This is a genomic window from Pseudomonas sp. 22085, from assembly GCF_052045815.1.
Classification (GTDB): domain Bacteria; phylum Pseudomonadota; class Gammaproteobacteria; order Pseudomonadales; family Pseudomonadaceae; genus Aquipseudomonas; species Aquipseudomonas glycinae.
The window spans coordinates 172,030-218,352 of the sequence record NZ_JBQEQA010000012.1 but is presented as its reverse complement, the minus strand read 5'-3'; the positions used below and the strand labels follow the sequence as shown (position 1 = coordinate 218,352).

Below are 46,323 nucleotides of genomic sequence, written 5' to 3'. Positions count from 1 at the left end.
GCTTTCGGCCAGAAGCGGACGTTCACAAGCGACCGCTACCGGCCAAAAGCTGCCGTTTATGTTCATGAGCGCGTTGCGTTGAAGCAGAATTCTGGGCGACCGATCAGTGAGCCGTTTACTCACGAAAATTAACGGTTTGCTGCCCTGAGTCATAGAGCCGAAAGCACGCCCTGATACAGCACAGGACCAGTCGGCTGTCCTGTTGGCGATCCACCCTCGGGTTCAAGACTGATGGCCAACGTGATTGACTCACCAATAAACGCTTTCTGCGCACCGCCCAACTTGATCTCCCCGTCTCCGCCTGGGGGAATCACCCCAAGCGAAACAGGCTTTCCATCTGAAGGAATAACCCACATTTCCAAGCTACGATTCTTTTCTATCTTCACCAAAGCCAGCGTTTTGATTTTTAGATAATTCTCGTGCGCTTCAATGCTCATCCACGACTGTGCGTCGGCACTACGCAACGTTGCACTGTAGCGAACTTCGTCACGGTTATAGATAACGCTCAGCGTTACCGCTGCTACCAGTGAACATGTTGCAATCGTCACCCAGAGCCAGCTCCAGAATGGTCGCTTTACAGGCAACTGCATTGTTTGCGGATCTATACGCGCCGTAATTCCGCGCCATACACGATCCGGTACAGGTGATTCAGGCAGAGACTGGGTAAGGCTCGCAAGGCTTTCCCGCCATTGCGAAAGTTCTGCGCGAAGTTCCGAGTCCTCCAGTAAAAGCTGCTCAAAGCGCCGGCGTGCGGCTGGTGGCATCAACCCAATGGCATAATCTGCGGCAAGTGCGCGACGAAGACTTGGAGTTTGGTAGTTCATGACTCAAGGCACCTGCGCAAACGCTCCATCCCTCGGCGGATCCAAGACTTTACCGACCCGAGCGGTGCCGACAGGTGCTCCGCCAGTTCTGAACAGGAAAGCCCTTCAAAATAAGCAATGGTGATTGACTGACGTTGCATCCCTTCGAGCTCATCTAGGCACCGATTCAATGAAGTGGTCTCACGGGAGCTGTTCAACTGTTCATGTACCGAGGGGCTGTCGTCTACCAGCATCTGCGCGTCGAGGTCACTCAGGGGACGTTCGCGACGCTTTCGCAATTGGTCGATGGCCTGATTTCGCGTGATATTGATCATCCAGGTCATCGGCGCCGACAGTTGCGATTGGTAGCGTGAAGCATTGTTCCAGATACGCACAAAACTTTCCTGTAGCACCTCCTCAGCCAGATCTGGGCGCCCCATGAACCGCAGCGCCACGCCATGCAGACGCGGACTCACGCTACGATACAGCGCTTCAAAAGCGCGTCGGTCACCCAAGGAACACTGGGCTAGAAGGTGTTTGAGTTGGTCAGTGTCGGCGATGGGAATAGCCTTTCTCCAAACGAATGGATCGTGAGGTTCTACAAGTCGATTGCAGCCAGAGGTTAGCCCACAGCGCGCGGTTGTTCCATTCACGGGTGGGCTCCTCGGAGGACTCGCCGGTCATGCTGAAATCGACCGGCGACGCCGGTCAACTTTTCGGCATCAGGACTTTGTCGATGACCTGTATCACACCGTTCGACTGGTATACGTCATAAGTACTGATGTCGGCGACGTCGCCCTTCTCATCTTTGATGGTGATGTTGTGCGGACCATTCATCATTGCCCACAGTTTTCCGCCCGAGACGGTGGTCAGTTCGGTCTTGCCACCTCCGGCCTTGATCTTTTCGGCAAGAGTGGCCATGTCCAGTTTGCCGCTCACGACGTGGTAAGTAAGGATCTTGGTGAGGGTTGCCTTGTTTTCCGGTTTTAGCAACGTATCGACGGTTCCTGCGGGCAGAGCAGTAAAGGCCGAATTGACTGGTGCAAACACAGTAAAGGGTCCTTTTCCCTTGAGGGTGTCGACAAGACCGGCAGCTTTCACAGCGGCGACCAGGGTGGTGTGATCGGCCGAGTTCACTGCGTTGTCGACGATGTCCTTGTTCGGCAACATGCTTTGACCGCCGACCATGACGCTGTCGTGACTCATCGATGCAGCATGCGCAGCGTTGAACACTAATCCGCTACCTGCCACCAAGGTCAGAAGGCCCGCAATCAATTGCGTTTTGATCGAAATGCGTTTCATCGTGATGATCCTTTGTGAGGAAGATCGGCCAGGAGATTCTGTCCGTGCTTGGTATACGCGGCGGCGTTCGGATTGGATGCAGTAACGCTCTTTTTTTCGCAGAAATTGCGAGTGAGTGATCCAGTGACCACCACTCGTTAGGCAAGGTGGCTATAACCCCGGCTGAATGCTCGGCCTTGTGGAAAGACGCTTTCGGCCGAAAGCGTCCATACGCGAGCAGCTACTATCGGATCGATGCGGACATCGACAAGAGACCGCTGTTGGCCGGATAGCGACGGTCTGGCCCAGACCGTCGCAGTGTTGGTTAAACCTCTGTCTGCTCTGCCATTTCCAAAGCATCATCGACCTCGATGCCCAAGTACCTGACAGTGCTTTCGAGTTTCGTATGACCAAGCAGGAGTTGGACAGCTCTCAGATTCTTCGTCCTGCGATAGATCAACGATGCCTTTGTCCGCCGTAGCGTGTGAGTACCGTACATGGTTGGGTCAAGGCCAATAGCGGTCACCCACGCTTTGACTATTCGGGCGTACTGCCTGGTGGAAAGATGGTCTGAGTCGTGCAATCGGCTCTGAAACAAAAAGTCCTCGCTTCGAAGACGCGCCCGATGCATCCAAGCTTCCAATACCGTTCGAGTTTGCTCAGTGATTTCAAATTGCACTGGATGCTGAGTTTTCTGCTGCATCACGATGGCCCGTGAGGACACATACTCCCCATGGGCGATGTCTCGGACTCGCAGCTTGGTTAAGTCACAGGCACGCAGTTTGCTATCGATGGCCAAGTTGAAAAGCGCCAAATCACGTGTCTTCTCTGCGAGTTGGAGTCTGATCCGGATGGCCCAGATATCTCTGACTCGGAGCAGGGCTTTCTGCCCGACAAGCTTTCCCTTGTTCCAAGGCTGATGGCGGGATCTAGTAGCGGTATTCATGGCGTGTCCTCCATGTTGATGGAGGACAAGGATGGATCAGTCAGAACGAGCGGTGGTCGCAGTTCGGCCAGCAGCGGTCGGTCATATCCGGCTGCTTCCGGCCATAAGCGGACTGCCGGCTCAAGGCGAGTCCGAGTGCGTTCGGGATTCTCCTGAAAACTCAGCCGATCTTGCGTTGCTTGAACCAGACTCGGGTCTATAGTGGAAGGCTTAACGCCCGTCACATTGTCCTTCATGCAGCGATCAGCTACACCGCCATGACGGAGCAGGAGATGTCATCAAGGAGGTGGTGCGTGGTTCGGATTCGCAAGATTGAAATTCAGAATTTCAGGTCGATACGGTCACTCATTTGGCTTCCGTCGCCAGGCCTGAATTGCTTGATAGGTCCTGGCGATAGTGGCAAGAGTACCATCTTGGATGCTATTGACCTGTGCCTTGGTGCTCGCCGAAACATTACGTTGGGGGATACGGATTTCTTCGGCCTCGACGTGAGCCAACCCATTCAGATCACGCTGACCTTGGGTCAGCTACCAGACACGCTGAAAAACCTGGATGTCTACGGGCAGTACTTGCACGCGTTCGATAGCACAACCGGCCAACTACAAGCTGAACCACTGCAAGGGTTCGAGACCGTACTTTCTCTACGCCTGATAGTGGACAGTGAGCTCGAACCAATCTGGACGTTGGTGTCCGATCGCGCCCAAGCCTTAGGCCAAGAACGCAACATCGCATGGAAAGATCGATTGTTGTTGGCACCTGCACGACTGGGCACCTACGCTAACTCCAATCTGTCGTGGACCCGTGGATCCGTACTCAACCGGCTCACAGAAGAACGCCCCAATCTAGGCGCCGAGCTTGCTAACGCCTCTCGTGAGGCACGTGCCACGTTCGGCAATCAGGCAGGAGCCCAGCTGGCTGAAACGCTGCGAATCGTCACCGAGAAGGCAACCGCCTTAGGCGTTCCTGTCGGAACGCAGGCACAAGCCCTACTAGATGCCCACGCTGTCTCAATCAGCGACGGCGCGATTGCCTTACACGATGAGCGAGGGGTACCACTGCGTTCGTTAGGCACGGGTTCTTCCCGGTTATTGGTAGCTGGATTACAGCGAGCAGCTGCGCAGCGCGCCTCAATCGCTCTGGTGGACGAAGTCGAGTATGGGCTCGAGCCGCACAGGCTCGTCCGACTGCTCGACTCATTGGGTGCCAAGGAGGTTCCGTCACCGCTGCAGGCCTTCCTGACAACTCACTCACCGGTGGCAGTCCGGGAGCTTCGAGGCGACCAAATTTTCGTAGTGCGAAAGGCACAAGACGGCACTCACCATGTGCTTGAAGTGGGTGTCGAAGACGATGTGCAGAGCACCATTAGAATGGATCCGGAAGCGTTTCTCGCTCGCAGCGTCATCGTTTGTGAAGGGGCCAGTGAAGTCGGGCTCATTAGAGGATTGGATCAGTACTGGGCGGCGCAGAATTACCGCTCACTTCTCGCTGCAGGAACGGCTTACGTAAACGTGGGGGGCGGTGAGCCGGACCGGTGCTTTGCTCGAGGTCTTGCTCTACTTAAGCTGGGTTACCGTGTCATGGTTCTTGTCGATGCTGATAAGCCCCCGACTCCTGAGGTCGTGGAAGCCTATCGCGCGGCCGGAGGGGAGTTTATTACATGGCGGGAAGGGCGAGCCCTGGAAGATGAACTGTTCCTCAGCCTACCGGATGTTGCAGTAGATATCATGCTCCAGCGTGCCGTGGAGTTTCTCGATAGAGAACTAGTAGCCGCGCATATCGGTACGCAATCTCAGGGACGCAATTCCCTGGACGACATCCTGCTGCTACGCCAACAACAGCACCCCTACTCTTCCGAAGTGCGTTTGCTGTTGGCCCTGACATCGCGGAACCGAAAGAACGGCTGGTACAAGTCGCTAACCAAGTTCGAGATCCTTGCCCGGGAAATTGTTGGCCCCAACTACCAGGCTACGGAAGCTGGGTTTACTGCCTTGATCCGCCAGTTATTCGGGGGGGCCCATGCCGCCTGAGTACGATTTGTTCGCCTTCCGCAGCGGAACCGTGACGGCGCCAGCCGGCTGTGGCAAGACACAACTCATAGCGGACACGCTGACCCAGCATACCGGCGCCAAACCTGTTCTCATTCTGACCCATACGAACGCAGGTGTGGCCGCACTACGCCTGCGCATGCAACGCGCCAACGTTCCAGCGTCCGCGTATCGCGTGGCGACCCTCGACGGTTTTGCCATGCGCTTGGTCGGTATCTTCCCAGAGCGAAGCGGCATACCTGCTGCCATTCTTGAACTGAGAAATCCAGGCACTGACTATCCCGCAATCCGCTTGGCAGCCTGCACCTTGGTGCAAGCGGGGCATGTGAGCGATACCCTGGCGGCAACTTATGCTCACTTGCTCGTCGACGAGTACCAAGACTGCAACTTGGTGCAGCACGCCTTGGTCACCGCACTCGCGGCGGCACTACCTACTTGCGTGCTGGGTGATCCTATGCAGGCTATCTTCGGCTTTGCAGGCAACCAACTGGTGGACTGGGATGGACACGTGCTCCAGCAGTTCCCGCTCATTGGTGAGTTGAATCAACCATGGCGTTGGATAAACGAAGGTGCCCGCGGGTTTGGCGAGTGGCTTCTGAACTGCCGGCAGGCGCTGCAAGCGGGCGGGAGCATCGACCTGGACCAGGCGCCTGCCGAGGTCAACTGGATTCAATTGCTCCCCTCCACAGCCGACCGTCAGCGCATGGCGGCAGCACTTACAAGGTCAGTAACACCCGAAGGGCAAGTCCTGGTGATAGGAGACAGCCGCAACACTCGAGGACGCAGGCAAATGGCCAGTCAAACCCCTGGTGCTACTGCAGTCGAACCGGTAGATCTAGGGGACCTCACGAGCTTCAGCCGGAGATTCGACTTGCAGGCAGCGGACGCCGCTGCGCAACTCGTCAATTTTGCCGCCGAGACGATAACGCAAGTCGGCGCTGCCGCATTACTGCCACGCCTGGACATCCTGCGACGTGGTTCTGCTCGCACTATGCCTACTCCGGCGGAGGCAGCATTGGTGACATTCGCCGCGACTCCAACCTTTCTGCTGGCCACAGAAGCGCTTAGAGCCTTGATGCGCCAAGAGCACGCGCGAGTATATCGCCCCGAGGTTCTATATGGCTGCCTGCGAGCTATGGAGGCAGCAGCCGGAGGTGGTTGCACCTTTGTGGAGGCCGCAATCCGAGAGCGCGAACGCAATCGCCATGAGAGCCGGCAACTAGCTCGGCGCGCTATTGGTAGTACCTTGCTATTGAAGGGATTGGAGGCAGAGGTTGCGGTGATTCCCAACCCTGAGAACATGGATGCTCGTCATCTTTACGTGGCGATGACGCGCGGCTCGAGCCGATTGGTCGTGTGCTCTGCTACGCCACGACTCGTACCGCAATAAAAATCGAACGAAGAGAAATCAAACGGATGTGCCCGTCAAAGCCTAATTGGCAGATATCGGCGAAAACGCCAAAAAGAAGACATTTTTAGAGGCAGCTAATGGCCGAAACCAGCCACTCCCACCCGAACCACCAACGGAGAGCCCCCCATGAAAGCCGCCCTGATCTCCGACACCCACAATCTCCTCCGCCCCGAAGCCCTTGCCGCGCTCCAGGGCTGTGACCAGATCGTCCACGCCGGCGACATCGGCAACCCGGACATCCTCGCCCAACTGGCAAAAATCGCCCCCGTCCACGCCGTGCGCGGCAACAACGATCTCAACAGCCCGTGGGCCGAAAACCTCCCCGACCTCCTGACCTTCACCCTAAACGGCTGGCCAGCACTCCTCGTCCACGACATCGCCGACGTCCCCGCGGATCTCGATCCGGGCATCAAGCTCATCATCACCGGCCATTCCCACAAACCCCGCATCGAATGGCGCGGTGACCGTCTCTACGTAAACCCCGGCAGCGCCGGCCCTCGGCGTTTCAAGTTGCCGGTCACGCTGGCGATCCTCGAGATACAACCAGAGCGCATCGAACCGCGCCTGATTTCCCTGCTGGATCCCCCCGCCTGAAACCGCTACCGTCCCCCCATCCAGAACAGGGAACCCACGCGCCATGTCCATCGCCGACAACCTCCTCGCCTTCACCCTCGCCGCCACGCTGCTGACCCTGACGCCCGGTCTCGACACCGCGCTGGTGCTGCGCACCGCCACCGTCGAGGGCAAGCAGCAGGCCTTGCGTGCAGCGTTGGGGATCAACGCCGGTTGTCTGTTGTGGGGCGCGGCGGTGGCGTTTGGGTTGGGGGCGTTGATTGCGGTGTCGGAGCTGGCCTACAACCTGTTGAAGTATTGCGGCGCAGCGTATCTGGCGTGGCTGGGGTTGAACATGCTGCTGCGCCCTCGCCGTTCGCTGGCACCGGCCGAGGCCGACGGCAAGCCGGGAGGCAGCTGGTTTTTGAAGGGCATGCTGGGCAATGTGCTCAATCCCAAGGTGGGGATTTTCTACGTGTCGTTTCTGCCGCAGTTCATTGCGCAAGGTCAGCCGCTGGTGCCGTGGACGTTCGGGCTGGTGAGCATTCATGTGGTGCTCGGGCTGATCTGGTCGCTGGTGTTGATTGGCGCGACGCAGCCGCTGTCCGGGTTCCTTCGGCACGAGAAGGTGGTTCGCTGGATGGATCGCACCACCGGGATGATTTTCGTGTTATTTGCTGCGCGGTTGGCGTTCAGCAAGCGTTGAGGCGCCTGCGCTAAACACACCTTCGGTCGAGAGCTGCCACCTCATCAAACTAAGGCTTGCCCAGTACATATGGATATCCGTATATTCGGACAACCATATGTACTGAAGGCATCGTCATGCTCAACCCCGCCTCCGTTTTCAAATGCCTCGCCGACGAAACCCGCGCCCGGGCCACGCTGCTGATCACCCGTGAGGGTGAGTTGTGTGTCTGCGAACTGGTCTGCGCGCTGGACGACAGTCAGCCGAAAATCTCCCGCCATCTCGCGCAGCTGCGCACCTGCGGTCTGCTGCTGGATCGTCGTCAGGGCCAGTGGGTTTATTACCGGCTCAACCCTGATTTGCCCGCATGGATTCGCACGCTGCTCGAAACCACGCTCGCCGCCAACACCGCCTGGCTGGAAGAAAACAGCGCGCGGCTGGCGGCCATGGGCGATCGCCCGCTCAACACCTCCGCTTGCTGCTAAGCCTCAGGCTTTCGGGATTCCCATGTTTTTTGCTTTTGCCATTTTTCTATTCACGATTGTGCTGGTCATCTGGCAGCCGAAGGGGCTGGGTGTCGGCTGGAGTGCGACGCTCGGCGCGGTGCTGGCGCTGCTCAGCGGGGTTGTGACCCTGGGCGATATTCCCACGGTGTGGGGCATTGTCTGGAACGCGACCGCGACGTTCATTGCCGTCATTATCATTAGCCTGTTGCTCGACGAAGCCGGTTTTTTCCAGTGGGCCGCGTTGCACGTCGCCCGTTGGGCAAAGGGCGATGGCCGGCGTCTGTTCGCCTTTACGGTGTTGTTGGGCGCGGCCGTTTCTGCGCTGTTTGCCAACGATGGCGCGGCGCTGATCCTGACGCCGATTGTGATTTCGATACTGCTCGCCCTGCGCTTCTCGGCGGCTTCCACTTTGGCGTTCGTCATGGCGGCCGGTTTCATCGCCGATACCGCGAGCCTGCCGCTGGTGGTGTCCAACCTGGTCAACATCGTTTCCGCCGATTATTTCGGCCTTGGCTTCAGCGAATATGCCTCGGTGATGGTGCCGGTCAACGCGGTTGCCGTGGCCTCCACTCTGGGGGTGCTGTACTGGTTCTTCCGGCGTGACATACCCACACATTACTCACTGGATGACTTGCAGGATCCGCGACTGGCCATCCGCGACGGGCTGACTTTCCGGGTCGGCTGGATCGTGTTGGGGCTGCTCCTGATCGGTCTGTTCGCCCTGGAACCGCTGGGCATTCCCATCAGTGCGATTGCCGCAGTCTGCGCGGCGCTGCTGTTCGCGGTGGCGGCGCGGGGTCATGTGATTTCGACCCGGCGCGTGCTGCGCGAAGCCCCTTGGCAGATCGTGATTTTCTCGCTCGGCATGTACCTGGTGGTGTACGGGCTGAAGAACGCCGGGCTGACGGATTATCTGGCGACGACACTGAATTATCTGGCTGGTACCGGGCTCTGGGGCGCGGCGCTGGGTACGGGATTTCTGACCGCCCTGCTGTCGTCCGCGATGAACAACATGCCGACGGTGTTGGTGGGCGCGTTGTCGATCCAGGCCAGTGATGCCGTCGGCGTGATACGCGAGGCGATGATCTACGCCAATGTCATCGGCTCGGACCTGGGCCCGAAAATCACCCCCATCGGCAGTCTGGCGACGCTGCTCTGGCTGCACGTGCTGGAGCGCAAAGGGATCCGCATCACCTGGGGTTATTACTTCAAGACCGGCGTGGTGCTGACCCTGCCGATTCTGTTCATCACCTTGTCTGCCCTGGCCCTGCGCCTGAGCGTTTAACGCCTGTCTGGAAAGAGGAATCATCATGCGCGTTCTATTCATGTGCACCGCCAACAGCTGCCGCAGCATTCTGTCGGAGGCGATGTTCAATCACTTGGCGCCGGCCGGTTTCGAAGCAGTCAGTGCCGGCAGTTTCCCCAAGGGCCAGGTGCTGCCGCGCAGCCTGACCACGTTGCAGGCGGCCGGCATTTCCATCGCCGGGTTGAGCAGCAAGGGCAACGAGGCCTTCGAAGACAACCCGCCGGACATCGTCATCACCGTGTGCGACAAGGCCGCCGGTGAAGCTTGCCCGGTGTATTTCGGCCCGGCCCTGAAAGCCCATTGGGGGCTGGAAGATCCGTCGGATGTGGTCGGCGATGAACGCACCATTGATGCCGCCTTCCGCGCCACCCTCGCCCAAATCGAAACCCGCTGCCGGGCCTTCCTCGCCCTGCCCTTCGCCGAACTTGACCGTGATGCCCTCAAGCGCGAGCTCGACCGCATCAGCACGCTGTAACCGGAGCTGACATGACCAACTTGCCCAACCTCGATCCTTCACTGGTTCAAACAACCACGCGTGACGAAGGCGCCCACAAGCCGCGCATCCTGTTGCTGTACGGTTCGACCCGCCCGCGCTCCTTCAGCCGCTTGCTGGTGGAAGAAGCCGCACGGTTGCTAGAGCACTTCGGTGCCGAGACGCGAACCTTCAATCCTTCGGGCCTGCCGCTGCCGGATGACGCCCCCGGCGATCACCCGAAAGTCCAGGAACTGCTCGAACTGATGCAATGGTCGGAAGGCCAGGTCTGGTGCTCGCCCGAACGCCACGGCGCGATGTCGGCGGTGTTCAAGGCGCAGATCGACTGGGTGCCGCTGGCCCTCGGCGCGGTGCGTCCGACCCAGGGCAAGACCCTGGCGGTGATGCAGGTCTGCGGCGGCTCGCAGTCGTTCAATGTGGTCAATCAACTGCGCGTGCTGGGCCGCTGGATGCGCATGTTCACCATCCCCAATCAGTCATCGGTGCCCAAGGCTTATCTGGAATTCGACGAAGACAACCGCATGAAACCCTCGGCGCTGTACGACCGGGTGGTGGACGTGATGGAAGAGTTGGTGAAATTCACGCTGTTGCTGCGTGACCGCCCGGACCTGGTGGATCGCTATTCCGAGCGCAAGGAATCGGCGGAGGAATTGATGCAGCGGGTCAATCAGCGGTCGATCTGATAACCAGACCTCACAATAAAAAACCGGTGCGAACGTTCGCACCGGTTTTTTTTCGTCGCCGGGTTACGGCTGGATGGAAGCATCGTCGCTTTGAGGTGACTTGTTTTCAGCGGGCAACCGTCGACGGCGCATCAGGCGATACGCCGCCGGTATGACAAACAGGGACAACAGCGGCGCCGTGACCATGCCGCCGACCATGGGCGCGGCGATGCGGCTCATGACTTCGCTGCCGGTGCCGCTGCCCAGCAGAATCGGCAACAGGCCGGCGATGATCACGGCCACGGTCATCGCCTTGGGGCGCACGCGTTGCACAGCGCCTTCGCGAATCGCCGCGACCAGCCCGCGTTCGGAGTGATCACCGAGTTCTTCGCGCTCGGCCCAGGCGTTCTTCAGGTAAAGCAGCATGATCACGCCGAACTCGGCCGAAACCCCGGCCAGTGCAATGAAGCCCACACCGGTCGCGACCGACAAGTTGTAGCCCAGCAAATACAGGAACCACGCACCGCCGCTCAATGCGAACGGCAACGTGGCCATGATCAGTAGCGCCTCATCGAAGCGAGCAAACGTCAGGTAGAGCAGCACGAAGATGATCAGCAGCGTGGCAGGCACTACCAGTTTCAGCCGCGCATTGGCCCGTTCCAGAAACTCGAACTGCCCCGAATAGCTCAGGCTCATACCGGGCTGCAATTTCACCTGTTCATTGACGGCGCGACGCAGATCGGCCACCACCGAAGCGATGTCCCGCCCGCGCACGTCGATGTACACCCAACCGGACGGCCGGGCATTCTCGCTCTTGAGCATCGGTGGGCCGTCCGTGACCTTGATCTTCGCCAGCATGCCGAGGGTGATCTGGCTGCCGGAAGGCGTGTAGATCGGCAATTGCTCCAGGGCGCCGGGCGAATCACGCCACTCTCGTGGATAACGGATGTTGATCGGAAACCGCGCCAGCCCTTCGATGGTTTCCCCGATGTTTTCCCCGCCAATGGCACCGGAGACGATGGATTGCACATCGCTGATGTTCAGCCCGTAGCGGCCGGCGGCGTTGCGGTCGATATCCACGTCGATGTAGCGGCCACCGGTCAGGCGCTCGGCCAGTGCCGAACTGACGCCGGGCACACCTTTGGCCACCCGCTCGACGGCCTGGGTCGCGGCGTCGATCTGGGCCAGATCGTTGCCGGCGACTTTCACGCCGATGGGACTTTTGATCCCGGTGGCGAGCATGTCGATGCGATTGCGGATCGGTGGAACCCAGATGTTGGTCAGGCCCGGCACTCGCACCACGCGATCCAGTTCTTCCACGAGTTTTTCCGGGGTCATGTCCGGACGCCATTGATCGTGGGGCTTGAATTGGATAGTGGTCTCGAACATCTCCAGCGGTGCCGGGTCGGTAGCGGTTTCCGCACGACCAGCCTTGCCGAATACATGCTCGACCTCGGGCACTGACTTGATCAGCCGATCGGTCTGCTGCAACAGTTGCGCGGCTTTTTGCGCCGACAAACCCGGCAAGGCCGAAGGCATGTAGAGCAGATCGCCCTCGTCCAGCGGCGGGAGGAATTCGCCACCGAGCCGCGAAATCGGCCAGGCAGCGCTGACAAACACCAACAGCGCCACCAGCAAAGTGAATTTCGGCCGGCGCAACACCGCATCCAGCGCCGGTTGATAAATCCGGATCAACCAGCGGTTGAGCGGATTGTGGCGCTCATCCGGAATCCGCCCGCGAATCCAGTAGCCCATCAGCACCGGTACCAGCGTCACAGAAAGTCCCGCTGCTGCTGCCATGGCGTAAGTCTTGGTAAACGCCAGCGGGCCGAACAGCCGCCCTTCCTGGGCCTGCAAGGTGAACACCGGAATGAACGATAGCGTGATGATCAGCAAACAGAAAAACAGCGCCGGCCCCACCTCCGCCGCCGCATCGGTCATCACCTGCCAATGACGCTCGCCCTTGAGCGCCTGCCCCGGATTGGCCGCGTGCCACGCTTCGATTTTCTTGTGGGCGTTCTCGATCATCACCACCGCCGCATCGACCATCGCACCAATGGCGATGGCGATCCCGCCCAACGACATGATGTTGGCGTTCAAGCCCTGATAACGCATCACGATGAAGGCGATCAGCACGCCCACCGGCAACGAAATGATCGCCACCAGCGAAGAGCGCAAATGCCAGAGGAAGATCCCGCACACCAGCGCGACGACGATGAACTCTTCGAGCAGTTTGTGGCTGAGATTTTCCACGGCGCGATCGATCAGTTTGCTGCGATCGTAGGTGGTGACGATCTCGACGCCGGACGGCAGGCTGCTTTTCATGTCATCGAGTTTGGCCTTGACCGCCGCGATGGTCTCGCGGGCGTTCTTGCCGCTGCGCAGGATTACCACGCCGCCGACGGTTTCGCCCTGGCCGTCCAGCTCGGTGATGCCCCGACGCATGTCCGGCCCGGTCTGAACCGTTGCGACATCGCCGAGAGTTACCGGCACCCCGCCAGCACCGAGCTTTAACGGGATAGCCCGAAAATCATCAAGCGTCTTCAGGTAGCCGGAAGCGCGCAAGATGAATTCGGTTTCGGCCATTTCCAGCACCGCGCCACCGGTTTCCTGATTGGCCTTGCCGATGGCTTCGCGCACCTGCGCCAGAGTGATACCCAAACTGGCCAGCCGCACCGGATCGGGCTGCACCTGATACTGCTTGACCATGCCGCCAACGGTAGCGACCTCGGCGACGTCGGGCAGGGTCTTGAGCTCGAACTTGAGGAACCAGTCCTGTAACGCCCGAAGCTGCGCCAGATCATGCCCGCCGCTACGATCCACCAGCGCGTACTGATAGATCCAGCCGACGCCGGTCGCATCCGGACCCAATCCCGGTTTGACGCCGGCAGGCAGGCGACTCTGGATCTGACTCAGGTACTCCAGCACTCGCGAGCGCGCCCAGTATTGATCGGTGCCGTCTTCGAACAGCACGTAAACGAAGCTGTCACCGAAGAACGAATAACCGCGTACGGTTTTCGCCCCCGGCACCGAGAGCATGGTGGTGGTGAGCGGATAGGTCACCTGATTCTCGACAATCTGCGGCGCCTGTCCGGGGTACGGCGTGCGGATGATCACTTGCACATCGGACAGATCCGGCAGCGCATCGATCGGTGTGTTCTGCACCGACCACACGCCCCAACCCGTGACGAACAGCGTCGCCAGCAGCACCAGAAAACGATTGGCGACGGACCAGCGAATCAGCGCGGCGATCATGGCTGGCTCCCCGAAACGCTCCCGCCCGATTCAAGCGGCTCGGCGACGATGCCCTTGAGACTGGCCTCCGAATCGAGCAGGAACTGGCCGGACGTCACGACGCTCTGCCCTTCTGCCACGCCCTCGAGGATCACCGTTCTGCCGTCGCTTTCCTGACCGAGGCGCACCTCCACCGGGCGATAGTGCCCCGCGTCTTCGGCGAGCATGACCAATGCCCGCTTGCCGGTGCGAATAACTGCCTCGCTGGGCACCGACAAACTGTCTTGCCCGGTCGATCGGTTCAACCGCACTTGCGCCGTCATCCCCGGCCGCAATCGGCCGTCGGCATTGGTCAGCTCAACCCTGACGCGCAGGGTTCGGCTGTCCGGGTTGGTGTCCGGCAGAATCGCGCTGACCGTTCCGTTGAATACTCTGCCGGGAAAGGCCGGCAGGCGTGCTTCGACGGCCTGCCCCACGGCAACCGAACCGGTCTGCGATTCCGGCACCGCCACAGCGAGCCAGACACTGTTCAGCCCGTTGACCCGCGCCAGTGTTTCACCGCTCGCCACGGTCATGCCCGCCCGCACGTCGAGTGCTTGCAGCACACCGCCCAAAGGGCTGGTAACCGTCAGTTCGGACTGCACCTTGCCGCTGCGCTCCACTTGAGCAATCAAGCTTGCTGGCATCCCGGTCAGCCGCAAGCGCTGGCGCGCCGCCGCAATGAGGTCGGCATCGCCGCTACGCCTTAGCGCCAGAAACTCGCTCTGGGCCGCCGTCCATTCCGGCACGAGAATGTCTGCCAACGCCGTGCCAGCCGTGAGCACGTCCCCCGGCGCACGGGCGTAAACCCGCTCGACAAACCCATTGGTGCGCGCCTGGATCACCGCGACATCGCGCTCGTTGAACCCCAGCACACCGCTCACATCGAGGCTTGAGGTGAAGGCGCCGCGACTGACCGGCGCCACACGCAGACCGAGGTTCTGACTCAGCCCCGGATCAATGCTGACGGTCGCACTGCCCTCCTCGCCGCTGGCGTATCGGGGCACCAGTTGCATGTCCATGAAGGGTGACTTGCCCGGTTTGTCGAACTTCTGCTGCGGGTACATCGGGTCATACCAGTACAAGGCCTTGGGCTCAGTGCTCGGCGCAGGGGCTGAAGCCGCTACTCCGTTCATTCGCTGATAGGCCAATCCGTAACCGCCACCCACGCCCACCGCCAGCGCGAGGCCGGCCAGCCACACGCCGTTCCATTGTTTACGGTTCACAGGCTGGTCTCCCCATAAGCGAAATGCAGACGCGCAGCGGTCAGCGCGCGTTGTTCTTCCATGTCGATCTGTTTGAGGCGGGCCTCGATGAGTTCGCGGCGGGCGTTGACCACCGCGTTCAAATCGCCCTGGCCGGCGCGATAACTGGCCAGGCTCAGATCGACTTTCTCTCTGGCCAGCGGCACCAGGCATTCTTCGGTGCGGCGTACGGCCCGATCGAGGCGCTGGTAATCGGCCAACTGGTTTTCCAGTTGTTCGGTGTGCTCGTGGGACAGGGCCTCGCGCTCGGCTTGCAGTTGGCTGACCTCGGCCTGTCTGGCGGCGATTTTCGGGTTCTGCCGCGTCTCGGGAAACAGCGGCAGATCCCAGGAAAACTGCACGCTGACCATGTCGCCAAACTCGCGCCCCCGGTGCTGGTAATCCACCTCCCAGCTCCAGTCGGACTTTTTCTCGGACACCGCCTCTTGCACCCTGGCCTGGGCTTCGCGGGTCATGGGCGCGAAAGCAGCGAGTTCGGGATGGTGTTGCAGTTGATGATTGAAGGTCGAGGCATCGACCGACCACACGGGCAAACCGCCTTCGGGCTTGTCGTTGGCGGCGCTGCCGATCCAGCGTTTGAGCGCGGCTCGGGCCAGGGTACGCTCGAGGGTCAGGTTGTCCTGTTGCTCGGCGAGTCGGGCCGCTTCCTGCTTCGGCGTCACCGCGTCGGCAGGTTGCGCGCGGCCACCGGCGATCTGCGCCCGGACGGTCTCGCTCAGCAGGCGATTTTCCTTGAAGAGATCCCGGAACAGCGCTTCCTTACGCTCGACCGAATAGCCGCTGATCCACGCCAGCGCTGTCGCCTGACGCACCTTCAAACGCTCGACCCTGCGCTCGGCCGCCGCGCGCTCAATAGCGGCGTCGGCAACTTCGATGCGCGCCTTGCGTTTGTCTGCGTTGGGCATCTCCTGCCGGTAACCGACCATCTGCATGGTCATGAAGTCCTGATCGACGCTCCAGCGATCCGGGCCGCCCACGGGGTAGTTCTGCAAACCGAGCAACAGCTTGGGATCGGGCAACTCGCCCGCCGGAATGGCCGCGCTGCTGGCGGCCTGGATTTTCTGATCTTGTGCGGTCAGCGACGGCGCATTGTTTTCGGCCAGCCGCAGCGCTTGATCGAGTGTCAGCGCGGCGGCGAAACCCGGCCACGCGAGCACGCTTGCCACAAGGCCGGCCACCAGAGGCCAACCCGTGCAATTGCACTTGAATGTCATGTTTACGATTCCTGTGATCGTCCACTGCGCGCGGCGAAAAACACGCGCACAGCCAAATCACTCCGCCTGGGCGGAATGAGCTTCAAGGGGAGACAGGAATCAGGTGCGGGGCGGTCGCCAGACCCCGGACGGGGCCGCTAGCGGCAGGGAATCACTGAAGAACGAATGCGTGACAGGGCTGAATACGGTAACGGGCGGCTTGAGGATCGCGACTTGCAGCAGGCCGCCGGTCTTGCACTCCTGGCCGGGTTTGCAGGGGGAGCCATGGTCGGCAGGACTCTTCATGTCCTTGCAGCAATCCATGTTCATGCCGTCCATCATCGCCATGCCCATGGTTTGCATCGGGCACGGTTCTGTCGGTGCCTGCACGCCCGCCATCCCGCTGAGGGGAAGCGCCAGGCTGATCAGGAAAACGAGACAAAACCGCAGATAGCGTTTCATGGCCGGGAGTCTAGTCGTGAAAACGGGCGCCTACAATCGGCTGCCCGGCGATCTCACCGGACACGCATTAAGCCAGGATTAGCAGCAGAAAATGATGCAGCAGGCGCCCGATCACCTAACCTCAATGTTTGTGTGATCAACCGGACTCGCCCATTCCCATGCGTAATGCATTGAAGTCATTGATGTTCGTCGCCCTGCTCGTGCTCGGTTCGGGGTTCGTGGCGGTGTCGGCCGCCGACCTGTCCGGCACAGCGGATGTCAGCACCGGCGCCCCGCTCCCCGGCGTCTCGCAAAGCGATCTGCAAGCCCTGCAACTGCGCCTCGACGGCCTCAAGCAGCAAATCTCGTCCGCCAACAATTACAACCAGCTCGAAGGCCCGCAGGATCGGGTGCAGACGTTCATTCTGGACATTGATCGACTGTCGGCGTCGCTGTTGCCGCAGCAGGCGCAACTGGCCGTGCAACTGGGCGTGCTCGGTGCCGCGCCGGCCGAAGCGGTCGCTGCCGAACAAGCCGATATCGCGGCGCAGCGGGCGACGTTGATCGAGCAAAAAACCAAAGTCGATACGGCGTTGAAGAACCTCGCCATCCTCAAGCAAAGCGCCACGGAGCTGATCACCCAGATCGCCGGTATCCGCCGCACCTTGCTCGAAAGCGAACTGACGCTCAGCACCGACAGCATTCTGAATCCCGGTTTCTGGGCTCCCCTTGTCAATCCGTCAGCGGACGACCGCCAGCGTCTGCGCTTTTTCGTCGAACAGGTGCAACAGACCGGTGCCGAAGCCTGGCAACCCGGCCAGCGTTTTTACACCGCCCTGCTGGTGGTGCTGGCCTTCGTCGTCTGGACGCTGGGCCGGCGGCTGGCCGATCGCTGGCTGGCGTGGGTGTGCATTCACCGCATGCCGGAAGGCCGGCTGCGCCGCAGTTCGCTGGCTTTCGCTTCCGCGCTGGCGACACTCGCAACCACCGCCATCGCCCTGCAATTGCTCTATTACGCCTGCACCCGTCACGTGCCGTTGCCGCCGATGCTGGCGACATTTTCCGATGAGTTCGGGAAAGTGGTTTATGCCTGCGTGCTGATCACAGGGCTCAGCCGCGCCCTGCTGTCCACCGAGCACCCGTCGTGGCGCTTGCCGGCGGTGGCTGACGAGGTGGCAAACGCGCTGCAGCCGTTTGCGCGAATCCTCGCCGCCGCGCTGTTGGTGCTGGTGACGGCGGTGCAGGTCAGCAACGCCTCCGGCATGAGCAGCCAGATCGTGCTCGCAGGCCGAGGCATCATTGCGCTGGTGGTGCTGGTCATCGTCACAACGTTGCTGATGCGCGTCGGTAAAGTGCGCAAAGTGTTGGCGGCGGCCGGGGATACGCAAGTGGCGGGCAACACCTTCGCCGGGGTGATTTACACCGTGGCCACCCTGGCCATGGTGCTGTCGTTCGGCACCCTGCTGACGGGGTATGTGTCGCTGGCGCGGTTCATCACCTACGAACTGGTGTGGGCGTTTATCGTGTTTTCCGGGTTTTACCTGCTGATGCAGTTGCTCAAGGACAGCTGCGAGTACTTCTTCTCGCCCCGCCACTCCAGCGGCAAGGCGCTGAAACAGCTGCTCGGCGTGGGTGATCGGCGTCTCGAACAGGCCTCGACCCTGCTGGCCGGTTTCGGTCGGGCTGCGCTGCTGCTGTTGGCCGTCATCACGCTGTTTGTCGGCGGGATCGGCACCACCCTGGGCCAACTGGCCAACAACATCGGCACGATCCTCGGCGGCGCTGGCCTGCGCAAACTGAACATCGTCCCCGGCCATTTGCTCAACGCGATGCTCGCGCTGCTGATCGGCATCTACCTGATCCGCGCCTTGCGCCGCTGGCTCGACAACGAGTTCCTGCCCAAGACCGATATGGACCCGGGTATGTGCGCCTCACTCAGCACGCTGTTTTCCAACATCGGTTATGCGGTGGTGATTCTGCTGACGCTGTCGTCGCTGGGCGTGCAATGGACCAACCTGGCGTGGATCGTCAGCGCCCTGTCGGTGGGCATCGGCTTCGGCTTGCAGGAGATCGTGAAGAACTTCGTCTCCGGGCTGATCCTGCTCACCGAACGGCCGGTCAAGGTCGGCGACCTGATCAGCATCAGCGGCGTCGAGGGCGACATCCGCCGGATCAACGTGCGCGCCACCGAAATCCAGCTCAGCGACCGCTCGATCGTGATCGTGCCCAACTCGCAACTGATCTCGCAGAACCTGCGCAACGTCACCCTCGGCGGCAGCGCCCAGGGCGTGGCGACGCTGGAGCTGATGTTCCCGCTGGATATCGACCCCGAACAGGTGCAGAACCTGCTGTTCGACACCTACAAAGAACACGAAACCATCCTCGAGAAACCGGCACCGTTCGTGCGTTTCAGCAAGCTGACGCCGGAAGGGATTACGTTGACGGTGACCGGGTATGTGGCCAGCCCGAGGATTGTCGGGACGACCAAGAGTGATTTGTTGTTCGAGATTCTCAAACGGCTGGGGGCGGCGGGGATTGAGCTGGCGAAGCCGCCGAGTACCTGAGGGAAAACCTGATGGGGCCTGTACCGCTGCGCGCCCGCTCGATCAGGCCTCAGGGGTGTCAGTTGACTCTGGAACCACTTCAGTCGCCAGTTTCAAACGATCCGCCTTGCTGATGTACTTCGGCTTGTTGCTCTTGGGTGCCAGTTTGGCGTTGGCCTTTCTGGATTTTTCCTTGAAGAGCTGTTGCAGTTTTTTCTGACGGTTCATGGTGTTTTTTGGCCTGCTTGAAAGTGGTTGGATGATATCAGCGTTGGGCGTGCTTCACCCCAGCACGTCAGTGATCCAGCGCACTTGCTGCGTCAGATCCTGCACCTTGCGCTCGCAAACGCCATGCCGTGCCCGCCCAAAATGAGCCAATGTCTGCTGCTTGTGCCGCAGCCGATGCTGCCACTTACTGACAAACGCCGAACTCCGCGCCTGCAACTGCAGCGGCCCGAAGTACAGTTCCTCGGCGGTATAGGAAACCGGCCCGCCCCGCTCGGCCACGATGATCTCGTAGTCGAAGCGGTTCTCCCGCAGCACTTCTTCGCAGAGGATTCGGTAGTCGTTGTCCATCAGCCATTGGCGCAGCGGTTGTTCGCCGCCGTTGGGTTGCAGGATCAGGCGCTCGCGGCCGCTGAGGCGCGCCTTGCCGGCGTCGAGAATGTCGCGGATGGTTTCGCCACCCATGCCGCAGACGGTAATTGCCGTGATCCCGTCGGCAGGATCGACAGCCATCAAGCCATTGGCCAGGCGCACGGTGATCTGCTGCTCAAGATCGTTTTCGCGCACGGTGCGTTGCGCCGAACGGAACGGCGTCTCGGCCATCTCACCCGCCACCGCCGCCGCGATCGCACCACGGCGCATCAGGGCCACCGGCAGGTAACCGTGATCCGAGCCGATATCGGCCAGCCGAGCACCGGCGGGCACGTGCGCCGCCACCCGCTCCAGGCGCATGGACAATGTCTGTTCGTTCAACCGCAACCCCTTTAACTCTGAACACCCGGCGCTGGTGGCCGGATCGGGGCGCGATTCTGGGGGGCAATGGCGGGGATTTCAAATGCGCGTGGTCGGATTCATCGCTAAGGCACCGGTCAACTCGTTTTACGCGTCAACCACGCGCCCCAGAACAGACTGCTGAAAAACCGGGTGGCCTCGCCGAACCCGGCCTCATGCAACAGCTTTTGAACCGCCGCCTCGGAATGCGGAGGATCGGCGCCCTGAAGGATTTTCCCCAGTTTGGCTTTCACCTCATCGGCGCTGGCACCGTTCTGGCGCCAGCGATGTCCCCACGCTTCCAGCAGCAATGGCTGGCTGGCATACGCGTAGTGATTGCCGGCCACGATCAGCGGAGCTCCCGGCTTCAAACGAGCCCGAATGGATTGCAGAAGCGCTCGCTTGGCGTCATCGCCTTCCAGATGATGCAGAACGCCGATCACCGTGGCGGCGTCGTAAGACTCATCGGCAGGCAAGTCATCGACCGGCCCGAGATGCAGATCCGTGCGCGCCAGCAAGTCATGCGACCGCAACTGCTCGGTCGCCGCCGCCAGCATCGGCTCGGAAGGATCCACCGCCATGAAGCGCCAGCCAGGCTCCAGACTTCCCATCGCGATGATTTCCTGGGCTGTCCCGCCTGCGCCAACCGCCAGAATCCGCGCCGAACCGGCGTTACCGAGGCTGGCCGCCAACATGCACGCGGCAAGGTCATGGCAAGCGTCATAGCCCGCCAGCGCAATGCGGCTTTGCTTGCCATATTCATTGGCGCGGGAGGTGTCGAATTTTTCAGTAGAGGAAGCGTTCAAGGTCGTTTCTCCGTGTCCTTGAAGCACCCTACGTCACGAGGATCAATAATAGAAATTCATTGATTTTATGCGGTGCATTCCTGTCGGGAATGCGGAAGACATCCCTGTGCCGTGCACGAACGAAATGACAGTTACGCCTGCGACCGCAAAATCAGTAAAGTGGCAACCCTGCACCCGGGCGACTACAGAAAGGATCAATGCGTGACATCTCCAAAGGACTGGTGGGACCGGCTCAGGAACAAACCCGTGACCGAGCACACTTGGGCGGAGCACCGGCGCAACGAAGCGCTGGAACTGCTCGCAAATGCCAATGGCAGCGGTACGTGGATAGAACTCAGCACCCACTACAACGGCTTCGTCCGGGAAGTCGCGGTGAGAGAGCTCAGTTGCGATTGCTCACCGCAGGCACTTGTAGCCCTTATAGAACGGCTCAACGATTGGGTGCCGCAGATTCGCGATCTGGCGTCGTCCGGGCTGAACAATTACCTGAATCCCGCTCAGGCGCCCGCGTTGCTGTATGCGCTGGAGTCGATCATGGCGCTGGCGGCGCGGCAGCGGGTTGACCATGCCCCCACCTACACCGCCGCACGTACTGTTCTTCAATCACCGGAAATCCGCGACGAGGTCTTCGCAAACTTTCTCACGCGGCAAGGTAAAGCCGCGCGCTACCTGTTCAGTTTGCTGCTGGAAACGGATTTCGACCCGGAGAGACTCCTGCGTAGCGCCCTGGCTCATCGGGAGTTGACCGTAAGGTTGGCTGCGGTGTCGGTCTGTCAGGATCTGCCGCCAGTGCAGGTCTCGCCTTTGCTGCTTGAGGCTCTGGCGCGGCCGGGTGCCAAGGTACGAGTCAGCATACTGCGCGCCCTCCTTCCGCTGTCTGACGATCCAGTTCACCTGCTGCGATTGGCTTTGCTCGATCCTTCGCCCGCGATTCGCAGCCTGGCGCGTTGGGCAGCACCTCGTCACGGCGTCGATGCATCTGAGGTACTGGCACAACGACTCAGCCAGGATTTCCCCACCCGCAAACGCGAATGGCTTGGCGTACTGGGTCTGGCAGCCGAGCTTGAAATCGGGCTCCAGAAGCACTGGCTTACTGAGGCGCTGAGCTCGACCTACCCCTCTGTGCGGCAGGCTGCAGTTCGCCTGCTGGGCGACGAAGATCTGCCGCTGATACTCGGGGCGTTGAGTGATCCTTCGGAAAAAGTGTACCTCGCCGCCTACGCGCTATCGGACAAGCAGCCTTGGGCCGTGCTGAATACCGGGGTCGCCACGAAACTGGATTGCGAATGGCATGACCTGCCCCCGCAACGCAGTTGGGCGATCTTGCGCTTGATGTCCCATTGGCAGCAGATCGCCTATCTGTTGAAACGACTGGAGGCAGAACCCGTAGTTGAGACATTCTGGCTGCGGCAGGTGGATCTCTGGTGCGACCGCCAGTATCAGGTTGTCGACCCGGTCACCTCAAAAGACCAGCGCAACGCGTTGGTGCAACAGCTCAGAGCGCTGGCCGCCAAAGGCCTTATTCAGAGTGACAGGGTTGCGCTGTTTATCGACTGATGTCTGAACCTAGACCAACACCGCCAACCAAGCCGACAGCAACAACAAAAACGCCAGCACGGCATTCATGCGCCGCAATGCCAGTGGCGAGCCAAAAAACCGCGCGCTGCCCACGCCCAGCAGCGCCCACGCCGTCATGCACGGCAGGCAGACCATTAGAAAAACCGCCGACAACAGCAGCATCCGCGCGCTGTCGTCGCCGTTGCCGCCAAACACACTCACCACCGCCACGGCCATCATCCACACCTTGGGGTTGATCAATTGCAGGCCGGCGGCGCCGAATACGTTGAAGCTGTTATCACCCGCTGTCGCCGAGCCCAGCGACGGCGGCGTACTGCGAAAGATCTGCCACGCCAGCCAGCTCAACCAGAGCACCCCGGCCCAGGCCATGGCCTGCTGTACTCGCGGATAACGGAGCAAGGTTTCCCCCACGCCGAGGCCGACCACCAACACCACCAGCGCCGCCGACACACAGGCACCGAAGATGATCGGCACGGTGGCTGTCAGACCGCGCCGCGAGCTGTGGCTCATCACCAGAATATTGGTCGGCCCCGGGGTGATCGAGGCGACGAAGGAAAACAGCAGAAAAGGCAACAACGATTCCATGACAGGACTCCCGAATCAAAACAGGAGGCCATGGTCGCGGTTGCGCGGGGTTCAGTCTGGAAGGTTTGAGCAGCGCTTGCGGTAATCCGCCGGCGTCAGGTGATAGGCACGGCGAAACCAGCGCCCGAGATGGCTTTGATCGGCGAAACCGAGGGCGCTGGCGACGGTGGCGGGTGTTTCGCCACGCGCCAGCAACTGGCGGGCGCGGGCCAGGCGCAACTGAATCAGATAGGCATGGGGCGCCAGTCCGAAAGCGGCCTTGAATGCACGGGTCAGTCGAAAGCGATCAACCCCGCAGGCCTCGGCCAGGTCGTCCAGCCCGATGTCTTCGAAGGCATGCGCATGCAGATAGTCCCGCGCCACCTGGGCCACCCATGGCAGGCGCGGATCGAACGGCTGGCGCTTGCGCCAGTCGAGGTGGGACGTCAGCGCACCGAGCAAGGTGTCGATGGCGGTCTGGCGCACGATGCGCAAGTCGCCTTGATGCAGGGCGTTGAAGGCCTGATTGATGGCCGTGGACAGGCGCGAATCCTGACTCAGGGTATCGGTGAATCCGAGCTGGCTGTTGTCCGGCGCATGCTCGAACAGCACGCGCAATTCGCGCTCCAGCCAGTGCGGGTCGAGGTAGAGCATGGAATAGGTGAAACCCTCCTCCGTCGGCGCGTGCCCGTCGTGGATCTCCCCCGGCTCCAGCATGAAAACCTTGCCCGGCGTACTCAGATGGCGCACGCGCCGGCAATGAAACTGCTGCACGCCCTGCTCGGTGACGCCCACCAGAAAGCTGTCATGCCAGTGTGGATCGTAGGCATGGCCCTGGAAATGGGCACGAATCGACTCGATCCCGGTGTCGGCATCCTGAGACAAGTCGATCCAGTTGCGTTTGTCCACGCAAGGCTCCGAAGGCAGTGGTTGTTCGTCAAGGACGTCTACGTTACCGCGACTTTGCCGATCGGTTTAGAACATTTGTGCACGTGAGCCAGGCAGACGATCCAGCAAATTTAATGAACCCTGAGTGCCACGGCCCGCCTAAGTCAGAGACCATCAGGAGGTAGCTCATGCAAATTGAAACCACGTGGATCGTACTGGCCGTCGTGCTTTTGCTCATCGAATTGTGGGCGATCAACCGGGTGCGCAAGAGTGAGGGAAAAGCCAGCAACAAAGGTGTCTGGATCGTATTGATCGTATTTGTGCCGCTGTTCGGGCTGATCGCCTGGGCGCTGGCCGGGCCCAAGCAGGTTACTCAGGCCTGAAAACCCAAGGCAAGCAGGAGCCCCGAACATTCGGGGCTTTTTGTTGGCCGCTGGTTTGTATCGCAGTGTGTACGAACGCCTCCCGGATACATGCCCGCGCATCAGCCAGCGGAAACGGAAACAGCGCAGATACGTGGCCAGTCTTTAATGGGCTCCAGATTCGAAGGGTTCAGTCAGAACCCGGCCCTCGCCGATCATTAGGAGACTCGCCATGAAGCACGCACCACACGCCACCGTCACCACCGGGAAAAACCGTCGTCGCCTGCTGGGCCTGTCGATTCTAGCCACCGCGCTGCTGCAATTCGGCGCCTTCGCCCAAGCACAAACCGCAGCCCCCGAGCCGGTCAAGACCGAAGCCGCCAGCGTCAAGGCCGATCTGCCCTTCGGCCCGCTCAAGCATGTGAAGGCCGGCGTGCTGGACGTGGCGTACGCCGAAACCGGCCCGGCCAATGGTCCGGTGGTGATTCTCCTGCACGGCTGGCCGTACGACATTCACAGCTACGACGACGTCGCGCCGCTGCTGGCGGCCAAGGGTTATCGGGTGCTGATGCCATACGCCCGGGGTTATGGCGACACGCATTTCCTGTCCGACAAGACCGTGCGCAACGGTCAGCCGGCGGCGCTGGCCAGTGACGTGATCGATTTCATGGATGCGCTGAAGATCAAGCAAGCTGTGCTCGGCGGCTACGACTGGGGCGCACGTTCGGCGGACATCGTGTCGGCGCTGTGGCCGGAGCGGGTCAAGGCGCTGGTGTCGGTCAGCGGTTACCTGATCGGCAATCAGGCCGCCGGCAAGAATCCGCTGCCGCCCAAGGCCGAACTGCAATGGTGGTATCAGTTCTACTTCGCCACCGACCGTGGTGAGGCGGGCTACACCAAGAACACCCATGATTTCGCCAAGCTGATCTGGCAACTGGCTTCACCGAAATGGGCCTTCGACGACGCCACCTTCGACCGCAGCGCCAAGGCGTTGCAGAACCCGGATCACGTCGCCATCACCGTGTTCAACTACCGCTGGCGTCTGGGCCTGGTGCAGGGTGAAAGCCAGTACGATGCGCTGGAACAGAAACTCGCCACCGCACCGTCGATCAGCGTGCCGACCATCACCCTGGAAGGCGATGCCAACGGCGCACCGCACCCGGCGCCCGAGGACTACGCCAAACGCTTCACCGGCAAATATCAGTTCCGCCTGATCAACGGTGGAATCGGGCACAACCTGCCGCAGGAAGACCCGAAAGCCTTCGCTCAGGCGATCATCGACGCCGATCACCTCTGAAGCGGCACGCCAGACGGCTCGTCATTTGACGAGCCGTTTTTCTTTGGACGGGCGATAACCGAAATAGGCGCTGTAGCACTTGCTGAAATGACTCGGTGACACGAATCCGCAGGCCACCAGCACGTCCACTTGAGACAGCTCGGTGTGTTGCAACAGGCGCCGGGCCTCGGTGATGCGCAGTTCCATGTAATAACGCTGCGGCGTGGTGCCGAGTTGTTCCTTGAACAACCGCTCCAGCTGACGCCGGGAGCGTCCGGCATACACCGCCAGTTGTTCAAGCTCCAACGGTTCTTCAAGATTGGCGTCCATCAGCTTCACCACTTCACGCAGCGGCGCGCTGACGCAGATGTTTTCGGTCGGTTTGATCCGCCGGTAACGCGATTCCTCGAACGCCAGAATGTCTTCGATGCCTTCGACCAGCGCCTTGTCGTGCAGGCCCTTGATCCAGTCCAGGGCCATGTGAAACGCGCCGGACGGACTGGACGCGGTCAGCCGGTCGCGGTCGATCACGTAGGGTTCGCTGCTGACCTGGGTTGCCTTGGAAATCTCCGCCAGCGCCGGCCGATGCTCCGGGTGAATTGCACAGCGGTAGCCTTCCAGCACCCCTGCCCGGCCCAGGAACCACGCGCCGTTCCACAACCCGGCCAGTATCACGCCGGCCTCGGCGGCCATTTTCAGCAGATTGATGAACTCGTCGCTCGCCTTCAGTTCCGTGCGGTAACCGCCGCAGATCACCAGCAGATCCAGTTCCTGCAACACGCCGGTTTCCAGACGCGAGTCCGGGCGGATCACCAGCCCCAGATCGCTGATCACTTCGCCGTCGCTCAGGCCGAAGGTGCGCGTGGAAAACAGACCGGGGCGCAGCAGATTGGCGGTGACAAGAGTGTCCAGCGCCTGAGTGAAGGCCGGCAGGGAAAAATGCTCCAGCAGCACGAACCCGGTGCGGGTCATGCGTCCCGGCCCGCTGGCGGGCTCGTTCAGGTAGCGAAGGTTCTTGCCCTTCATGCCACCGCTGAATTGGCGTCGTTCGATCAAGGTGGGGTCCATCGTTTCGTTGTTATGGCGCCATGCTAACTGGCGCCGCAGCAAATTACTCGCAAACGACGCAAGCACCCATCCAGAGATCGTTCCCACGCCGTTGACCTTGATCGTTCCCACGCTCCGCGTGGGAATGCCTCCATGGACGCTCTGCGTCCGCCGTTGGAAGGGACGCGGAGCGTCCCGGGCTGCATTCCCACGCAGAGCGTGGGAACGATCAGCGTGATCAGTGCTGAAACGGGCGAGCCTGCGTCCCAACGTCGCAGGCCCCGCACCTTGGCAAACGCCACACAAGGCTTAAAATCGCGCCTCCTCTTGCAGTCGCCCGACCGGCGCCTGCCCGCAGCCATGACAACCCTCAGGTTTGAACAGCCGGCCACTTTCACGAAGTGCGCCAGGCTCAATCGTCCTGCCCGTTCGGCGGTCGTTTGTCTTCAACACACTTCGGCTTGGCACTCGCATGCGCAGAGGCGCACGTTCCGCTGTTCGATCACTTGAGGTTTTTATGACACCGCGTTTGCTGGCCATGGCGCTGGCGCCCCTGCTCGGGCTGTTCATTGTTGCGCTGGGCAACGGCTTTCTGTCTTCCTTGACCACCCTGCGCCTGGGCGCCGCCGGCGAATCGGCGACGATGATCGGCATCGTATCCTCGGCCTATTTCATCGGCCTGACGCTGGGCGCGATCTTCAACGACCGGCTGATCCTGCGCATCGGCCACATCCGCGCCTACAGCAGCTTCGCCTCGCTGATCGCCGCGACCATCCTGTTGCAAGGGCTGTTTTATGACACCTGGGGCTGGGTCGTCCTGCGCCTGATCAACGGCTGGGCCACGGTCGGCGTGTTTCTGGTGATCGAGAGCTGGCTGCTGCTGGCCGGTGACGCGAAAATTCGCGGCCGTCTGCTGGCGCTGTACATGATCGTCCTCTACGGCGCCGGGGTGCTGGGTCAGGCGTTTTTGGGGAAAATCACCGGGCTGGGTGACACCGCGCCGTTCATGGTTGCCGGCATGCTCGCGACGCTGTCGGTGCTGCCGATCGTGATCCTGCCGCGGGTTTCGCCGCTGCTGGAACAGGTCGAACCGCTCAAGCCACGAGCGCTGCTGGGCGTATCGCCTACCGGTTTGGTCGGCTGCTTCGGCTCCGGCGTGACCATCGCGGCGATCTACACCCTGTTGCCGCTGTACCTGCAACGCATCGGCCTGAACGTCGGCGAAGTCGGCAGCATGATGGCCTGGACGATCCTCGGCGCGATGCTGCTGCAATACCCGGTCGGGCGCTGGTCCGACCGCAAGGATCGCCTGCAAGTGCTGACCGTGCTCTGCGCCGCGTGCACCGTGCTGTCGCTGGTGATCGTACTGGTGCCGCTGTCCTCGACCCTGCTCGCGGTGATGCTGTTCCTGTTGGGTGGCGGCGTGTTCGCGCTGTACCCGGTTGCGGTCAGCCATGCGGCCGACCGTGCGCCGGTCGAAACGTTGGTGCCGATGATTCAGGGCATGCTGCTGATCAATTCGCTGGGCTCGGCGATGAGCCCGCTGCTGATCTCCCCGGCGATGAACGCCCATGGCGAAACCGGCTTGTTCTGGGCCTTCGCGCTGGTCAACCTGGCCATGGTGACGTTCTTCTTCTGGCGTCGCGGCAAACGTCCGGTGCCGGCCAACCCGGCCCCGTTTGCGGCGGCAGCGACGTTCTCGCCAACCGGCGCCGAACTGCGGGTGACCGAAGATCTGCGTCAGGCAGCACAGGAACATCCGCCAATGGTCGATGCGTTGAGTGGCGAAGCGGCGCCGCCAACGGGATCGCGCTTCGAAGCCAGTTGAGTTTCTGGCGGGCATAAAAAAACCGGTGACTTTCGTCACCGGTTTTTTATTGCCTCTGAATCAGTGCGGCGCGCGCGGGATCGTTTTCATCAGATCCTCAGGGCTGATATGCCCCACCACACTGCCCGGCTGCGGCAGATTCAGGATGTGGCCCTTCATCTTGCCGATCACGTGCATCTCGCACGGTTTGCAGTCGAACTTCAGGGTCAGCACTTCGTCGCCATGAATCAGCTGCATCGGCGCGACTTTGGTTTTCACGCCGGTCACGCCTTTGGCCTGTTTCGGGCACAGGTTGAAGGAGAACCGCAGGCAGTGCTTGGTGATCATCACCGGCACTTCGCCCGCCTCTTCATGGGCTTCGTACGCCGCGTCGATCAGCTTCACGCCGTGACGGTGGTAGAAGTCGCGAGCCTTCTGGTTGTAGACGTTGGCCAGGAACGACAGGTGCGCTTCCGGGTACACCGGCGGTGGCGTGGTCTCGGCCTTGCGCGAACCGCGCGGGTGGGCGGCAACGCGGGCGGCAGTCAGCGCCTCGATCACTTCACGGCGCAACGACTTGAGCTGCGAATTCGGGATGAAGAACGCTTGCGGCGCATCGAGTTTGATCGAGGTCGCGTGGTACTCGGTGGTGCCGAGTTGGCCAAGCAGGTCGTGCAAGGTCTCCAGCGCCTGCTCCGGTTTGTTGGCGACGCCGAACGGGCCTTCCAGCGCGACGCTGGCGCTGATGCCCTCTTCACTGGTCACGGTCAGTTCCAGACGCTCTTCACGCAACTTCGCCAACCAGCTCACGCCGATACGACGCTCGGCGGAGGTCTTGAGCAAGGCCTGCTGCCAGTTGTGGTCGAGGTTGCGGTTCAGCGGGTGGTTCGGGCGCAGCTTGTACAGGCCTTCCGGCATCTCGTTCGGCTCGACGCGGTAGCGGTAGCGCTTCTCGCCCTCTTCCTCGAACTCGCCCTTGGCTTCGGCGATGTTGGCGCGGAACCCCACCACTTCGCGCTTGACCAGCACGTTGAGGCCGTCGCCGTTGGACAGCGGCTCGTGGGTGATCACTTGCATGTCATGCTTGCCGACTTTCTCGACCACGCCCACCGCCAGACCGGTGAAGGTCGGCGAATCGAACGCGCCGATGTCGATCTTGCGCTCGCTGACGAAGTAGTCGGTGCTGCCACGGTGGAAGGTCTTTTCCGGGTCCGGCATGAAGAAATGCGCGGTGCGGCCGCTGGAAGCGCGGGCCAGGTCCGGACGGTCGTTGAGCACGTCGTCGAGGCGCTGGCGGTAATAGGCGGTGATGTTCTTCACATAGCCCATGTCCTTGTAGCGACCTTCGATCTTGAACGAACGCACACCGGCCTCGACCAGCGCGCGGATGTTGGCGCTCTGGTTGTTGTCCTTCATCGACAGCAGGTGTTTTTCGTAGGCGATCACGCCACCCTTTTCGTCTTTCAGGGTGTACGGCAGACGGCAGGCCTGGGAGCAGTCGCCACGGTTGGCACTGCGCCCGGTCTGCGCGTGGGAAATATTGCATTGACCGGAAAACGCCACGCACAACGCGCCGTGAATGAAGAACTCGATGGCGGCATCGGTTTCATCGGCGATCGCGCGGATTTCCTTGAGGTTCAGTTCACGGGCCAGTACCAGTTGCGAGAAACCGGCCTGATCGAGGAACTTCGCCCGCTCAAGGGTGCGGATGTCGGTCTGGGTGCTGGCGTGCAGCTCGATGGGTGGAATGTCCAGCTCCATCACGCCCAGGTCCTGGACGATCAGCGCATCGACGCCGGCGTCATACAACTGATGGATCAGCTTGCGCGCCGGCTCCAGTTCGTTGTCGTGCAGGATGGTGTTGATGGTGGTGAAGATGCGCGCGTGATAGCGACGGGCAAATTCCACCAGTTCGGCGATTTCGCTCACCTCGTTGCACGCGTTGTGGCGCGCGCCGAAGCTCGGGCCGCCGATGTACACCGCGTCGGCGCCATGCAGGATGGCCTCGCGGGCGATGGCCACGTCACGGGCGGGGCTGAGCAGTTCCAGGTGATGTTTGGGCAAGGACATATGTTTTTTTAGTCAGGCTGTCACGGTTGAGGCGCGCATTGTAGCCGCGAAACGCGTGGGCGGCACGCCTGTGCTGCCGGGTGGCTGTTTTCAACCCGTCACGATCAGATCGTTCCCACGCGGACCGTCACCGATCGTTCCCAAGCCCGGCGTCACAGATCGTTCCCACGCTCTGCGTGGGAATGCAGCCCGGGACGCTCCGCGTCCCTTCCAGAGCTGGAACGCGGAGCGTCCCTTGAGGCATTCCCACGCGGAGCGTGGGAACGATCATTACGGGGTCAGGCCTTGGCAGCCATCGCAGTCACTTCCACCTTCATCCCCTCAACGGCCAGCGCCGCCACGCCAACCGCCGCACGCACCGGCCATGGCTTGGCGAAGTAGCGCTTGTACACTTCGTTGAACGCAGCGCGATCAGCCATGTCGGTCAAATAAATGGTCAGGTGCAGCACGCGGTCCATCGAGCTGCCGGCCTTTTCCAGCGCCACTTTCAACGCCTGCAACGTGCATTCGCTTTGCGCGGTGACGTCGCCCAGTTCCAGGCTGCCGTCGGCACGGGTCGGAATCTGGGTCGACATCAGGATGCCGTTGAATTCGGTCACGTCCGAAGAGATCGAGTCTGCATCCGGGTCCGGGGTGTAGGTGATGTCTTGGTTGGCCATGGGAAAGTCCTTCGCTGGCAGTGAGGACGGCGCCATCGCGCGCCGTTTCGGGCGGCCAGTTTACAGACCCGGTCGCCGGTGGGAAGTCCCGACGCGGTGTGTCAGCCCTGCGCCAGTATCCGCCGCAGTTCCAGCGCATTGCCGAGTGCCGCGCCGCTGGCGGTGTTGTCGAAAATGCACCAGGTATCGACGCCGTCGACAGCCGCCACCTGCAAATCGCCGGCGAGCGTTTCCAGATACGCCGAATCATAGGGGCTGTGATAAATCCGTGGCGAACCGTGCAGCCGCCAGTAGCGCACGCCCGGCCAGCCGCACGGAGCCGTGTCGGTGCTGATGCGCGAGGGATCGACCACCGCTGGTGCGATGCGATACGCCATCAACAACAGTTCGGCGGCGGCCCAGGATGCGTGGCGCGGCTCCAACACCACGGCCCCGGAATAACGCTGGCGCAAGCCGATGAAAAAGGCCTCTGCAAGCGCTTCGTCAAACGTCAGCGACGGCGGCAACTGCAGCAGCAGGCAACCCAGATGATCACCCAGCCCCGAACACTGCTTGAGAAAGGCATCGAGCTCAGATTCGCAGTCCCGCAGGCGTCGCTCATGGCTGATCAACTTGGGCACTTTCACGCAAAAACGAAACCCGTCCGGCACCGACTCGGCCCAACGGGCGTAGGTTTGGCGTTGGTGCGGACGGTAGAAGGAACTGTTGATTTCCACGCCATTGAGCAGCGCGGCATAGCGTTGCAGGTGGGTGCCCTGCTCCGGGAAGTCCGGCCAGTATTCGCGGGGCAGGCTCCAGCCGGCGCAACCGATGAAGATCGACGACGCAATCAAAACAGTACCCTGCCCGTTTGGATTGGTTTACCCATCAGGAAACTGGCGAGCAGCCATTTGAACAGGGCTGATTCGTTCAGCGGATGCAGGTCGATGTGCAAGTCTTGGGCGTTGATGGTTTTGGTCATGCAGCTTTTGAGCGAGCGTCGGCGTGATGAGTGCGGGGCTGGCGACGAATGGCTTTGGGGCGTAAAGCGTCAGGCTTCTCCTCCTTGGTAGAGGATCGATAAACAGGTTTGGATCGTGCCGTTTAAAGACATGTCGGAATGCGTCCGGATGCCTACAAATCCTTGCGCCAGAGCCTACCGCTACGCCAGAATCCGCCGGCTTGTGCGCCTTGGGGTCGGCCGGTAACTTGGATCGGGTCACTGATTCGCAGTGATCGGGTTTAGCAGCCCGTGGTCAACCTAAGGTCGTACGCGCACTATCAATCAGGCTCTATGCCTGCATTTGATGGCGGCTGTACGCAGGGCGCTTCGGCGCGCCGGCTTCCTTAGGTTCCCCGGTCTGCTAACCTGCGTCCAGCTGCCACCCTTCTTTTAGCAGAGAAGCGGTTTCAGCATCATTTCGGAACCTGAAAATGATCAAACCTTCTCCAAATCCCCCGGTTACCGCACCGGCCAGCATCACCGACCCAACTTCCCCCTACGAATGCCCTGACTCCAAGAGATTCAACGAAGCCGCCAACCGCGCCCTCGACTACCACCTCGGCCCGATCTCAGCCCACATGATGGCCGCGCCCTACTACCCCAACCGTCTCTACCAGACCAACCCGGCCAGCAACAACGAATCCCTGCTCGCCGACGCCTGCGAAACCCTGGGCTCGGCCAACGTGATGCTCAACAACCTCGTCGACGCCCTCCAAGGCCCCCACCGCAAAACCGCGCAGGGCATCGCGCAGATCGTGATGCTGGCGGAACTGGCAGTGAACAAGGTGCTGGATAACATTGTGCCGACGGAATAAGTCGCACCAGCAAGTTATCTTTGCTGCCAATCAAGATCAAAAGGGGACGATAAAATAAATCGATCCCCTTTTGATTATTTTGATTTTTATTATTTTTCAATTTTACTCTGTCGCTTATTACGCCATCAAACTTTTATAATTGATTGTGGGCGCCAACTCCTCCAACTCCTCAAACTCCTCCAACTCCACCATCCTCATTCTATTAGTTTGCGGAGCTACCACAGACGCAATAGCGCTCTTTCCATCCGGGGCTAACTGCATACCAACAACCGTAACCCCATATTTTTCCGCAATCCGCTCACACAAGACTGATTGATTGAATCCCAACGCCAAGTCAAATATGGTGATTTTTTTGGTGTTTTCCATGTTCTTCTCCACATCAGCAACAAAGGGAACAGCAACAAAGGGGACAGATTTATTTGCCAACCCCACCTTTACTCTGCTTTTTATTTGATTAAAGTAACCTTCACCCCTTCATTTTTAATTCAACTAATTTTGATTCAATTGTGCAAAAGTAGTAGCGGCAGCAGGGTCAGATGAATCATCTGGGGGGACGTAGACAGCCTGTAATGACGTAATACTTCCATTACGACTAACAGGTCCCACCTCTAACACCCGCACATTATATTTGCGTTGAATTGCAGCCTTGACACTCTCAGGCGTCGCCCCCTCAGGTAACTCCGTGACCAAAAGCTTTTTAGTAGCCATTACCGCACCTCCTTGAATTCTATTAAACAACGGGGACAGATTTATTTTCCAACCCCACCTACCAAAAGTATCAACACAAACACCCGCAGCCGCACCTGACAAAAATGACAGTTTTTAATACTTATTCAGAACCACAGAAATTCTAAAAAATCATAAGAAGCAAACAACTCATATTCATTTAGTGACTCCCTCCCCCCCAGGCGGATACATTGACCTGTTCGAGCTCAAGGAAGCATTGGGCATAAAAGTTTTTGCCTACTGCTTGATGACCAATCATGTCCACCTGCCTGTCGCCCCCGGAGAAGCGCCGTGCACTCTGGACAACTCATGCAAGCCATCACCGCGCGGATGAATCGGTATCGCAACAAGGTTGAGGGGCGGACAGGCACGCCATGGGAAAGTCGCTTCATAAGGACCTTTGCGTCCTGGATCCAGGACCTGCCGATGCCATACGGCGTGAACGCTACAAGTCGTCGAGATACCCCTCCCTCAAATGAATTACAACTCACAAGCGCTGCGCTTCAGCGGGTCCAACTGACTGGAAACCTGAAATTCGTCGACGAAATCGAAAAAATCACCGGAAGACGTATTCTTTTCAGAGAACAAGGACGACCAGAGAAAATAACTTAACGTCAAAAGGGGACGATTAAATAAACCCGCCCCCCATTTGATAAAAAGCGTTTTAGTAGCCATAGCCACTTACTAAACCCACCCTCAAAACAATAAAACACGATAAATCAAATCGATTCAACCAACCCTCCCTTTAGATTTATAGCTGTTATAGGCCTCCAGCGAAACGTGCTCCACCATCCATCCATTATTCTCGACACTCCACGTTGCCCGGACAACGTAACGTAGCATTCCATCCCTGTAATACTCCTTAAGTTCATTTAGCTGATCTTTGCTATATCCGTACTGCCAAGTTTTATCGGTGGGACCATATGGACTTGACACTTCCTCTTCAACTCGTAAAAACATGACTTTTCTCCTTAACGACAAACAAGGGCAAACAGAGGGGACAAAAACAAGGTGGACAGATCTATTTTCTGCGCATCCACAATCAAAGTATCAGCAGAGACAGCCACAACCACACCTGACAGAAATAACAGTTTTTAATACTGATTCAGAACAACCAAAATTCTGAAAAACCATAAGAAGTCGCAGAGACAGACTTATTTAATTCATTCCCTCAGCTCAGGCGGATACATTCTCTGACACATCCTGCTTGTCTATACGTCGCCACCTTCTAAGCTTCATCCATCTTGCTGCTCGCCCCCCCAGGGGAATCAACGTCCAGCCTTGGACAGCTCATGAAAGCCCTCGCCGGGCGGATGACCCGGTATCGCAACAAGGTTGAGGGGAGGACCGGGACGCTGTGGGAACGTCGCTACCAATCCAGCGTCGTTCAATCCGACACCTATCTATTGGCTTGCGGTCGCTACATCTAGCTAAACCCAGAGCGAGCCCGCATGGTGGCGCTAGCAGAAGATTATCGTTGGTCATGTTTTGCTCTGCGTCTATGCGATTTTTCTGAATCCACATGGCTGGAAAAAGCTCCCTGCTTTATGGAGCCAGGGCTTACGGATGCCAAACGGCGTGAACGCTATAAATCGTTTGTTGAGATGGCGACACCCACCAATGAATTGCAACTCAGAAGGGGAGCACGTCGGCGGGGCCAACTGACTGGAAACCTGAGATTCGTCGACGAAATTGAGAACATCACCGGGAGACGCATTCAATTCAGAGACCGAGGACGACCAGAGAAAAGTGCTTGACATCAAAAGGGGACAAATAAATAAATTTGCCCCCTTTTGATTGTCCCCTTTTGATTTCTTTTTTTCAGCGTGGTGGTGGTACCGCCCAGTGAATATCGCTTTCAAAAAGAGATGATTCATGCATAATTTGCTCTCGAGCTAGCTTCGGCTGCGAAACCACACATTCAACTTTCGCACTAGCTCCATCATTACTTCTTTCAATACTAATGACAGAGCGCACTGCGTAGTTCTCCCGTAATTCCTTCTCAATGTCAGCATCGGTTATTTTTTCCGACAAACCCGAAATCTTTACAGTCGCCATGAGCAACCTCCTTGAAACAAACAATGGAAACAGACTTATGTTCTCTTCCTTCACCTGACAAAGTATCTGCACAAACAGCCGCCATCGCACCTGACAGAAATGACAGTTTTTAATACTGATTCAGAACCACAGAAATTCTAAAAAATCATAAGAAGCAAACAACTCATATTCATTTAGTGCCCCCCAGGTGAATACATTGACCTGTTCGAGCTCGAGGAAGCATTGGGCATAAAAGTTATTGCCTACCGCTTGATGACCAACCACGTCCACTTGCTGCTCGCCCCCCCAGGGGAATCAACATCCAGCCTTGGACTGCTCATGAAGGCCCTCGCCGGGCGGATGACGCGGTATCGCAACAAGGTTGAGGGGAGGACCGGGACGCTGTGGGAACGTCGCTACCAATCCAGCGTCGTTCAATCCGACACCTATCTATTGGCTTGCGGTCGCTACATCGAACTAAACCTAGTGCGAGCCCGTGTGGTGGCGCGAGCAGAAGATTATCGTTGGTCAAGTTTTGCTCCGCGCCTGTGCGATTTTTCTGAATCCACATGGCTGGACAAAGATCCCTGCTTTATGGAGCCAAGGCCTACGGATGCCAAACGGCGTGAACGCTATAAATCGTTTGTTGAGATGGCGACACCCACCAATGAATTGCAACTCATAAGAGGAGCACGTCGGCGGGGCCAACTGACTGGAAACCTGAAATTCGTCGACGAAATTGAGAACATCACCGGGAGACGCATTCAATTCAGAGACCGAGGACGACCAGAGAAAAGTGTTTGACATCAAAAGGGGACGACTAAATAAATTTGTCCCCTTTTGATTGGTTTGGTTCAGCGCGCGATACTCCTCCATGAAAATTCGCCTTGAAAAAAATATGCGCTATCCATAAGTTTCTCTTGAGCTAGCTTCGGCCGCAGAACCTCATACTCAAATACCGCGCGAGTTCGATCGCTACTCCTTTCAAATTTAGAAATGAGCACTGGCTGGTGCATCCGTAATTGTTTCTGAATTTCAGCATCATTCATCCCTTCCGGCAAATCAATAATTTTTGCAGTCGCCATGAGCAATCTCCTTGAAATAAACAATTGAAACAGATTTACGTTCTTTTCCTTCACCTGACAAAGTATCTGGACAAACAGCCGCCATCGCACCTGACAGAAATGACAGTTTTTAATACTGATTCAGAACCACAGAAATTCTAAAAAAACATAAGAAGCAAACAACTCATATTCATTTAGTGACTCCCTCCTCCCAGGTGAATACATTGACCTGTTCGAGCTCAAGGAAGCATTGGGCATAAAAGTTTTTGCCTACTGATTGATGACCAACCACGTCCACTTGCTGCTCGCCCAGGGGAGTCAACATCCAGCCTTGAACAGCTTATGAAAGCCCTCGCTGGGCGGATGACGCGGTATCGCAACAAGGTTGAGGGGAGGACCGGGACGCTGTGGGAACGTCGCTACCAATCCAGCGTCGTTCAATCCGACACCTATCTATTGGCTTGCGGTCGCTACATCGAGCTAAACCCAGTGCGAGCCCGCATGGTGGCGCGAGCAGGATTATCCTTGGTCAAGCTTTGCTCTGCGTCTATGCGATTTTTCTGAATCCACATGGCTGGACAAAGATCCCTGCTTTATGGAGCCAGGGCCTACGGATGCCAAACGCCGTGAACGCTATAAATCGTTTGTTGAGATGGCGACACCCACCAATGAATTGCAATTCATAAGAGGAGCACGTCAGCGGGGCCAACTGACTGGAAACCTGAGATTCGTCGACGAAATTGAGAACGTCACCGCGAGACGCATTCAATTCAGAGACCGAGGACGACCAGAGAAAAGTGTTTGACATCAAAAGGGGACGACTAAATAAATTTGTCCCCTTTTGATTTGTTTGGTTCAGCGCGCGAGATACTCCCATAGAAGATTTTTTCGAGAAGACACTTCAACCATCAGTTTCTCTTGAGTTTGCTTCGGCTGTGGAAGCACACATACAACTTTCGCACGAGTTCCATCACCACTTCTCTCAATACTAGCAACAGAGTGTATTCCGCACTTCTCCCGTAACTTATCCCCAATTTCAGTATCAGTTACGTTTGCCAACAAACCCAAAATCGTTACAGTATTCATGAGTAACATCCTTAAAAACAAACAATGGAAACAGATTTACGTTCTTTTCCTTTACCTGACAAAGTATCTGCACAAACAGCCGCCATCGCACCTGACAGAAATGACAGTTTTTAATACTGATTCAGAACAACCAGAATTCTGAATAACTATAAGAAATCACCAGCGCAAGCCCCTTTAAATCATTCCCCCAGAACCAGCCAATCCCGCTCCATCGGTACCGCCCCCCCCAACTGGATATCCCCCCAATCCCAATTATGCTCAATGAAACCCCGCCCTCCCGCGCGGGGCGGTGATTCTGTGCACGCTCCACGAAACACCTGATCCGGCATCCGCCACAGGCCTCGGGTACGCGACGTTGATGAAGTGCTCCGGCCTATAACAACAAGCACGACGGAGAACACCCATGGCAGTACTCGACAGCATGTCTACAGGCAGTGCCCCGCACCACAGCGTCAGCCGAGAGGAACGCAAGGTCATCTTTGCGTCGTCCCTCGGCACGGTGTTCGAGTGGTACGACTTTTATCTCTACGGCTCCCTGGCGGCGATCATCGCCAAGCACTTCTTTGCCGGGGTGAACGAGACCACGGCGTTCATCTTCGCCCTGCTCGCCTTTGCCGCCGGTTTTGCGGTGCGGCCGTTCGGGGCGATTGTGTTCGGGCGGCTGGGTGACATGATCGGGCGCAAGCACACGTTTCTGATCACTATCGTGATCATGGGTGTGTCGACGGCGATTGTCGGGCTCCTGCCTGGTTACGCGACCATCGGGGTTGCGGCGCCGATCATTCTGATTACCCTGCGCCTGCTGCAAGGCCTGGCGCTGGGCGGCGAGTACGGCGGTGCGGCGACGTATGTGGCCGAGCATGCGCCGAAGGGCAAACGCGGTTATTTCACGTCATGGATTCAGACCACCGCGACCCTGGGTCTGTTTATGTCGTTGCTGGTGATCCTCGCCTGCCGTACCGCGCTGGGCACCGAAGCGTTCGAGGCCTGGGGCTGGCGGATTCCGTTCCTGCTGTCGATCCTGCTGCTGGCGGTCTCGGTGTACATCCGGTTGCAGCTGAACGAGTCGCCGGTGTTCAAGAAAATGAAGGAAGAAGGCAAGTCGTCGAAAGCCCCGCTGACCGAGTCGTTCGCCCGTTGGGACAACCTGAAAATCGTGATCATGGCCCTGCTCGGCGGCACCGCAGGCCAAGCGGTGGTCTGGTACACCGGGCAGTTCTACGCGCTGTTTTTCCTGCTGCAAACCCTGAAGATCGACCCGCAGACCGCCAATCTTTTGATCGCCGGTTCGCTGCTGATCGGCACGCCGTTCTTCGTGATTTTCGGCAGCCTGTCCGACCGCATCGGGCGCAAGGGCATCATCATGGCCGGGTGCATTCTGGCGGCGGTGACCTACTTCCCGATCTTCCACGCGCTGACCCAGTACGGTAACCCCGACGTGTTCGTCGCCCAAGAGAAGAACCCGGTCAAAGTGATCGCCAACCCCGACCAGTGCTCGTTCCAGTTCGATCCGGTGGGCAAGGCCAAATTCACCAGCTCGTGCGATCTGGCGAAAACCATCCTGGCGAAACGGGCGATCCCGTACGAAAACGTGGTGGCGGAACCGGGCACCGTGGCCCAGGTGCGTATCGGCGACAAAGTCATCGAAAGCTTCGAAGGTACGACCCTGCCGGCCGCCGACTTCAAGACCCGTAACGACGCCTTCACCGCCAGCCTCGGCGCCGCGCTGAAAGAAGCCGGTTACCCGGAAAAAGCCGACCCGGCCAAGACCAATTACCCGATGGTGCTGCTCCTGCTGACCGTTCTGGTGATCTACGTGACCATGGTCTACGGTCCGATTGCCGCGTGGCTGGTCGAGCTGTTCCCGGCGCGCATCCGCTACACCTCGATGTCGCTGCCGTATCACATCGGCAACGGCTGGTTCGGCGGGTTCCTGCCGACGGTGGCGTTTGCGATGGTCGCGGCCACCGGGGATATCTACTACGGCTTGTGGTACCCGATCGTGATTGCGGTGATGACGGCGATTCTGGGGATCTTCTTCATGCCGGAGACCAAGGATCGGGACATTCATCACACCTGACCCAACTCCGTTCGATGCTGTGCATGGCGTTCACGCACAGCATCGAACGGAGTCACATCGGCGTCATTCTCCCCTGGTAACGTCCGCGCGCTCCTATGCCCGACCACCAAGGTTACCCTCCCGGTGTACTCAAGCCCGACGCGCCAGACTCTCATCCTGCGCGGCGGGCGCGCGTTCTGTCCGTCAGACAAGCTAAATCCCCGCCGACATTTGACGTTTTTTTTGCAAGAGTCAGGGTAAAGTGCCCTCACCGGCCAACCTGGAAGCAGTCAATGAACCTCCATACCCCTCAAGACGCCGATGACGAAATCCTCAATCAAGCGGCGCACTGGTGCCTGCGTCTGCAAGATGAAACCTGCACGCCTGACGAGCGTCAGGCGTTTCAGCAATGGATTCAGAGCAGCCCGCGCCACGCCTTCGAATACGCGAAGATGCTTGAGGTCTGGGAATTGAGCGATCAATTGCCCGACGAGCACGACAAATCGAAAAAACGCAAAGCCACCAGCCTGCCGTGCAGTTTTGAAGAGTTTCAACGCAACTTGACGCAGCGGGGCTAACATCGCGCCGGCCGACGCAAACGGCATCACCACTCATCCTTGGCAACGCATAGTCCTTGTTCGGGGTTAGAATCCGCGCGGTTCAGCTAACAGTTTAAGGATGACTCCGGCATGGCCACCCCCGACACCTCCCTGCAAGACACCGCCGCCCCCGAGGGCGTTTGTTTTGGCTGTGGCAGCAGCAACCCGCACGGTTTGCACATCAAGAGTTTCTGGCACGCAGACGGCGTGCACGTCATGGCCGAGCATGTGCCCGAAGCCAAATACTGCGGCTGGCCGGAGCTGGTCTACGGCGGCCTGATCGCGATGCTGGTGGACTGCCATTCCAACTGGACCGCGATGGCTTATCACTACCGGGCCGAGCAACGCGAACCCGAAAGCCTGCCACGTATCAACTGCGTCACCGGCAACCTCAGCATCAAGTTCATCAAGCCAACGCCGATGGGCGTGCCGCTGACACTGAAGGCCAGAGTCGACGGTGAAGTCGGGCGCAAGACCCGGGTGATCTGCGAGGTGTACGCCGGTGATGTGCTGACGGCGGTGGGTGATTCGGTGTTCGTGCGGGTGGATACCGAGCAGTTGGCGGCGGCCGCGCACGGTCGCTGAAATCCGTGATTGAAGGAAAACACGATGCCCGATCGCAAAATCATCATCCCCGACTCCATGAAAACCATCGTCGAACGCGCCGGCTACGCCCCGGCGGTTCTGGTCGGCGATACGCTTTATTGCGCTGGTCAGGTGGGCCGCACCGCTGATTTGCAAGTCATCGAAGACCCCGAGCAGCAATTCATCCGCGCCTGGGAAAACCTCGAAGAGGTGCTACAGGCCGGTGGCTGCACGTTCAACGATGTGGTGGAGATGACCACCTATCACGTCGACATGAGCCAACACATGCCGGTGTTTCGCGAAGTGAAAAACCGCGTATTCCCCAAAGGCTTCTGCGCCTGGACCTGCATCGGCGTCAGCGAACTGGCCCATCCGGGGCTGCTGGTGGAAATCAAATGCGTGGCGGTGCGCAGACGCTGAGCCTTACGCCGGCTGGTGACTGGTCACGCAGTGAATCCCACCACCGCCGGCGGCGATGGCGTCGATGTTGATCTGCACCACGTCGCGGTTCGGGTAGAGTTTTTTCAGCAGGTCGAAGGCCTTTTTGTCGGCGTCCTTGTCGCCAAACTCCGGGGCGATCACCGCGCCGTTGATCACGAAGTAGTTGATGTAACCGGCCGCGAAGTCGTCGTTGTCCTTGTTGAATTTGGTCTTGCGCGGCTTCAGCGGTGGCGAAACGGTGTGGATCTGCAACGGACGACCGTCGGCGTCGGTGGCTTTCTTCAGGATTTCCAGGTGCGCCAGGGTGACCTTGTTGTCGTAGGAGCGCGGGTCGGTGTCGAGGTTGGCGATCACCACACCGGGCGTGACGAAGCGTGCATAGAAATCGACGTGCGCGTCGGTGATGTCCTTGCCCTTGATGCCCGGCAGCCAGATGATCTTGCGCAGACCGAGGCGTGCTTTCAGTTCCGCCTCGACGTCAGCCTTGCTCCAGCCGGGGTTGCGGTTTTCGTTGACCCAGCAGCTTTCGGTCATGATCGCGGTGCCGTGGCCGTCGACTTCGATGCCGCCGCCCTCGCCCACCAGTTCGCTGCGCTGGTAGGTCGCCTGCGCATCGGCCGCCACGCGCTTGGCGATCTTCGCGTCTTTCGAATGCTGTTGCTTGTTGCCCCAGCCGCTGAAGTTGAAGTCCACCGCGCCCAGGCCGTTTTTTTCATCGATGACGAAGTTGGCGCTGATGTCACGCATCCAGATGTCGTCAAGGTTGGCGATCTGGTAGGTGATGTTGGACGTGCCGCAAATCTCTTCGGCCAGGCTGCGTTCGCTGCTGCGGCAGTAGATGGTGAGCGGTTCGTAGCGGGCGATGGCGCGGGCGATCCGGCCCAGCGCTTCCTGGACGTCTTCGGTGAAGTCTTCCCATATCGCATCCTGCGCGCCGAAGGCCATGTAGGCGCGTTCGTGTTTGTCGCCCTCGTCGGGCATGAACCAGCGACCTTCGCTGGCCGCCAGCAAACGCGCCGGTGACAGGCCAAGGCCCATGACGGCAGCGCCTGCGCCGGCGGCGACGGAAACCTGTTTGATGAACTCGCGACGAGTCGGCATGTGTACGTTCCTGATGGGTAAGGGGCCACCAAGGCAGCCCGGAAAAATCACTGTGCAGTGGCGGTCTTGAACTTGGTCCAGGTGCGCATGCGGGCGCGCATGTCGGCCTGGGGAATATCCTTGCCCGGTATCAGACGAGCATAGGTCGCTTCGTCGAGGTAGATGTCCGGGTTGTTGCGCATCGCCTCATCCACGTTCGGCCGGGCCTTGGCGTTGGAGGTCGGGTAACCGGTGAAATTGCTGATCGCAGCCATGTTCTCCGGGCGCATCACGAAGTTGATGAATTCGTAGGCGTATTCCGGGTGCTTGGCATCGACCGGAATGGCCATGGTGTCCATCCACACCGTGCTGCCTTCACGGGGTACGCGGTACTGGAAGCGGGTCTGTTTGCCGGCGCTGTCCGAAGTGCGCTGGGCCTGGGTCATGTCGCCGCTGTAGCCGAGGGACAGACACAGGTTGCCGTTGACCAGATCGGTCACCGGTTGCGACTGGAACTTGCGGATATACGGCCGCAGTTTCATCAGCAAGTCACTGGCCGCCGCCAGATCCGCAGGCTTGGCGCTGCGCGGGTCGCGGCCCAGATAGTTGAGCACCACGGCCAGCACTTCGTCCGGCGAGTCGATCATCGAAATCCCGCAGTCGGCGAATTTGGCCGCCAGTTCCGGTTTGAACAGCATGTCGAGGCTGTTGACCGGCGCGTCGGCCATACGCTGCTTGATCTGCTCGGCGTTATAGGTCAAGCCGATGGTGCCCCAGGTGTACGGCACGGTGGCCTTGTTCGAATGCTCGTAATGGCTGCGCAGTTTTTGCAGGCCGGGCTCGATGTCGCTCATCGCGCTGATCTTCGAAGGATCCAGCGGCAACAGGCTGCCGGCGCGCATCAGCCGTTCGGCCACGGTGTCGCCGGGGAAGATCAGGTCGTAGCCGCTGCCACCGGAAAGCATCTTGGCTTCCAGGGTTTCGCTGCCGTCCATCACGTCGTAGATCACCTTGATCCCGGTTTCGGCGGTGAATTTGCTCAGTGTGTCTTCAGCGAAATAGTCAGCCCAGTTGTAAAGCCGTAAGGTCTTGTCTTCGGCGTGCACGGCCGGCATCAGGCCGGCCAGCGCCAGGCCCAGAGCGCCCAGCAACCACTTGTGTGAAGTAGGCATATCAGACTCCTTGAGGATTCCAGCGGGCGTTAAGGTGACGGCCGTCCTGGCTCAGCAATGCGCCGTACATTTCCGGACGACGGTCGCGGTAGATGCCCCAGCTCAGGCGATCTTCACGCATGGCTGCCAGATCCAGGCTTTGCACCAGCACACCCGTGCTGGCGCGGTCGGCTTCGGCGAGCATTTTTCCCTTGTGGTTGCAGATGAACGACGAGCCGTAGAAATTCATTTGCAGCGTCGCATCGGTACCGGCCACTTCGCGGCCAACGCGGTTGGAGGCGATCACCGGCAGCAGATTGGCAGCCGCGTGGCCACGCATGGTCATCTGCCAGTGGTCGCGCGAATCCAGATCCGCGCAGCCCGGTTCCGAGCCGATGGCGGTCGGAAACAGCAGCACTTCAGCGCCCATCAACGCCAGGCAGCGGGCGGTTTCCGGGAACCACTGATCCCAGCAGATGCCCACGCCGAGGCGGCCGAACGCGGTGTCCCAGACCTTGAAACCGGTGTCGCCGGGGCTGAAATATTCCTTCTCCTGATAGCCGATGGCGTTGGGGATGTGGGTCTTGCGGTACACGCCCAACAGGCGCCCGTCGGCATCGGCCACGCTCAGCGAGTTGAAGTAGGCGTTGCCGGCCTTCTCATACCAGCTCAGCGGCAACACCACGCCCAGTTCACGGGCCAGTGCGGCGAAGCGCGACAGCACCTGACTGTCGCGGTACTCCTCGGCCAGCGCCATGTGCTGATGGCTCTGCTCGATGCAGAAATACGGCGTGGCGAACAGCTCCTGCAACAGGATCACTTGTGCGCCCTGTGCGGCCGCTTCACGCACCAACTGCTCGGCGCGGTCGAGGTTGCTTTTCAGGTCCCAGGTGCACGGCATCTGGGTAGTGGCGACTTTCAGCAGTGTCATCAATCAACCCTCCACCGGCCAGGCGGGCTGCTGTTGGGTGATGCAGTGCACACCGCCGCCGCCATGGGCCAGATGATTGATCTGCACCGGCACCACTTCACGCCCCGGGAACGCCTTGGCCAGGGTTTCTGCCGCCACATGGTCGGCCTCGATGCCGTACGCCGGCATGATGATCGCGCCATTGGCGATGTAAAAGTTGGTGTACGAGGCGCAGAACACTTCGGCTTCGGTGTCCACCGCATCGGTGGCTTCGTACAACTCGATCAACTCGAATGTACGGCCTTGGGCGTCGGTGGCCAGTTCCAGTGCGCGGCGGTTTTCCCGCACCACTTCGGCGTACACCGAGCTGCGATCATGAGTCGCGTCCACCAGCAACACACCGGGACGAGCGAAGGCGCAGACGCCATCGATGTGGCCGTCGGTCATGTCGCCGGTGACGTAATCCGGATCGCCCGGCAGCCAGATGGTTTTCTTCACGCCGAGCAGACGACCGAAGATCTCTTCCATCTCGGCCTTGCTCACGCCGGGGTTGCGGTTGGGGTTGAGCAGCACCGATTCGGTGGTGATCAACGTGCCCTCGCCGTCCACGTGGATCGCGCCGCCCTCGTTGCTCAACGCGGTGCCGAAGCACTCGCCGCCCAGGTGATTGAGCACACGACGGGCCAGGCTTTCGTCCAGATCATGGGCCGACTTGCCGCCCCAGGCGTTGAAGCGCCAGCTCACCCCGGCCAGACCTTGCGCCGGGTGGACCACGAAGCTTGGGCCGGAGTCGCGGCACCAGCTGTCGTTGACTGCCAGCGGGATCAGTTCGATGTTCGGCCCGCACAAGGCTTTGGCGCTGTCGATTGCCGACGGATCGACGACCATTTTCACCGGTTCGAACCGGGCGATGGCATTGGCGACGCGGGCGAAATCTTCCTGCACCAACGGCAACGTGACGCCCCAGCCCGACTCCCACAGGGACTGATTGTGGGGCCAGACCATCCAGGTCGCCGCGTGCGTCACCCACTCTGCCGGCATCATCCAACCGCTGTTGTTGTTTTTGTTCTGCTGCATGGTAAAAAGCCCTTTGAGTTAAGCCATTGTGTTCAATGAAAACAGCCTCGGCGGCATTGACGTGCATGCTAATGGCGGCCTTACGGGCAAACAAACGATGGATTTAGCGGGAAACTGATTAGAGGAACTTATCGATCATGCTCAAACACTGGCCCCCCCTCAGCTCGTTGCGCGGCTTCGAAGCCGCCGCAAGGCTGGGCAGTTTTCACAAGGCCGCCGAGGAACTGAGCCTCACGCAGTCGGCCATCAGCCA

At 59.6% G+C, this 46,323-nt stretch carries 46 protein-coding genes and 3 pseudogenes (1 of these 49 only partly in view); 22 read left to right on the top strand and 27 right to left on the bottom strand.

Going from position 1 to position 46,323, the window contains the following annotated elements:
• Positions 1 to 149: 149 nt before the first annotated feature.
• The 4 genes from ACTJK7_RS17005 to ACTJK7_RS16990 all read right to left on the bottom strand — a co-directional run bounded on the left by ACTJK7_RS17005 (position 150) and on the right by ACTJK7_RS16990 (position 3,030).
• The gene (locus tag ACTJK7_RS17005) at positions 150 to 824 is read right to left on the bottom strand and encodes an anti-sigma factor (RefSeq protein WP_064381906.1); all 675 of its coding nucleotides are present in this window, start codon (positions 822 to 824) and stop codon (positions 150 to 152) included.
• Positions 821 to 1,456 (bottom strand): sigma-70 family RNA polymerase sigma factor, encoded by a 636-nt coding sequence (locus tag ACTJK7_RS17000; protein ID WP_085655396.1) that lies wholly within the window; start codon positions 1,454 to 1,456, stop codon positions 821 to 823. Before ACTJK7_RS17000 ends, ACTJK7_RS17005 begins: the two co-directional genes overlap by 4 nt.
• 55 nt (positions 1,457 to 1,511) lie before the next feature.
• Positions 1,512 to 2,105, bottom strand: a complete 594-nt coding sequence (locus ACTJK7_RS16995) for a fasciclin domain-containing protein (protein ID WP_064381908.1) — start codon at positions 2,103 to 2,105, stop codon at positions 1,512 to 1,514.
• 304 nt (positions 2,106 to 2,409) lie between these two features.
• The gene (locus ACTJK7_RS16990) at positions 2,410 to 3,030 is read right to left on the bottom strand and encodes a tyrosine-type recombinase/integrase (protein ID WP_085655397.1); all 621 of its coding nucleotides are present in this window, start codon (positions 3,028 to 3,030) and stop codon (positions 2,410 to 2,412) included.
• A 293-nt stretch (positions 3,031 to 3,323) separates the two neighbouring features.
• On the opposite strand from ACTJK7_RS16990, the gene ACTJK7_RS16985 reads away from it, so the two are divergent.
• From ACTJK7_RS16985 to arsH, 8 genes are all read left to right on the top strand, one after another.
• Entirely contained in the window at positions 3,324 to 5,057 is a 1,734-nt protein-coding gene (locus ACTJK7_RS16985) for an ATP-dependent nuclease (protein WP_440780497.1), read from the top strand.
• Positions 5,047 to 6,465 carry a UvrD-helicase domain-containing protein gene (locus ACTJK7_RS16980; protein WP_440780498.1) on the top strand — a complete coding sequence of 473 codons (1,419 nt, stop codon included), beginning with the start codon at positions 5,047 to 5,049 and terminating at the stop codon, positions 6,463 to 6,465. Before ACTJK7_RS16985 ends, ACTJK7_RS16980 begins: the two co-directional genes overlap by 11 nt.
• Positions 6,466 to 6,612: 147 nt before the next feature.
• The gene (locus tag ACTJK7_RS16975) at positions 6,613 to 7,080 is read left to right on the top strand and encodes a metallophosphoesterase family protein (RefSeq protein WP_108561577.1); all 468 of its coding nucleotides are present in this window, start codon (positions 6,613 to 6,615) and stop codon (positions 7,078 to 7,080) included.
• A 43-nt stretch (positions 7,081 to 7,123) separates the two neighbouring features.
• Positions 7,124 to 7,744, top strand: coding sequence for a LysE family translocator (locus tag ACTJK7_RS16970; RefSeq protein WP_108561575.1), 621 nt, complete (start codon positions 7,124 to 7,126; stop codon positions 7,742 to 7,744).
• Between the two features lie 116 nt (positions 7,745 to 7,860).
• Complete coding sequence (locus tag ACTJK7_RS16965; RefSeq protein ID WP_064381911.1) at positions 7,861 to 8,208, top strand: metalloregulator ArsR/SmtB family transcription factor; 348 nt, start codon at positions 7,861 to 7,863, stop codon at positions 8,206 to 8,208.
• Positions 8,209 to 8,230: 22 nt separating this feature from the next.
• Positions 8,231 to 9,514: an arsenic transporter gene (locus ACTJK7_RS16960; RefSeq protein ID WP_064381912.1), complete on the top strand. Its 1,284-nt coding sequence runs from the start codon at positions 8,231 to 8,233 to the stop codon at positions 9,512 to 9,514.
• A gap of 25 nt (positions 9,515 to 9,539) precedes the next feature.
• Positions 9,540 to 10,010: an arsenate reductase ArsC gene (locus ACTJK7_RS16955; protein WP_011333821.1), complete on the top strand. Its 471-nt coding sequence runs from the start codon at positions 9,540 to 9,542 to the stop codon at positions 10,008 to 10,010.
• 11 nt (positions 10,011 to 10,021) lie between these two features.
• Entirely contained in the window at positions 10,022 to 10,711 is a 690-nt protein-coding gene (gene arsH, locus ACTJK7_RS16950; RefSeq protein WP_108561573.1) for an arsenical resistance protein ArsH, read from the top strand.
• Between the two features lie 63 nt (positions 10,712 to 10,774).
• Here the strand turns inward: arsH and ACTJK7_RS16945 are convergent, their stop codons facing one another.
• From ACTJK7_RS16945 to ACTJK7_RS16930, 4 genes are all read right to left on the bottom strand, one after another.
• Positions 10,775 to 13,945: an efflux RND transporter permease subunit gene (locus tag ACTJK7_RS16945; RefSeq protein WP_440780500.1), complete on the bottom strand. Its 3,171-nt coding sequence runs from the start codon at positions 13,943 to 13,945 to the stop codon at positions 10,775 to 10,777.
• Positions 13,942 to 15,189, bottom strand: a complete 1,248-nt coding sequence (locus ACTJK7_RS16940; protein WP_323162390.1) for an efflux RND transporter periplasmic adaptor subunit — start codon at positions 15,187 to 15,189, stop codon at positions 13,942 to 13,944. The genes ACTJK7_RS16945 and ACTJK7_RS16940 overlap by 4 nt, the downstream gene beginning before the upstream one ends.
• A complete protein-coding gene (locus ACTJK7_RS16935; RefSeq protein ID WP_323151888.1) occupies positions 15,186 to 16,442 on the bottom strand; it encodes a TolC family protein in 1,257 nt (418 codons plus the stop codon). The genes ACTJK7_RS16940 and ACTJK7_RS16935 overlap by 4 nt, the downstream gene beginning before the upstream one ends.
• A 99-nt stretch (positions 16,443 to 16,541) precedes the next feature.
• Entirely contained in the window at positions 16,542 to 16,883 is a 342-nt protein-coding gene (locus ACTJK7_RS16930) for a hypothetical protein (protein ID WP_085703749.1), read from the bottom strand.
• 158 nt (positions 16,884 to 17,041) lie between these two features.
• Between ACTJK7_RS16930 and ACTJK7_RS16925 the strand changes: the two genes are divergently transcribed.
• Positions 17,042 to 19,426 carry a DUF3772 domain-containing protein gene (locus ACTJK7_RS16925; RefSeq protein ID WP_440780501.1) on the top strand — a complete coding sequence of 795 codons (2,385 nt, stop codon included), beginning with the start codon at positions 17,042 to 17,044 and terminating at the stop codon, positions 19,424 to 19,426.
• 42 nt (positions 19,427 to 19,468) lie between these two features.
• Here the strand turns inward: ACTJK7_RS16925 and ACTJK7_RS16920 are convergent, their stop codons facing one another.
• From ACTJK7_RS16920 to ACTJK7_RS16910, 3 genes are all read right to left on the bottom strand, one after another.
• A complete protein-coding gene (locus tag ACTJK7_RS16920) occupies positions 19,469 to 19,633 on the bottom strand; it encodes a DUF2986 domain-containing protein (RefSeq protein WP_084776984.1) in 165 nt (54 codons plus the stop codon).
• A 54-nt stretch (positions 19,634 to 19,687) separates the two neighbouring features.
• A complete protein-coding gene (locus ACTJK7_RS16915) occupies positions 19,688 to 20,383 on the bottom strand; it encodes a tRNA (adenine(22)-N(1))-methyltransferase (RefSeq protein ID WP_440780502.1) in 696 nt (231 codons plus the stop codon).
• Between the two features lie 116 nt (positions 20,384 to 20,499).
• Entirely contained in the window at positions 20,500 to 21,207 is a 708-nt protein-coding gene (locus ACTJK7_RS16910; protein ID WP_440780503.1) for a class I SAM-dependent methyltransferase, read from the bottom strand.
• A gap of 246 nt (positions 21,208 to 21,453) precedes the next feature.
• On the opposite strand from ACTJK7_RS16910, the gene ACTJK7_RS16905 reads away from it, so the two are divergent.
• The gene (locus ACTJK7_RS16905; RefSeq protein ID WP_440780504.1) at positions 21,454 to 22,764 is read left to right on the top strand and encodes a PBS lyase; all 1,311 of its coding nucleotides are present in this window, start codon (positions 21,454 to 21,456) and stop codon (positions 22,762 to 22,764) included.
• 9 nt (positions 22,765 to 22,773) lie between these two features.
• On the opposite strand, the gene ACTJK7_RS16900 is transcribed toward ACTJK7_RS16905, so the two are convergent.
• Positions 22,774 to 23,370: a LysE family translocator gene (locus ACTJK7_RS16900; RefSeq protein WP_108561554.1), complete on the bottom strand. Its 597-nt coding sequence runs from the start codon at positions 23,368 to 23,370 to the stop codon at positions 22,774 to 22,776.
• 51 nt (positions 23,371 to 23,421) lie between these two features.
• A complete protein-coding gene (locus ACTJK7_RS16895) occupies positions 23,422 to 24,258 on the bottom strand; it encodes an AraC family transcriptional regulator (protein ID WP_108561552.1) in 837 nt (278 codons plus the stop codon).
• A 167-nt stretch (positions 24,259 to 24,425) separates the two neighbouring features.
• Between ACTJK7_RS16895 and ACTJK7_RS16890 the strand changes: the two genes are divergently transcribed.
• Both ACTJK7_RS16890 and ACTJK7_RS16885 read left to right on the top strand, forming a co-directional pair.
• Complete coding sequence (locus ACTJK7_RS16890) at positions 24,426 to 24,620, top strand: PLDc N-terminal domain-containing protein (protein ID WP_039773123.1); 195 nt, start codon at positions 24,426 to 24,428, stop codon at positions 24,618 to 24,620.
• 211 nt (positions 24,621 to 24,831) lie between these two features.
• Entirely contained in the window at positions 24,832 to 25,896 is a 1,065-nt protein-coding gene (locus ACTJK7_RS16885; protein WP_108561550.1) for an alpha/beta fold hydrolase, read from the top strand.
• 21 nt (positions 25,897 to 25,917) lie between these two features.
• On the opposite strand, the gene ACTJK7_RS16880 is transcribed toward ACTJK7_RS16885, so the two are convergent.
• Entirely contained in the window at positions 25,918 to 26,943 is a 1,026-nt protein-coding gene (locus tag ACTJK7_RS16880) for a GlxA family transcriptional regulator (protein ID WP_108561548.1), read from the bottom strand.
• Positions 26,944 to 27,439: 496 nt separating this feature from the next.
• Between ACTJK7_RS16880 and ACTJK7_RS16875 the strand changes: the two genes are divergently transcribed.
• Positions 27,440 to 28,750: an MFS transporter gene (locus tag ACTJK7_RS16875; RefSeq protein WP_323162391.1), complete on the top strand. Its 1,311-nt coding sequence runs from the start codon at positions 27,440 to 27,442 to the stop codon at positions 28,748 to 28,750.
• Positions 28,751 to 28,810: 60 nt separating this feature from the next.
• On the opposite strand, the gene ACTJK7_RS16870 is transcribed toward ACTJK7_RS16875, so the two are convergent.
• The 4 genes from ACTJK7_RS16870 to ACTJK7_RS16855 form a co-directional block, all read right to left on the bottom strand.
• A complete protein-coding gene (locus ACTJK7_RS16870; RefSeq protein ID WP_440780507.1) occupies positions 28,811 to 30,799 on the bottom strand; it encodes a peptidase U32 family protein in 1,989 nt (662 codons plus the stop codon).
• Between the two features lie 278 nt (positions 30,800 to 31,077).
• Positions 31,078 to 31,458 (bottom strand): RidA family protein, encoded by a 381-nt coding sequence (locus ACTJK7_RS16865; RefSeq protein WP_007955413.1) that lies wholly within the window; start codon positions 31,456 to 31,458, stop codon positions 31,078 to 31,080.
• Positions 31,459 to 31,559: 101 nt separating this feature from the next.
• Entirely contained in the window at positions 31,560 to 32,291 is a 732-nt protein-coding gene (locus ACTJK7_RS16860) for a DUF72 domain-containing protein (RefSeq protein WP_108561542.1), read from the bottom strand.
• The gene (locus ACTJK7_RS16855) at positions 32,288 to 32,419 is read right to left on the bottom strand and encodes a hypothetical protein (RefSeq protein ID WP_371915545.1); all 132 of its coding nucleotides are present in this window, start codon (positions 32,417 to 32,419) and stop codon (positions 32,288 to 32,290) included. Before ACTJK7_RS16855 ends, ACTJK7_RS16860 begins: the two co-directional genes overlap by 4 nt.
• A 452-nt stretch (positions 32,420 to 32,871) precedes the next feature.
• Here ACTJK7_RS16855 and ACTJK7_RS16850 point away from each other — a divergent pair, with 452 nt between their 5' ends.
• Positions 32,872 to 33,255: a DUF6124 family protein gene (locus ACTJK7_RS16850; RefSeq protein ID WP_323151918.1), complete on the top strand. Its 384-nt coding sequence runs from the start codon at positions 32,872 to 32,874 to the stop codon at positions 33,253 to 33,255.
• Positions 33,256 to 33,372: 117 nt separating this feature from the next.
• Here ACTJK7_RS16850 and ACTJK7_RS16845 read toward each other — a convergent pair whose 3' ends face one another.
• Both ACTJK7_RS16845 and ACTJK7_RS16840 read right to left on the bottom strand, forming a co-directional pair.
• Positions 33,373 to 33,621 (bottom strand): hypothetical protein, encoded by a 249-nt coding sequence (locus tag ACTJK7_RS16845; RefSeq protein ID WP_108561537.1) that lies wholly within the window; start codon positions 33,619 to 33,621, stop codon positions 33,373 to 33,375.
• Between the two features lie 123 nt (positions 33,622 to 33,744).
• A complete protein-coding gene (locus ACTJK7_RS16840) occupies positions 33,745 to 33,963 on the bottom strand; it encodes a hypothetical protein (RefSeq protein WP_419791765.1) in 219 nt (72 codons plus the stop codon).
• Between the two features lie 211 nt (positions 33,964 to 34,174).
• Here ACTJK7_RS16840 and ACTJK7_RS16835 point away from each other — a divergent pair.
• Positions 34,175 to 34,371: pseudogene (locus tag ACTJK7_RS16835) on the top strand (transposase); the annotation flags it as partial.
• A gap of 1,431 nt (positions 34,372 to 35,802) precedes the next feature.
• Here the strand turns inward: ACTJK7_RS16835 and ACTJK7_RS16830 are convergent.
• Positions 35,803 to 36,039: a hypothetical protein gene (locus tag ACTJK7_RS16830; protein WP_139831622.1), complete on the bottom strand. Its 237-nt coding sequence runs from the start codon at positions 36,037 to 36,039 to the stop codon at positions 35,803 to 35,805.
• Positions 36,040 to 36,237: 198 nt separating this feature from the next.
• Here ACTJK7_RS16830 and ACTJK7_RS16825 point away from each other — a divergent pair.
• A pseudogene (locus tag ACTJK7_RS16825) lies at positions 36,238 to 36,822 on the top strand (transposase); the annotation flags it as partial.
• A 50-nt stretch (positions 36,823 to 36,872) separates the two neighbouring features.
• Here ACTJK7_RS16825 and ACTJK7_RS16820 read toward each other — a convergent pair.
• A complete protein-coding gene (locus ACTJK7_RS16820; RefSeq protein ID WP_085655359.1) occupies positions 36,873 to 37,103 on the bottom strand; it encodes a hypothetical protein in 231 nt (76 codons plus the stop codon).
• A gap of 205 nt (positions 37,104 to 37,308) precedes the next feature.
• On the opposite strand from ACTJK7_RS16820, the pseudogene ACTJK7_RS16815 reads away from it, so the two are divergent.
• Positions 37,309 to 37,887 (top strand): annotated as a pseudogene (locus ACTJK7_RS16815) (transposase); the annotation flags it as partial.
• Between the two features lie 50 nt (positions 37,888 to 37,937).
• Here the strand turns inward: ACTJK7_RS16815 and ACTJK7_RS16810 are convergent.
• A complete protein-coding gene (locus ACTJK7_RS16810) occupies positions 37,938 to 38,168 on the bottom strand; it encodes a hypothetical protein (RefSeq protein WP_139831624.1) in 231 nt (76 codons plus the stop codon).
• Between the two features lie 403 nt (positions 38,169 to 38,571).
• On the opposite strand from ACTJK7_RS16810, the gene ACTJK7_RS16805 reads away from it, so the two are divergent.
• The 4 genes from ACTJK7_RS16805 (at position 38,572) to ACTJK7_RS16790 (ending at position 41,831) form a co-directional block, all read left to right on the top strand.
• Positions 38,572 to 40,248 (top strand): MFS transporter, encoded by a 1,677-nt coding sequence (locus tag ACTJK7_RS16805; protein ID WP_064381928.1) that lies wholly within the window; start codon positions 38,572 to 38,574, stop codon positions 40,246 to 40,248.
• A gap of 272 nt (positions 40,249 to 40,520) precedes the next feature.
• On the top strand, positions 40,521 to 40,805 hold the full coding sequence (locus ACTJK7_RS16800; protein ID WP_108561528.1) for a FecR/PupR family sigma factor regulator: 285 nt from the start codon (positions 40,521 to 40,523) through the stop codon (positions 40,803 to 40,805).
• A gap of 111 nt (positions 40,806 to 40,916) precedes the next feature.
• Complete coding sequence (locus ACTJK7_RS16795) at positions 40,917 to 41,411, top strand: PaaI family thioesterase (RefSeq protein ID WP_108561526.1); 495 nt, start codon at positions 40,917 to 40,919, stop codon at positions 41,409 to 41,411.
• A 24-nt stretch (positions 41,412 to 41,435) separates the two neighbouring features.
• Positions 41,436 to 41,831 carry a RidA family protein gene (locus ACTJK7_RS16790; RefSeq protein ID WP_064381931.1) on the top strand — a complete coding sequence of 132 codons (396 nt, stop codon included), beginning with the start codon at positions 41,436 to 41,438 and terminating at the stop codon, positions 41,829 to 41,831.
• Positions 41,832 to 41,834: 3 nt separating this feature from the next.
• On the opposite strand, the gene ACTJK7_RS16785 is transcribed toward ACTJK7_RS16790, so the two are convergent.
• The 4 genes from ACTJK7_RS16785 to ACTJK7_RS16770 are packed head-to-tail and all read right to left on the bottom strand — an operon-like array spanning position 41,835 to position 46,070.
• The gene (locus ACTJK7_RS16785; RefSeq protein ID WP_108561524.1) at positions 41,835 to 42,953 is read right to left on the bottom strand and encodes an agmatine deiminase family protein; all 1,119 of its coding nucleotides are present in this window, start codon (positions 42,951 to 42,953) and stop codon (positions 41,835 to 41,837) included.
• A 47-nt stretch (positions 42,954 to 43,000) separates the two neighbouring features.
• Positions 43,001 to 44,104: an extracellular solute-binding protein gene (locus ACTJK7_RS16780; RefSeq protein WP_108561521.1), complete on the bottom strand. Its 1,104-nt coding sequence runs from the start codon at positions 44,102 to 44,104 to the stop codon at positions 43,001 to 43,003.
• Position 44,105: 1 nt separating this feature from the next.
• Positions 44,106 to 45,014, bottom strand: a complete 909-nt coding sequence (aguB, locus tag ACTJK7_RS16775; RefSeq protein ID WP_108561519.1) for an N-carbamoylputrescine amidase — start codon at positions 45,012 to 45,014, stop codon at positions 44,106 to 44,108.
• 3 nt (positions 45,015 to 45,017) lie between these two features.
• On the bottom strand, positions 45,018 to 46,070 hold the full coding sequence (locus ACTJK7_RS16770; protein ID WP_108561517.1) for an agmatine deiminase family protein: 1,053 nt from the start codon (positions 46,068 to 46,070) through the stop codon (positions 45,018 to 45,020).
• 137 nt (positions 46,071 to 46,207) lie between these two features.
• Between ACTJK7_RS16770 and ACTJK7_RS16765 the strand changes: the two genes are divergently transcribed.
• Positions 46,208 to 46,323, top strand: partial view of a LysR substrate-binding domain-containing protein gene (locus ACTJK7_RS16765; protein WP_440780512.1) — the beginning only. The gene runs 772 nt beyond the window's last position; the window shows 116 of its 888 coding nt (coding positions 1-116); it begins with the start codon at positions 46,208 to 46,210; the stop codon falls past the right edge of the window.

Bases quoted from the DNA above. Each gene is read 5' to 3' on its own strand.
- ACTJK7_RS16975 (WP_108561577.1), top strand. From the start codon at position 6,613: ATGAAAGCCGCCCTGATCTCCGACACCCACAATCTCCTCCGCCCCGAA.
- ACTJK7_RS16790 (WP_064381931.1), top strand. From the start codon at position 41,436: ATGCCCGATCGCAAAATCATCATCCCCGACTCCATGAAAACCATCGTC.
- ACTJK7_RS16880 (WP_108561548.1), bottom strand. From the start codon at position 26,943: ATGGACCCCACCTTGATCGAACGACGCCAATTCAGCGGTGGCATGAAG.
- ACTJK7_RS16890 (WP_039773123.1), top strand. From the start codon at position 24,426: ATGCAAATTGAAACCACGTGGATCGTACTGGCCGTCGTGCTTTTGCTC.
- ACTJK7_RS16935 (WP_323151888.1), bottom strand. From the start codon at position 16,442: ATGACATTCAAGTGCAATTGCACGGGTTGGCCTCTGGTGGCCGGCCTT.
- ACTJK7_RS16795 (WP_108561526.1), top strand. From the start codon at position 40,917: ATGGCCACCCCCGACACCTCCCTGCAAGACACCGCCGCCCCCGAGGGC.
- ACTJK7_RS16870 (WP_440780507.1), bottom strand. From the start codon at position 30,799: ATGTCCTTGCCCAAACATCACCTGGAACTGCTCAGCCCCGCCCGTGAC.
- ACTJK7_RS16845 (WP_108561537.1), bottom strand. From the start codon at position 33,621: ATGGAAAACACCAAAAAAATCACCATATTTGACTTGGCGTTGGGATTC.
- ACTJK7_RS16900 (WP_108561554.1), bottom strand. From the start codon at position 23,370: ATGGAATCGTTGTTGCCTTTTCTGCTGTTTTCCTTCGTCGCCTCGATC.
- ACTJK7_RS16840 (WP_419791765.1), bottom strand. From the start codon at position 33,963: ATGGCTACTAAAAAGCTTTTGGTCACGGAGTTACCTGAGGGGGCGACG.
- ACTJK7_RS16995 (WP_064381908.1), bottom strand. From the start codon at position 2,105: ATGAAACGCATTTCGATCAAAACGCAATTGATTGCGGGCCTTCTGACC.
- ACTJK7_RS16805 (WP_064381928.1), top strand. From the start codon at position 38,572: ATGGCAGTACTCGACAGCATGTCTACAGGCAGTGCCCCGCACCACAGC.
- ACTJK7_RS16800 (WP_108561528.1), top strand. From the start codon at position 40,521: ATGAACCTCCATACCCCTCAAGACGCCGATGACGAAATCCTCAATCAA.
- ACTJK7_RS16955 (WP_011333821.1), top strand. From the start codon at position 9,540: ATGCGCGTTCTATTCATGTGCACCGCCAACAGCTGCCGCAGCATTCTG.
- ACTJK7_RS16990 (WP_085655397.1), bottom strand. From the start codon at position 3,030: ATGAATACCGCTACTAGATCCCGCCATCAGCCTTGGAACAAGGGAAAG.
- ACTJK7_RS16930 (WP_085703749.1), bottom strand. From the start codon at position 16,883: ATGAAACGCTATCTGCGGTTTTGTCTCGTTTTCCTGATCAGCCTGGCG.
- ACTJK7_RS17005 (WP_064381906.1), bottom strand. From the start codon at position 824: ATGAACTACCAAACTCCAAGTCTTCGTCGCGCACTTGCCGCAGATTAT.
- ACTJK7_RS16850 (WP_323151918.1), top strand. From the start codon at position 32,872: ATGATCAAACCTTCTCCAAATCCCCCGGTTACCGCACCGGCCAGCATC.
- ACTJK7_RS16780 (WP_108561521.1), bottom strand. From the start codon at position 44,104: ATGCCTACTTCACACAAGTGGTTGCTGGGCGCTCTGGGCCTGGCGCTG.
- ACTJK7_RS16830 (WP_139831622.1), bottom strand. From the start codon at position 36,039: ATGGCGACTGTAAAGATTTCGGGTTTGTCGGAAAAAATAACCGATGCT.
- ACTJK7_RS16960 (WP_064381912.1), top strand. From the start codon at position 8,231: ATGTTTTTTGCTTTTGCCATTTTTCTATTCACGATTGTGCTGGTCATC.
- ACTJK7_RS16875 (WP_323162391.1), top strand. From the start codon at position 27,440: ATGACACCGCGTTTGCTGGCCATGGCGCTGGCGCCCCTGCTCGGGCTG.
- ACTJK7_RS16945 (WP_440780500.1), bottom strand. From the start codon at position 13,945: ATGATCGCCGCGCTGATTCGCTGGTCCGTCGCCAATCGTTTTCTGGTG.
- ACTJK7_RS16785 (WP_108561524.1), bottom strand. From the start codon at position 42,953: ATGCCGACTCGTCGCGAGTTCATCAAACAGGTTTCCGTCGCCGCCGGC.
- ACTJK7_RS16980 (WP_440780498.1), top strand. From the start codon at position 5,047: ATGCCGCCTGAGTACGATTTGTTCGCCTTCCGCAGCGGAACCGTGACG.
- arsH (WP_108561573.1), top strand. From the start codon at position 10,022: ATGACCAACTTGCCCAACCTCGATCCTTCACTGGTTCAAACAACCACG.
- aguB (WP_108561519.1), bottom strand. From the start codon at position 45,014: ATGACACTGCTGAAAGTCGCCACTACCCAGATGCCGTGCACCTGGGAC.
- ACTJK7_RS16770 (WP_108561517.1), bottom strand. From the start codon at position 46,070: ATGCAGCAGAACAAAAACAACAACAGCGGTTGGATGATGCCGGCAGAG.
- ACTJK7_RS16855 (WP_371915545.1), bottom strand. From the start codon at position 32,419: ATGACCAAAACCATCAACGCCCAAGACTTGCACATCGACCTGCATCCG.
- ACTJK7_RS16965 (WP_064381911.1), top strand. From the start codon at position 7,861: ATGCTCAACCCCGCCTCCGTTTTCAAATGCCTCGCCGACGAAACCCGC.
- ACTJK7_RS16865 (WP_007955413.1), bottom strand. From the start codon at position 31,458: ATGGCCAACCAAGACATCACCTACACCCCGGACCCGGATGCAGACTCG.
- ACTJK7_RS16925 (WP_440780501.1), top strand. From the start codon at position 17,042: ATGCGTAATGCATTGAAGTCATTGATGTTCGTCGCCCTGCTCGTGCTC.
- ACTJK7_RS16970 (WP_108561575.1), top strand. From the start codon at position 7,124: ATGTCCATCGCCGACAACCTCCTCGCCTTCACCCTCGCCGCCACGCTG.
- ACTJK7_RS16920 (WP_084776984.1), bottom strand. From the start codon at position 19,633: ATGAACCGTCAGAAAAAACTGCAACAGCTCTTCAAGGAAAAATCCAGA.
- ACTJK7_RS16810 (WP_139831624.1), bottom strand. From the start codon at position 38,168: ATGAATACTGTAACGATTTTGGGTTTGTTGGCAAACGTAACTGATACT.
- ACTJK7_RS16885 (WP_108561550.1), top strand. From the start codon at position 24,832: ATGAAGCACGCACCACACGCCACCGTCACCACCGGGAAAAACCGTCGT.
- ACTJK7_RS16820 (WP_085655359.1), bottom strand. From the start codon at position 37,103: ATGGCGACTGCAAAAATTATTGATTTGCCGGAAGGGATGAATGATGCT.